The following is a 55950-nucleotide window of genomic DNA, read 5'->3' on the forward strand; positions in this document are numbered from 1 at the left end:
CACGGTCCGCACCGGCCGGCAGGGCATCCAGGCGCCGGCGCACGGCCCCCTGTATCGCCCGCAGGCGCCCGAGGATGGGCCGCAGGGCGCGCTCGGGATCGCCCTCACCACCCTCGCCGCGGCCACCGCGCCGGGCCCGGCGGAGGAGCCAGTCGTTGATCATGGGGGTCTGGCGACACCACTCGAACAGCCCGCCCGGGCCGCGGGCGTGGAGGTCGTCCAGCGCCCGGCGCAGGGCGTCGAGCCCTTCCGAGGCCCGGGGCGAGAGCGCGCCGGCTGCGGCGAAGGGATCGCCCCCGCCGGAGAGCAGCCGGCTCACGCCCCGGGCCCCGAGCCCGGGCACCAGCTCGGCGAGCCGCGAGAGCGCACGGATGTCCCGGCGGTTGGCCGCGAGCCGGCCCGCCGCGAGCATCATGCGCACATCGGCGTAGCCGAGCAGATCGGTGCCCGCCTTCACCCGGTAGGGCACCGCACGGCGCAGCAGCGCGGTCTCCAGGATCCGGGCCATGCGGTTCTTGCGGTAGAGCACGGCGAGTCGGTCCGCGGCGGTACCGTCGCGGATCGCCCGCTCCAGGCGCTCGGCGACGCCTTCGGCCATGGCCTCCGCCGCGTCGTAGTGCACGAGCTGAACGCCGTCCCCCTCGGGGGCCGCGCGCACCGCGTACGGGGACTTGTCCAGGCGCGCGGTGTTGTGGCGCACCAGCGAGGCCCCGCCGCCGACAATCGCCGGCGTGGAGCGGTAGTTGCGCTCCAGGCGGTAGACCGTGGCGGACCACGCCTCGATGAAGGTGCGCAGGTTCTCCGGACGGGCGTGGCGCCACTCGTAGATCGCCTGATCGTCGTCACCGACCAGCATGACCGTTCGGCTCGGCGGCGCCAGCAGCTCCAGCAGCCGGAACTGCGCGGCGTCGGTATCCTGCGCCTCATCGACGGTGACGTCGCACAGCGCCCCGGTCACCTGCTCGCGCACCTCCGGGTGCCGGCGCAGCAGCCGCGCCGGCAGCGCGATGAGATCGGCGAAATCGATGACGGCGGCGTCGCGCTTCTCGCGCTCGAAACGGCGCAGGCGCTCGAGCATCCGCGCGCTCGCCACCGGCCCGAAGCCGTACTCGCCGCAGGCCGAGACGATGCCCTCCAGGTCCGCCTCCTCGGTGACATCCAGGCCCCGGGCGTTGATCGCCTCCACCGCCTGAAGCGCCTCCTGGCGGCGCTGGCGGTCGGAGAACGGGCCGGCGAGCAGCGCGTCGAGCATGCGCCGGGAGTCGTCCGCGTCCATGAGGGTGGCGTTGCCGGGCACGCCGATGTGACGCCCCCAGCGGCGCAGCAGCGCATTACCGTAGCTGTGGAAGGTGCCGATCCAGGGCAGCGCGATGCCGTCGGGCAGGCGCTCGCGGATACGCTCGCGCATCTCGCCCGCCGCCTTGTTGGTGAAGGTCAGCAGCACCATGGACTCGCCGTCCACGCCGCTCTCGCAGAGCCGGCGCACGGCGCGCTCGGTGGTGCAGCGGGTCTTGCCGGAGCCGGCGCCGGCGAGCACCGCCGCCGGGCCGTCCTCGTGGGCGACTACGCGGGACTGATCATCGTCGAGCATGGGGCGGGATGGTACCGCGTTTCACCGCGCTGCGGGAGCCGGCACCGGCCGGACCGGTGCCGGCCCGCGCTCAGATGGCATCGGGCTGATTCTCCGGGCGCGCCCGTTCGAAGGCGGGCAGGGCCAGGCACGCCTCGTTGATCGCGCGGATGCGCGGATAGGCGGCGAGGTCCATCTCGAAGCGGTTGGCGTTGAACACCTGCGGCACCAGGCAGACGTCCGCCAGGCTGACCGCGTCGCCGTGACAGTATGGTCCGGCCGGACCGTCGGCGAGCATGCGCTCCAGCGCGGTGAAGCCCTCGTGGACCCAGTGGCGGTACCAGCCGAGCTTGTCGCCGTCGCTCACGCCGAGCTCGCCGGTGAGGTACTTCAGCACCCGCAGGTTGTTCACCGGGTGGATGTCGCAGGCGACGACCTGGGCGATCGCCCGCACCCGCGCGCGCCCGGCGGCATCATCGGGAAGCAGCGCCGGCTCAGGAGCGATCTCCCCGAGGTACTCGCAGATCGCCAGCGACTGGGTCAGCCGCCGGCCGTCGTGCTCGAGGGTCGGCACCAGGTGCTGGGCGTTGACCGCATCGTATGACCCACCCCGCTGCTCGCCGTCACGCAGGTTCACCGCCACCGACTCGTAGGCCAGGCCCTTGAGGTTGAGCGCAATGCGCACCCGGTAGGCGGCAGTGGAGCGGAAATAGTCGTAGAGGCGCATCAGCCGCGGAACTCCTCGACCTGCTGGTCGATGGCGCCGAAGATGCTCTCGCCCGCCGCGTCGAACATCTCGATGCGCACGCGGTCGCCGAAGGACATGAACGGCGTGCTCGGCTCGCCGGCGTCCAGCTTCTCGAGCATGCGCCGCTCCGCCAGGCAGCACGAGCCCTGGCTGCGATCGTAGTTGGAGATCGTGCCTGAGCCGACGATGCTGCCTGCCTCCATCTCCCGGGTCTTGGTGACGTGGGAGACCAGGCGCGCGAAATCGAAGGTCATGTCCACGCCGGTGTTGGGCCGGCCGAAGAGCTCGCCGTTGAGGTGAACGACCATGGGCAGGTGCGCCCTGGTGCCGTCCCAGGCATCGCCGAGCTCGTCCGGGGTCACCGCCACCGGGGAGAACGCGCTCGCCGGCTTGGACTGGAAGAAGCCGAAGCCCTTGGCAAGCTCACCGGGAATGAGATTGCGCAGGGAGACGTCGTTGACGAGCATCAGCAGCTTGATATGCGACGCCGCCGCCTCCGGCGTGGTGCCCATGGGCACGTCGTCGGTGACCACCGCCATCTCCGCCTCGAAATCGATGCCCCACTCTTCGCTGCCGGCAATGATCGGGTCCCGCGGGCCGACGAAGGAGTCGGAGCCGCCCTGGTACATGAGCGGATCCTCCCAGAAGCTCTCCGGCATCTCCGCACCGCGGGCCTTGCGCACGAGCTCCACGTGGTTCACGTACGCGCTGCCGTCGGCCCACTGGTAGGCCCGGGGCAGCGGCGAGGCCAGCGCAGCCATGTCGAGGTCGAACGCGCCCTCCGCGCTGCCCGCGTTCAGCCGCTCGTAGAGGGCCTGGAGTGCCGGTGCCGCGGCCGTCCAGTCGTCCAGCGCGGCCTGCAGCGTGGGCGCCACGTCGGCCGCCTCGACGGCGCGGGAGAGGTCGCGGGAGACCACGACCAGGGCGCCGTCGCGCCCACGCTTGAGCGAAGCCAGCTTCATGTTGCCTCCTCATCCCCTGGCGGGGTGTTCGTCGGGCATTTGATATCGATCATAGCCGACCACGGGGACGGCCGATTAGCGTTCGGCAAAGTAGTTTCAGTCAAAATTAAAGTCAAGCAACCCCAGGTGCCGCCATGTCCCTCGTGACCCCTTCCGCGCCAGCCTCCAACGCCCTCCCCGGCCCCCTGTGCACCCTCGCCGACGGTATCCAGCAGGCGCTGGACCGCGCATGCCGCCAGACCGCCGGCATCCGCCTCGCCGACTGGCGGGTGCTCGCCGCCCTCGATGTCCACGGCCCTGTGTCCGCCGGCACCGTGGCCGAACGCGCCGGCCTGGAGCGCCCGCGTGTCACGCGGGCGGTTGCCCGGCTGCGCGAGCGCGGGCTGGTCACCCGCCAGCCGCATCCGGACGACCGCAGGGTCGTACACCTGGCCCTGACAGAGGCCGGGACCGCGTGCCTGAAGCGCCTCGGCGAGATCGAGAACGCCCGTCCGGACCGCCTGCTCGCCCACCTCTCGCACACGGAACGCGAGACCATCGGCCTCCTCCTGGATGGGCTGAGGGATAAGACGGTCCCTGCAAGGTAGTTTCGCTCAAAACTAAATGGCGTTACGATGCCGGCACGAGCCGTCACGGCTCCCGTTCATACAGGAGGAGATGACGATCATGCCGCAGGACGAACGCCAGTACCTCAGTGGCTTCCGAAACTACTTCGAAACGGAAGCCGAGCCGGGCGCGCTGCCGGTGGGCCGCAACTCACCGCAGCGCTGCCCTTACGACCTCTACGCCGAGCAGTTCAGCGGCACGGCGTTCACGGCCCCGCGCCACAGCAACCTGCGCAGCTGGCTCTACCGGATTCAGCCGTCAGTGGTCCAGGGCGCTTTCGAGCCCGTGACCCTCGGCCGGCTGGAAGCACCGGCTCAGACCCCGGTGGACCCGAACCAGATGCGCTGGAGCGCCATGCCCTTCCCCGAGACGCCCACGGACTTCATCGAGGGGCTGTTCGCGGTGGCCGGCAACGGCGATCTCAAGGCCCAGGCGGGCTGCGGGGTATATTTCTACGCCGCCAACCGCTCGATGGACGGGCGCTTCTTCTACTCGGCCGACGGCGAGTGGCTCATCGTTCCCCAGCAAGGCGGCCTCGAGATCGCCACGGAGATGGGTGTAGTCACCGTCGAGCCGGGCGAGATCGCGCTCATCCCGCGGGGCCTCAAGTACCAGGTGCGCCTGCTGGCGGCCCAGGCCCGCGGCTACATCTGCGAGAACTACGGCGCGTTCTTCCGGATCCCGGACCTCGGCCCCATCGGCGCCAACGGCCTGGCCAACCAGCGTGACTTCCTGACACCGGTGGCGGCCTACGAGCAGCGCCGCGGTGATTTCGAGCTGGTGGCGAAGTTCTGCGGCAACCTCTGGGCGGCCCCTCTCGACCACTCCCCGCTGGATGTGGTCGCCTGGCACGGCAACTATCATCCGTGCAAGTACGACCTCGCGCGATTCAACGTCATCAACACGGTGAGCTTCGACCACCCGGACCCCTCGATCTTCACCGTGCTCACCGCGCCCACGGACACCCCCGGGACGGCCAACGTGGACTTCGTGATCTTCCCGCCGCGGTGGATGGTCGCCGAGGACACGTTCCGGCCACCGTACTTCCACCGCAACGTGATGAGCGAGTTCATGGGCCTGGTCCACGGGGTCTACGACGCCAAGGCCGAGGGCTTCGAGCCGGGCGGCGCGAGCCTGCACAACTGCATGACCCCCCACGGCCCGGACGCCGAGACCTTCGAGACCGCCTCCAAGGCGGCGCTCGAACCGGTCTACCAGGGCGACACCCTGGCGTTCATGTTCGAGTCCCGCTACCTGTTCCTGCCCACCGAGCAGGCGATGGCGGCCTCGTTCCGCCAGCGCGACTACACCAACGTATGGCAGGGGCTCGACGCCCGGTTCGACCGCAACCGCCCCTAGCCCGCCACGGACCGGCCGGCGCCCGCCGGTCGGTCGCGTCCGCCCGTGCCCACACGCGCCCTCGGCAAACGCACCGTTTCCGGTCCAGAATGCCCCAACGGGGAGCTGACAACGAAACAGACGGAGCCGGGGAGCCATGCCGCACGGCACTCTGCGGCGGGGGCTGGTCATACTGATCGCCCTCGCCGTCAGCGCTTGCGCGCGCAACGACACGCCCACCCTGCGCCTGGCTGCGAACGCATGGCCGGGATACGGGTACTTCTACATCGCCCAGAAGAAAGGCTTCACCGCGGATGCCGGCATCCACCTCGAGATCGTGGATACGCTGTCGCTGCGCGACTCCCGGCGGGCCTTCGAACGCGGCCAGGTGGACCTGCTCGGCGGCACGCCTCTGGAACTCGTGCAGATCGAACGGCGCTCGGACCGCAAGGCCCGGGCCGTGCTGATGCTCGACCGCTCGGTAGGGGCGGACGTGATCCTGGCAAGACCACCGGTTACCGGCGTCGCCGGCCTGCGCGGGCGGCATGTGGCAGTAGAACCGGGATCGGCGAACCTGCTGGTGCTCGCCGGCGCACTGGCGCACGCGGGGGTACCGGCGACCGGGGTCCGTCTCGCCCCAATGCCGCAATCCTCCATGGCGGAGGCGCTGGCCGAGGGCGAGGTATCCGCGGCAGTGACGTATCCGCCGTTCTCCAAACGCATGGAGCACCTCGACGGTGTCCGGCGGATCTTCGACACCGCGGCGGCGCCGAACGCCGTCATCGACATCCTCATCGCTTCCAGGGAGGTTACCCGTGAACGGACCGGGGCCCTGAGCCGGCTGATCCGGGCCCACCAGCGAGCCCTGGACTGGGCGGCCGATCATCCGCAGGAGGCGGCTGAACTGCTCGCCCACCGGGGCGGTCAGAGCAGTGAGGAAATACGCGAACCCCTGGAGCAGATCCATATGATCGGGCTCCGGGCACAACGCGACTGCTGGGGCGAGGACGCCTGTCTGATCCGCGCGGTACGTCGGTCCATCACCGCCCTGGAGGCCTTCGACCGCCGTGCCATCACGATCGATCCCCGGCGCCTGCTGGACAGCCGGGCACTGGAGAGGGTGGCGTCCCCGTGAAACGATTGATCCCCATGCGCCGGCGCATCGAGTTCCGGCTTGCGGCGGCACTGATGGCACTGGCAACGGTGTTCGCGCTCGCTGCGGGCTGGATGAGCTACCGTCATCACCTGCCCGACGCCCGCGACGCCGCGGTCGGCCAGGCGCTGGAGATCGCCCGCACGATGAACTACGCGGTGGAGACCGTCGCCTCCGGTACCGCCCTGGAGCGCTTCGTCCTCACTGTCGCCGCGAATCCACGCATCCGTGCCATCGCCCTGACCAGCGCCGACGGCGACCGCGTCGTGGCGAGCTCCCGCCTGGCATGGCAGGGCCGCTCCGCCGACGACCTGGGGACGACGTCGATCGGCCGCTGGCTGAGCCACCCCCTGTCCGGGGATAGCGAGACCCGCTGGCGGCCGGGACACGGCGAGGCGGTCGCGATCTCCCGGCTGTGGATCACCGACCCGGTGAGCCCGATCGCCGAGACCCTCGCGGACGGCCGGGTGGTGGTCGTGATGGACGCCTCCGAGCTGATCGGACGCGCCCGGAAGGACGCACTGATCAATGCAGGCTGGCTCACTGCGACGGTACTGGCATTCACACTGCTCGTCTTCCTGCTTGTGCGCCGCGAGCTGATGGCCCCCATAAACCGGGTCTACCAGGCACTCAAGGCACAGCAGGCCGGCGAGAGCGGCCGTGCCGCCCCGGAAACCGGCAGCCCCGAGATCCGCACGCTGGCACAGACGGTGAACGAGTTCTTCAAACTCCACCAGCGCATTGACCGCTACCGACAGGTGTTCGAGGACCTGCCGGTGGCGGTCGCGCGGATCCGTATCGGTAACGACGGCCTGCACATCGATGCCAATCCTGCCTCACGGGAGCGCCTGGGCATCGACGTCGCCCGCATCACCGATCTGCGCACCCTGCAGGCACTGTTCGTGGACGCCGGGCAACGCCGGGCGCTGACCCGCGACCTGCGCGAGCACGGCATGGTACGCGACCGCGAGGTCCTGATCGCACCGGGCGGCGACGCACCACAGCGCTGGATCGCCATGGCGGCCCACCTCGCCCACCGCGGCGGCGACGTGGTGATCGACGTCGTCGCCGAGGACATCACTGCCCACAAGGAGGCGATGCAGGGACTTAATGCCGAGCGCGACCGTCTGCGGGACATCGCCGACAGCATCCCCGGCGCGGTCTACGAGTACCGCCTCATGCCCGACGGCAGCGAGCGCTTCCCGTTCGTGAGCGACGGGCTGCGCACACTCCTCGGACTTTCACCGGAAGAGCGCACGGACGACCCCCGCATCCTGTGGTCACGCGTCCTTCCGGAAGACATGGAGCAGATGCGTACAGCCACCCGCCAGGCGAACATCGGCCCCCCATCCGACTGGCACGCGGAGTTCCGCGTACGCACCGGCGAAGGCATTCACTGGCTGTTCGGCCACGCGGTACCGGCGGACGACCCCGGTCCCGGCCAGCTGTTCCGCGGCGTACTCATCGATATCACGGAACGCAAGCAGCTGGAGGCACGCCTGGAACGTGCCGCACGCCACGACACCCTGACCGGCGCACTCAACCGGGCCGGCTTTGAACCGCTGCTCGAACGCGCCATGGCAACGGCGCGCCGTTACGACCGCCCGCTATCGCTGCTCCTCGCCGACCTTGACCATTTCAAGGCCATTAACGACCGCTTCGGCCACGAAATGGGCGACCGCGTGCTGGCCCATTTCGCCGAGGTCATGGGCGGACGCCTGCGGGACAGCGACACCTTCGTGCGCTGGGGCGGCGAGGAATTCATCATCCTGCTGCCGGAAACCGGGGCCGACGGGGCATGGCGGATCGCCGAGACGCTGCGGCAGACCGTGGCGGAGAGCGCCTTCCCCACCGGGGAACGTCTCACCGTGAGTCTGGGCGTTGCCACGCTCCGTCCCGGGGATACCGTCAAGGCGCTGATCCGCCGGGCCGACGCCGGCGCCTACCGGGCCAAGCGCGCGGGACGTAACCGGGTCGGCGCCCCGCCCTCCGGGATCGCGGCCACGGGGACCAGCGCGCACTGACGTCGGCACCGGGCATTCCCGCCGGCGAACAGGGTGTCCGCAGGCGTCACCCGTGAGCCATAATGCGCTTACCGTCGGGAAGGCCAAGGAGAAAAGGATGAGGGACGTCACCGGGCATCGCCGACCGCGACACACGGGGCCGTGAGCATGCGTATCCAGCCCGTCAGCGACCTTCATCTGGAGACCCGGGACGGTGCCACCCTGGAAGACATGGTGCCCCCGGCGGACGTGGACCTGATCGTGCTTGCCGGCGATATCGCCACCGGTACCCACGGCGTCGAGGCCGCCGCGCGATTGTCCGCCGACCGCAACACGCCGGTGGTATACGTGCTCGGAAACCACGAGTACTACGGCTGGCACTTCCCCGAGCTCGCTTGCGACTGCCGGGAAACCGCACGGGCCCTGCGCGAGCGCGGCACGGGCGAGGTCCATGTCCTCGAGCGCGAGGTGCTGCATCTCGGCAGTGTGCGCGTCGTCGGCGCCACCCTCTGGACGGACTACCGCCTGCACACCCACGGCGATGTCCAGCAGGTGGGGCGCAACCGGCGGATCGCTGCACGCCAGCTCGCCGACCATCACTTCATCCACACCCGCGACGGGCATTTCCGCCCCGAGGACGCCCAGGCCGCCCATCAGCACACCCGCGAATGGCTGGAGGCCGTGCTCGCCGAGACCTGGGACGGCCCGACGGTGGTGGTCACCCACCACGCCCCGGTACCTCAGCTGAGCCATCCCGGCTACCCCGGCGACGGCCTCGCCGCGGCCTTCGCATCGGACCTCAGCGGCCTGATCCACATGCACCCGCCGGCACTGTGGATCTCCGGACACACCCACGCCAACGCGGACCTCACGATCCGCGGCACCCGCTTCGTCGCCAACCAGCCGGGTTACCCCCATGAGGAGACGGCCAGCATCGGCCGGGCGGCGTTCACGCCGGACAAGGTCGTGGTCGTCGAACCGGAGGACTGACCGTACGGACGCTTCGCCGTCCGCCGGCATGGGCGGCGACGTGGACCTTACCCACGTGTCACGCAATCGACGCGGCCGTGTCACCGGGGCGTAACGCCGCGACCGCTACCCTGCCGCCATGACTATGCCAACACACGAGGCAGCCGGGACAGCGACCATGGAGAGCCCACACCACCTGCGCCCCCGCGGTCACGGACAACCCCTGCGCACCCCCGCCGGGGCGCCCTATCACGCGGCCGCCGGCGACGTCGTTCAGCTTCATACCGGCGGAGAGTGGCTGGACGTACGCATCACCGCCGCCGGCCGCAGCGAGCTGGCCGGGGTCGTTCTGGCCGCCTACTCCACCCGCGAGCCGGCCCGTCCCCATACGGAGGGCGGACGCCACAGTCTGCGCTTCAGCGAGGACCACATCTGGCGGTGCGTCGAGCTGCGCCGCTGATGGCGCGGCGAGGGTGCACCAGCGCCTGCGAGGTGGCAGGATAGCGGCTCCGTCACCAAGGGGCCGTCGAGATGCCGCACACGCCGCCAGACGCGGAGCGCCGCCGAATCCTGCAGGCCATGGCCGGCCTGCTGCTCGCCGGACCGGCCCTCGCCCGGGGCGCCGGGGAGGAGTCCGGGGACCGCCGCCAGCACCTCTACGAATGGACGTTGCCGTCCGGCGACAGCGCCCTCGTCGGCCGCGCCCACGTTACCCAGGTCCGCGACGGCGAGACCCTGCACGACGTGGCCCGGCGCTTCGACGTGGGCTACTGGGACATCATCCTGGCGAACCCGGACGTGGACTTCTGGCTCCCCGGCACCGGCCAGCCCGTGATCATCCCGCGGCGCTTCATACTCCCGGACACGCCGCGCGAGGGCATCGTGATCAACGCCCCGGAGCTGCGGCTGTACTTCTACCCGCCCGTCGGGGACGACAGCCGGCAGCGTGTGATCACCCACCCCATCGGCATCGGGCGCCAGGACTGGAGCACGCCGCTGGGGAGCACGAGTGTCTCGGGCAAGATCGACGGACCGGCCTGGTACCCACCGGCCTCCATCCGGGCGGAGGCCAGGGCCAAGGGCGAGTCGCTGCCGCGCCGGGTGCCTCCGGGCCCGGACAACCCCCTGGGCGCCTACGCCCTGCGCCTGGCGATGCCCGGCTACCTCATCCACGGCACCAACCGCCCGGCGGGCGTAGGCATGCGCGTCTCCCACGGCTGTGTCCGGCTCTACCCGGAAGACATCGCCTCGATGTTCCCGCAGGTGCCCCGGGACACCCCGGTACGCATCGTCCATCAGCCGCTCAAGCATACCTGGGCCCGGGGACGGCTGTGGGTGGAGGCCCACCCGCTGCCGATGACCGACGACTTCACCGCCAGCGATCTGCAGTTCACCGCCGATGAACGTCGCCGATTCGAAGAACGGATCACCGCCACGGCCCTTGCCCGCGGCCAGCTGCCCGACCGCGGGCGGCTCGCGGACGTGCTGGAGCGCCCGACCGGCATCCCCACCCCCGTAACCGGCTGACGGCGGCGCCGGGACGACGTGCTGCCGCCACGCCGGGCCCTGCCCGGCGGTCTCGCGCAGGCGACCCGGAATGCGGCCAGCCGGGGCGCAGGGAAAACGGTTGGAGACCCGATGAGCGGCGGGCAACGCCGGGCGCACAGTGGCCTGCGGCACGGCGTCCCGGGTGATTGCTGACGCCCCCCTAGTCGCGGGTATCCGCCACCACGCGATGGGTCTGCTCACCGAGGCCCTCGACGCCGAGTCGCAGGCTCTCCCCCGGGCGGAGGTAGCGCGGCGGCTGCCGGCCCATGCCCACGCCGGCGGGCGTGCCGGTGGCGATCACATCCCCCGGCTCCAGGGTCATGTAGCGGCTGAGATGGCTGATCAGCGCCGCCACCGGGAAGATCATATCCGCGGTCGTGCCGTCCTGTACGCGCTCGCCGCCGAGCTCGGTCCACAGCGCCAGTGCCTGCGGATCCGGGACGGCATCCGCGGTCACCAGCCAGGGACCCAGCGGACAGAAGGTATCGTGGCTCTTGCCCTTGACGAACTGCCCACCGTGGTCCTTCTGCCAGGCACGCTCGGAGACGTCGTCGAGCACGCAATAGCCGGCGACATATCCCAGGGCCCCGGACTCGTCCACACGCCGCGCGGTCTCGCCGATTACCACTGCGAGTTCCACCTCCCAGTCGAGGCACACGGCCCCCGGCGGGCAGAGCAGATCGTCGTCCGGCCCGCACACGGAGGAGACGGCCTTCGAGAAGACGATGGGCTGCGTCGGCGCCTGCGCCCCGGTCTCCCGGGCGTGGTCCCGGTAGTTCAGTCCGATACCGAGGATCTTGCCGGGCCGCGCCACGCAGGGACCGAGACGCGGCTCACCGGGGACGGCGGGCAGGGAGGCCGGATCCAGGGCCGCCAGACGGCGGCGGGCATCCGCCGCCAGGGTCGGGCCCGCGATATCATCGACATGGCCGGACAGATCACGCAGCGTATCCGTCCCGTCGAGCAGTCCCGGCCTCTCGGCGCCGGGGGAGCCGAATCGCACCAATCGCATGGGGTCTCCTTGTCCGCACCCTGGCACCCCGCGGGGCGCCGCATCCGGCGATAATGCCGCCGCATCGCCGGGGGGACAAGCCGGCGGCACCGGAACGTCGACCGAGCATAAGGCCGCAGACCGTGTACGGCATCCCCGCTACGGGGTGTCCTGTCCCCGGCGGGTACCGCGCAAACGCGCATTACCCAATTGTCGGTTGCCCGAGGGCAACCGATCCACGGCCGGTTGGCAGGAATGTCGGCCGCCGGGAGCGGCCGACCTACGGCACCACGACACGGCCCCTTCACAGGCATGCCGCAAGGGTGCCCCCCGGCCTCTCCCGTAGGTCGGCTGCTCGGAGGCTGCCGACAGCCGCGTCGACCGGGCGGGGATGTCGCACGTCTCCGGCGCAAGACCGGCGCGACGGGAACGTGGTGGCCCGAGGGCCGTGAACCACGCGTTGATACCGCCGCGTCACCGGAATCAGGCCGTGGGCCGGCCACCGGGACATGCCCGGAACCCGGGCATGTCCCGGGCGCGGGTGACCACCAGCCAGTCGCTGCGGAACGGTCGCTCCATGAGCACCGGCTCGTCGGGTATCCCCGCCGGACGGTCGTAGTAGCGCAACACGACCCCGGTCGGATGATGGCAGATCCAGGCACCCACCTGATCATCGTCGATCACCGCCACGGGCCGCTTCAGGCGCCCCGTGAAGCGCAGGCGATTGTGGTACTTGCCGACATGGGCGACGGGATGGCCGGTGGCCTGCAGGCCCGCCACCAGGCGCCCGACCGGCGCGAGGTCGTACCACGGTGCCGCGACACTGCCGATACCGAGGATGATCGTCGCCAGGGCGACCACGTTGAGGCTGGACAGTGCCACCGCCCGACCGGCCGGACGCGCGGCCGGTGCCAGCATGACGAGTGCGATCAGCACCAGCACGGCCGGCAGCCACAACGGCACGTTCATGACCCAGCCCGGCGCGTTGTCGGGCACGTTGCCCAGATGGGGCCAGAGGCTTATACCGGCCACCAGGACCATCCCCGCCGCCGCGGGCGACGCGTCCCACCAGCGGCTCGCCGCCTCGCCGGCGTCGTCGAGCCCGCGGACCAGAAGCAGCGCCAGCCCGGGCAGCAGCGGCAGCAGGTAGTGCGCCTGCTTGCCACTGATGAGCATGAACGCCACGAATGCGGTGACCAGCCAGCTCAGCAGCAGCCCGGTCCCTTCGTCCCGGCGCGGCCGCAGCCGACCGAGCGCCCGCCAGCCCGAGAGCCAGCCGATCCAGGGGAAGACGAGCAGCGGCAGGATCGCCAGGTACCACCACCACGGACGGGCGTGGGCGAAGGAATCGACCATGCGCCCCGCGCTCTGCCCCCAGAAGATCGCCTCGGCGTAGGCCGGTCCGCCACGGATGGCCGCCGGCACCGCCCAGGCCAGGGCGATCGCCGCCCCGCCGAGCACGGCGAGCCCGATGCGGGCATACCAGCCCCGCCAGCTGACGGTGCCCCGCCTGTGCCACAACGGGGCCAGAACCGCCGCCGGCAACACGTGCAGGAGCACTACCGGCCCCTTGGCGAGGATGCCGAGCCCCAGGCCGAGGGCGATCAGCAGCGGACCGCGCCGGCCGTGCCCGACAGCGAGCTCCGCCACCCCCACCAGTGCGATGAGCACACAGACCGTGAGCAGCACGTCGAACATCACCGCCGGCGCCCATACGGCCCAGAGACCCGTACCCACGAGGACCACCGGTGCGACCCGGCGCACGTTCACCCGCTCCGGCCACAGCAGCACCGCGAGGCGCACGGTGAGCCCGGCCGCGGCCAGGGCACACAGGGCCACCGCCACGCGGGGCCACCAGTCGCTGACCCCGAACACGGCCCACCCCGCGTGCATCAGCCAGAACAGCAGCGGCGGCTTGTGGGCGTAGAACGCCCCGTTGATGCGGGGCACGAGGAAATCACCGCCCTGCCACATCTCCAGCGCCACGCCTGCGTAGCGGGTCTCGTCGATGGGAATCAGCGGCAGCGCACCCAGGTATACCGTCGTGAGCAGCGCGAGCGCGCCGACGACCCACGCCGCGATCAGCCAGTCCCGCCTCATGCGCCCTCCGTGCCGACGCTCTCCCCGCGATCGCGGTAGATGAAGTAGAGGTTGCGCAGATAGATGAACAGCCCCGACGCCTGGCCGATGATGAACACCGGGTCCTCGCGGTGGATGGCATAGGCCAGCAGGGTCATTCCGCCTGCAATACTGAAGTACCAGAACGCCACCGGAATGACGCTGCGCCGGGCGCGCTCGCTCTGGAACCACTGCACCAGGAAGCGCAGCGAGAACAGCGCCTGGCCGAACAGTCCGACGCCCAGCCAGATGAAGGTCGGCTCAATCATGGACGCACCTCGTGATGACCCACGCTCAGGCGCCGGTGCCGTAGCCACAGCACGCCGAAGAGGTCCACGATGCCCACCCACAGCCGGTTACCCAGGCCGTACTTGGACCGGCCGGCCCGGCGGGCGCGGTGATTAACCGGCACGGTCGCCACCCCGGCCCCCGCCTGACGGAACAGCGCGGGCAGGAAGCGGTGCATATGGTCGAAGTGCGGCAACGCAAGGAAGATCGACCGGCGGAAGAGCTTGAGCCCGCAGCCGGTATCCGGGCAGTCGTCACCGAGCACGCGGCGGCGTACGCCGTTGGCCACCCGGGAGGACACCCGCTTGAGCCAGGTGTCGTGACGTCGCCGGCGCCAGCCGGCAACCAGATCCGCCGCGGAGCGCTCACGCTCGGCGATCAGCCGGGGGATGTCCGCAGGATCGTTCTGGCCGTCGCCGTCCAGCGTGACCACCCAGCCACCCCGCGCCGCGGCCACACCGGTGGCAAGCGCCGCGCTCTGGCCGGCATTGCGTTCATGAGCGATCACGCGAATGCGGGGATCAGCGTCCCGCAACCGCAGGAGCCGACGCATGCTATCGTCGGTGCTACCGTCGTCGACGAACACGATTTCATAGTTATCGACGCCGTCGAGGGCGGTCCGCACCTCGTCAGCGAGAGGGCGGACGTTCTCCGCCTCGTTGAATACCGGGATGACAACCGAATACTCCACCAACTGCCTCACCATCCATGAGTTTGGTCGCGAGTCTAATGAAACGGTTGTTAACAGAATGTCTACACAAGACCTGCCCGGCCGCGCCCCGCTCCGACGAGGCGCCATCCGACGGGCAACGTTACAACGAGTTTGGATGCCGGCAGGGGGGCGCGCCAACGCCGGCCGGCGGACGCGCGCTTTCGGCGGTCAGGCGAAATGCCAGACGGCCCGCGTCCCTTCGCCGACGGTGCTGTCGATCTCGATGCGCCAGCCGAAACGCCGGCACAGCCGGTCGGCGATGGACAGCCCCAGGCCACTGCCGTTGCTGAGGCTGTTGCTGCCGCGGACACCGCGCTGACGGATACGCTCGATCTCCTCGACCGGGATCCCCACGCCGCTGTCCACCACGCTCAGGCGATCGTCGTAGAGGGTGATCCGGACACGACCCTCGCGGGTATGCTGTACCGCGTTCCTGATCAGATTCTCCGCCACGGCTCGGATGGCGACCTCGGGCGCGGCGAGCACCGGTTCCGCCGCCGTCTCCCAGTCCACCGGCACGCCCGCCCCCGCGGCCAGGCGCTCCACCAGCGATGCAACAAGCGGCGCCACCCCGACCGGCGCGTGGGGCACCTCGCCCGGCCCCTCGCGGGCGAGCACCAGCAGCGCCCCCACGGTGTCGGTGATCTCCCGCGTCGCCGACGTCGCACGGGCCAGCGCCCGGCGGGTCGGCTCCGACAGGCCGGGGTCCCGCTCGGCGATCTCCAGCGAGCTGCCGATTACCGCCAGGGGATTGCGCAGCTCGTGGCTCGCGTCCGCGGAGAACGCCCGTTCACGTTCCAGGGCGTCCACCATCCGCTGCTGATAGCCCGCAAACGCCGTCGCCAGCTCGCCAACCTCGTCGCCGGGGTAGTCTTCAGGCGCGACGGTGACGCCGTCGGTGGCACGTTCGCCGATGCCCACGGACAGCGCCAGCCGCCGCAACGGTTCTATCAGGCGACGGGACAGGAAATAGCCAAGCCACAGGGCGATGTAGAGGGCGAGAACCGTACCGCCGGCGACCAGCCAGATCGTGAGGGACTCCCGGTACTCAAGGGTCGTGAGGTCCTCGGCGACGACGAAGGTCTGGCCGTCACGGTGGGCCACCGCCAGGGCCCAGCTCCGCCGCTCGGGGAGGCGGGCGATGGCGTCGGCCTCCAGCGGACCCTCGTACTCCGCGGGCCCGTCGTGCTCGATCTCGTAGAGGCCCGGCCGCCAGCCGCCGATCGCCTCCGGAAGCGTCGCCGGGGCAACACGGCCATAGACCCGGACATCAGGACGATTCGGCGCACTCGTGAGATTGAACCGGTCCGGCGCGACCATGATCTCTTCCAGCCGGCCGGTGAGGATGCGCGCGACGGCCCGTTCCTCGAGGTGGTAGGCGGCGATGAGCAGCGTGCCGACCAGCAGCGGTCCGAGGACGATACCAGCGATCACGAAGGCCGCCAGGATGCGGAAGCGCAGGCTATGCCGGGGCATCGTCCGGAGCGACCAGGCGGTAGCCGACACCATGCACGGTGCGCAGCATGGGGTGGGTGAAGGGGTGGTCGATGGCGCGGCGCAGGCGGTGGATGTGAGCGCGCAGGGTATCGGTCGCCGGGGGCTCATCACCCCAGACCGCCTCTTCCAGGACCCCGCGCGTGACCACATCCGGTGCGTCGCGCATGAGCCGGCGCAGCAGCAGGAAGTCCGCCCGCGCGAGGTTCACCCGCCGGCCGGCACGAACGACCTCGTGGGTCCGCTCGTCGAGCTCGAGCTCGCCCACCCGCAACCGCGTCCGGGTAAACTCCCCACGGGCCCGGCGTACCTGCGCACGCACCCGGGCCTCGAGTTCAGCGAGCGCGACGGGCTTGACGAGGTAGTCGTCTGCGCCGTGCTCGATACCGGCGAGCTTCTCCTCGAGCTCCCCCCGGGCGGTAAGCATGATCACCGGGGTGCCGTCACCCGCCTCGCGGAGACGACGGCACACCGTCAGCCCGTCGACGCCGGGCAGGGCGAGATCCAGGACGATGGCGTCATAGCGGTGGCGCCCGGTGAGTCGCAGCGCCTCGCGACCGTCCGCCGCGGCATCGGCCTCATGGCCGCAGCTCTCCATGTAGTCAAGGATATTGGCCGCTAGGTCGAGGTTGTCCTCGACTACCAGGATGCTCGTCAACGCCGGGCTCCGGAAAGGATCACTGACCCATCATAGCCCGAGCGCCGCTCCTTACGCATGGCTGCGACACGAAAGCACCGGTCACTGTCTCCGCCGCCGGCGTTCCGCCGGGCTACTGACCGTGAATGCCGTAGGACGGCGGCTCCGCCGCGCGCGCCGGCCCGGCGGCAAGGCGGATGCGGGTCGCGTCCGCCTTGTCCCGGTACATGGCCTGGTCCGCACGCTCAAACAGGGCCTCCGCCGTATCGCCGGCGGCGGCGCAGGCCGCGCCGACACTGACGCTCACCCGGATGATGTGGTCCTCGTGCTGGATCACTGCACGCTCGATGAGATGGCGCAGGCGCCGTGCCGCCTGCTCCGCGCCCGCCTCGTCAGTCTGGCGCAGCGCGACCACGAACTCGTCGCCGGCGTAACGGAACAACAGGTCCCCGGTGCGTGAGTGCGCCTTGAGCCGTTCGCCGATCTGGCGCAGGACGGCATCCCCGGCACGGTGGCCGAAACAGTCGTTGATGGTCTTGAAGTGGTCCACGTCGATGACCAGCAGCGTGAGCGGCGCCTCGTGGCGCACGACCAGGTCCATTTCCGCGGCCAGGGCCTCGGCCATGGCCGTGCGGTTCTGCAGACCCGTGAGCGGGTCCCGCCGGGCACGGCGAACGGCGCACTCATAGGCCAGCGCGCCACGCAGCAGCGGCGCAACCGCACCGAGGACAAACGACAGTTTATTGACATCCACCGCCCCGTCGTCGCCGATCTGGAACACCCCCGCAGCCTCCGCGCCCGCGATACGCCACCACGAGCAGGCCGCCATCTCCGGGCCGGCGTCTGCGCGCACCCGCCCCGCCTGATCGATGAACCGCAAGGCACTGACACCCGCCTGGGCCGCCAGCCAGTCCGTGAGGACACCGAGGCGTTCATCGACCGTCGTCGCCCGCTGCAGTGTGAGCAGCCAGGCCACGGCCTCGGTCCCGAGGCTCAGAAGCTCGTCGGCCCCAGTCTCCTCGATCACCCAGACGTCGGGCTCGGCTTGGCGTTTTGCGACCACGGTGGCACCCTCGTTCCGAACGGATTGACGGCGGAATTGAGGCGAATTCCGTGCCAGCCCCTTACGCAACCCCCCGAATCAGTGATTTATCTAATTCGGGGGCATCCTGGAAGGGCCCCGATTCATGCGATGGTCGAAAATCTGACGCGGGTGAGAAGTGATGCTGTATACGCCGCCGGCGAATCCGCGTCCCGTCAACGTGCCCACCGAGGCGCGTCCCCTGCTCCAGGTCCTGCCCGCCGGCAGGGTTCTGCACGCCACGGTCCGCCGGGGTGACGAGGGCCAGATGATGGCGGTGGCCGGACGGCTGCGCCTGCCTCTGCCCGCCGGTACCGGCCTTTCCCCCGGCGACACCGTCGCCCTGCGCGTCACCGCCGGCGAGGGCGGGCGCACGGGCATCGAACTCCTGCCCGGCCAGGGCGGCGGCGCGGACGCTCTCACCCGCCTCCAGCGGACCAATGTGCCCCGCCAGCAACCGGTCACCCAGGGGATCCGGCTACTCGCGGGGCTGCAGGCGCAGGACCTCCCGGAACCCGCCGCCAGGGCGCTGCAGCCGCTGCTGGCCTCACTGCCGAGCCCCAGGCAGCTGAGTTCCGCCGAAGGCCTGCACGCGGCGCTGCGCGACTCGGGCACCCTGTTCGAGAGCCGGATCACCGCCCGGCCCGAGCTTGCCGGTTCCATCGCCCGCAACGACCTGCGGGCCAACCTGCTGCGCCTGGCGGCCGCGCTGCGCGGCAACGAGCGCCCGGATGGCGACGGCCTCCCCAACACGGGTACGCCCCCGGGGCGCGCGACGCAGGACGCCGATCAGGCGGTGACCGGCGCCCTGGCGCGGCAGATGCTCCACCAGCTCGCCGCCCATCGCCCGGACGGCCAGGTGACACTGGGCTTCGAGCTGCCGGTGGCCAACGGCGGCGAGATCGACGACCTGCGCCTGTCGATCCGGGAGGAGTCTTCAGGCCGGGGCGATGACAGCGATACACCGAAGGAGGACGCCGGCAAGCGCTGGCGGGTGGACGTCCGCCTGGGGTTTGCCGGTCTCGGCGAACTGGAGGCGCGGCTGTTCTATGACGCCGACGGGCTCAGCATCACCTGGCGGGCGGAGGACGCCGTGCTTCGCGAGGCGCTGGCCACGGAGATGCCCCGTCTGGAGGAGGCCCTGGGAGACGCCGGGCTCGCGATCCAGGGCCTGACGGTGAGTGAACGTCCGCCGGAGCCGGAGATGACGCAGATACCCGGCGGTGGGGAGGGGTTGATCGATGACCGCGCCTGACGAACGCCGGCGGATCGCCGTCGCGCTGGAATATGGGGGCGAGGGCGCACCACGGGTGACCGCCAGCGGCCAGGGTGTCACCGCCGACGAGATCCGCCGGATCGCGGAAGCCCACGGCGTGCCCCTGGACGCCAACGCGGATCTGGCCGAGGTACTGGCCACGCTGCCTCTGGGCCAGGAAATCCCGGAACACCTTTATCGGGCGGTCGCGGAGGTGATCGCCTTCGCCTACTGGGTGCGTGGCCGCGTGCCGGAGGGCTACCGTTCACGCAGCGGCGGCAACAGCGCTCCGGGGCGCTGAACGCAACGCCCTGCGAGGCAATCGCGTCCCCGCGGCCGGCCGCCGATGAACGCGGACGACGCTAAGCCGGCGGCACGTCAGCCGGCATCGCCGTCCTCGCCACGGTGCAGGGTCACCACCAGCTCCGCTTCCATGCGGCTCAGCCCGCAGGTCTCCATGACCTCCTCCACGCCGGCACCGCGACGCGCGAGCCGGATCGCCTGCGCGAAGGCGGGCCCGCCGCCGGTTTCCTGGCTGGCGACGGTATCCAGGCGGTGGCGCAGCCGCCCGAGGTCCTCCTCGAGGCGGTTGAGCCGCTCGCCCTGTCCCAGGGCACCGGCGGTGAGGGCCTTGAGCTGCTCGGCGAGATCCGCCCAGCGCGAATCCATGGTCGCGAGCCAGCGCGTATGGGCGCGCGAGCGCTGCACGAGGTAACCGGCCACGGCAAGCGCTGCGAGCGCGAGCACCGCCGCCCCCGCCGCGATCAGGATCATGGCCACCCCGCCGTCTCCCGCCATCGCGTCATCAGAGCTCGGCGACCTCCTGCCACTCGTCGGCGGTGAGCAGACGGTTGACGTCCACCAGGATCAGGAGGTCGTCGTCCCGGCTGACCACGCCGTAGATGTACTGCGACGAGTCCTCGTTGCCGACGTTGGGTGCGGTATCGATCTCGCCGTCGCGCACGTAGGTCACCTCGGCGACGCTGTCGACCAGGATACCGGCGACCTGATTACCCGCCTCCATGACCACGATGCGGTCGCTGTCCTCAGGCTCCTTCGGGCGGAGTCCGAAACGCATGCGGGTATCGATAACGGTGACCACGTTGCCGCGCAGGTTGATGATGCCGAGCACGTACGGCGGTGCACCGGGGACCGGCGCGATCTCCGAGAGAGGCAGGACCTCCTGGACCTGCATCACCCCGATGCCGTAGGTCTCATCGTCCAGGGTGAAGGTCACCCACTGGCTGACCGCGCCCTCGGCCTCGGTCTGTGCGTGCAGCTGTTCCGACATGACTATTTGTTCTCCGTGATGCGGACGCGCAGGGCGGCACCTTCCGCCCCCTGACTCAACATATCGGCAAACGCCTCGGTATCCATTAGCGCACACAGCCGCCCGAGGACCGTGCCCGCCAGCCAGGGCCGGCGTCCCTCGCGACTGCGCCAGCGTACCTCGTCCGGGGTCAGTCGCACCACGTCACCGATCCGGCGGCAGGCAAGCCCCCAGCGACCGTCGCCGACGATGAGCATGTGGCCGGGGCGGCCCTCGGCGGCATCGGCGTCGGCGTGCCCCGGCGGCAGCACCAGCCGGGCGGTGTCGATCACCAGTACGTTGCGGCCACGGTAACGCATCATGCCGTGCACCCACTCGGGCTGACGGGGGACGGCCGCGATGTGATCGCTGAACGGTACCACGCTGTGCAGCTTCACCAGCGGCACCGCGAGCTTGAGGCTGCCGACCTCGAAGAGCAGCGCCTGGAACTGCGGGGTCGCCCACGGCGGCACCACGGCCCCCTCTGCGGCACCTGTGCCGCCCTCCCCGCCCGCTGCCGCCTGCACCGGGGCCGGCTCCTCATCGCCCTCCGTCGGTGTCAGCGGAGCCGAATCGGACACGACCCGCAGGGGCTGCGGCTCGGGCTCCGGTGCCGCCTCGGCGGTGTCACCACCTTCCGGCGGGAGATCGCGCAGCAGCTCGTCGAGGTAGCCGCGGACGGCGTCCGTCTGCTCGAGCAGCGTCGTCTCGTGCTGTTCAGATCGCCGCGTCATCGCCCAGCACCTTTGCCATATGATCGTCTTCCGCCGTGGCCTCCACGGTGGCCAGCAGCCGGCGATAGGCCTGGCTGCCCCGCGCCCAGGGCCTCAGCACCGTGAGCGGCATGGCCTGCTTGCTCGCCTCGCGGAAGAGCGTGTCCTCCGGGATAACGTCGTCCCAGAGGATTTCCGAATACTCGTGGCGCAGCAGCGCGAGGGTCTCCACCGAGGCCCGGGTGCGCTGGTCGTAGAGGGTCGGCACGATGGTCTGCGGCTGGGCCTCGTTGCGCGAACGCTGGATCATGGCGAGCGTGCGCATCATCCGCTCCAGGCCCTTAACCGCCAGGAACTCCGTCTGCACCGGGATGATCACCCGCTGACTCGCCGCCAGGGCGTTGACCATCAGCACCCCGAGCATGGGCGGGCAGTCGAGAAGCACCCGCTCGAACTCACCGTCCAGGCGCTGGAGCGCGCGGCGCAGGATCAGCCCCATGCCCTTCCGGGTCCCGAGCTGGCGGTCCAGCGTCGCCAGCGCCGTGGACGCCGGCAGCAGCGACAGGCCTTCGACGCCGGTGGGCCGCAGCATCGCCGGCTCGAGCTGACCGTCGTTGCGGAACAGCTCGTAGAGCCCCGGGTTGACGGACTCCGGATCGAGGCGGAAATAGCTGCTCAGCGAACCGTGGGGGTCGAGGTCCACCACCAGCGTGCGCAGGCCGCGCTGGGCGCACAGACCGCCGAGACTGACCACGGTAGTGGTCTTGCCGACCCCGCCCTTCTGATTCGCGACGGTCCATACGTGCATGCGTCCTCCGCGACGGGCCGTCAGGCCCGCAACCGTGCCAGCGCCGGCCCGACGGCGTCGATATCCAGGATCTGATCGGTCAGTCCCGCCCTGGCCACCGCGGCCGGCATGCCGTAGATGACGCTGCTCGCCTCGTCCTGCGCCCACACCAGGGAGCCGCTGCGCTTGAGTGCGCGTGCACCCTCGCAGCCGTCCGCCCCCATCCCGGTGAGCACCACGCCCAGAACGTGCCCCGGCACATGACGGGCCGCCTCCTCGAAGGCAACGTCGACACTGGGACGATAGAACTGGTTCGGCTGCGGCTCGATCAGCCGCACCGCGAGGTGCCCGCCCTGGCTCTTGAAACCCAGATGCTGGCCGCCGGGGGCGAGCAGCACCTCGCCGGCACGCAGGGAATCGCCCTCGACGGCCTGACGCACGCGCAACGGGCAGAGCTGGTCGAGCCGCGCCGCGAAGGCCTCCGTGAACGCCTCGGGCATGTGCTGGATCAGCACCACGGGCATGGGGAAGTTCGGGGGCAGCTTCGCCAGCACCTTCTGCAGTGCCACCGGCCCGCCCGTGGAGGTGCCGATGATCACCAGCCGGACCTTGCCGGCGGGCACCTCCACCCGCCGTTGCGGCGGCTGCTGTGCCTGCACCGGTGCGCCGGACTGCGCCTGGGCCGTGCCCCGCGCCCGGCCCTGTCCGGAGGCGGGGGACGGCGGCGGTGAGGTGGGTCGCCGCATGGAGCGCCGGCCCACCAGCTTGACCTTCTCGCAGAGCAGCCGCCGGGCGTGGTCGTGGTTGCTGGAGATGTCCGAGAAGCGCTTGGGCAGGAAGTCCACCGCCCCGGCCTCGAGTGCATCCAGCGTGGGCCGGGCCCCGTCGTAGGTGAGCGAGGAGAACATGAGCACGGGCGTCGGGTTGCGGCGCATGATCTCGCGCACCGCGGAGATGCCGTCGAGCACCGGCATCTCGATATCCATGGTCACCACGTCCGGACGCAGGCGCTGGACCTTCTGCACGGCCTCCCTGCCGTCGACGGCCTCACCGACCACCTCGATCTGCGGATCCGACGCCAGCAGATCGCAGATCCGCCGGCGGAAGAAGCCGGAGTCGTCGACAACCAGCGTCCTTACTCTGCTCAAAACCGCTCTCCTACCTCTCCTGCCGCTTTATAGACGCGAGCCGTACTGCTTGATCAGGCTGGGGATGTCCACAATCAGGGCGATGCTCCCGTCCCCGGTGATGGTCGAGCCCGCCAGCCCCGGCAGACCGTGGAGGATGGCACCGAGGGGCTTGATCACGACCTCCTCGAGACCGATCACCTCGTCGACCACGAACCCGACGGTCTGGTGACCGATGACCACGGTCACCACCTGGGAATCCTTCTCCTGATCCTCGCCGGTAAGGCTCTTCGCCGGTACCACCGCTTCGGCACCCATCCGGTCCAGCCAGCGTTCGAGGAAGAACAGCGGCATCGCCTTGTGACGGACCATGACCGTGAGTCGCCCGTCCACCACGTTGGTACGGCCGCGCTCGAGCTCGAAGATCTCGCGGACCACGGACATCGGCAGCGCGAACTTGCGCCCGGCGATGCGCACCATGAGGGTCGGCAGGATGGCCAGCGTCAGCGGCACCTTGATGCGGATGATCGTGCCCCGGCCCAGCTCGGAATCGATATCGATGGTGCCGTTGAGCTGGGAGATGCTGTTCTTGACGACATCCATACCCACGCCGCGCCCGGAGACGTCCGAGATCTGCTCCTTGGTGGAGAAGCCGGGCGCGAAGATGAGGTTGTAGCACTCGCTGTCGTCGAGCCGCCGTGCGGACTCCGCGTCCAGAACGCCCTTCTTGACCGCGATCTCGCGGAGCTTGTCCGGGTCCATGCCGCGGCCGTCATCGGCGATGGTCAGCAGGATGTGATCGCCCTCCTGCTCGGCGGCGAGGCGCACGGTGCCGGTGCGCCGCTTGCCGGCACTCTGGCGCTCGTCCGGGGGCTCCAGGCCGTGGTCCACGGAGTTGCGGATGAGGTGGACGAGCGGATCCGCCAGTGCCTCGACCAGGTTCTTGTCCAGATCCGTCTCCTCGCCGGCGGTGACGAGCTCGACCTCCTTTTCCAGGTTGCGGGCGAGATCGCGGATGACCCGCGGGAAACGGCCGAAGACCTTGCGGATGGGCTGCATCCGGGTCTTCATCACGGAGTTCTGCAGGTCCGAGGTGACGTGCTCGAGGTTGCCCACCGCATGGGAGAGACGCTCGTCGCCAATCTCGCCGCGGAGGTTCGCGAGGCGGTTGCGCACCAGCACGAGCTCGCCGACGAGGTTCATGATGTCGTCGAGCTTTGCGGTGTCCACGCGCACGCTGGTCTCACCGCGGTGCCCGTGTCCGCCGGCGCCGTGCTGACCGCCGCCCGCGGCGGCACCGCCGTCGCCACCGCCCTGGTGCCCACCGCCGGCCGACGCCTCGGGGCGGCGGGACGACGGCTCCCGCGCAGCGGAGGATCCGCCGCCGGAGGCCACGGGCGTCTCCGCAGCGTCCGTCTGGCCCCCCGTCGGACCCTGGCCGCTGCCGTGAAGCTGATCGAGGACCTTTTCGAACTCGTCGTCGGTGATCTCGTCGCCGTCGGCGGCGTCCCCGGGACCTTGCCCGTCGGCGGCATTAGCCGGGGCGGATGGGACACCGTGATGACTACCCTCGCCATGGAGGTCGTCGAGCAGGCGTTCGAACTCGTCGTCGGTGATCTCGTCACCGGCGGCGGCCCCCGCACCCGCGCTCGCGCCCGCGCCCGCGCCTTCCACGGCAGTGTCCTTCGCCGCGGCTGAACCGCCGTCTCCGACCCCTTCACCATCGAGGGCATCGAGCAGCGCCTCGAACTCCTGGTCGCTGATATCCCCGGACGCGGCCTCCTGACCGCCAGGTGCGGCGGCGCCGGAGGGCGCGGCCGTCGTTCCACCCGTGCCCTCGCCTGCCGACGCCCCGTCCGAGGCGGACGTGGCTGCACCGCCGGCATTGTCGTCCGGCTGGTTATGACTGCGCAGCGCCTGCAGCAGGCCCCCCGGCGCGGGTTCGAGATCCTGGGCGTCCTCGATGCGGTCGAACATGCCATTGACCACGTCCAGGGCCTGGAGCACGTCGTCCATGAGCTCCGGGCTCATCTGCTTCTCGCCCTGGCGCAGGAGATTGAAGATGTCCTCGGTCTGATGGCAGACGTCGACGAGCTCGTCGAGGCCGAGGAATCCGGCACCGCCCTTGATGGTATGAAAGCCGCGGAACACCGAATTGAGGAGGTCGCGGTCCTCCGGCGCCTGCTCCAGCGAGACGAGCTGCTCGCCGAGTCCCTCGAGGATCTCCCGGGACTCCACCAGAAAGTCCTGGACGATGTCGTCCTGCGGATCGATAGCCATGCGTGTCTCCCTCAGAAGCCGAGGCTGGAGAGCAGGTCGTCGACGTCGTCCTGGCCCGATACGACATCGTCGTCGTCCTGGCCCGGGACCGCAGGTCCACTGAGCTGCTGCTCCGCACGTTCATCCGCCTTATCGGCAGCACGCGGCTTTTCTTCAGCGATCCGCGCCCCGGAAATGCGCACGAGCTCGACCAGGCCGTCCTCGACCTCCTGAACCAGGGTGATGACGCGGCGGATGATCTGGCCGGTGATGTCCTGGTAATCCTGCGCCATCAACGCTTCGGAAAGCGCGTTGTGGAGTGTCTTGCCGTTGTCTGCGGCGGCGGCCAGGAAGGCCTCGATGTCGTGGCTGAGGCCCCGGAAATCGTCGGCGCTCAGCTCACGCCGGCGGAACTGCTGCCACCGCTCGTGGAGCGTCCCGGCCCGGGCAGCGACCTCGTCGGCCAGCGGCAGGCTGGTCTCGACGGCCTCCAGCGTGCGGTGGGCGGCACGGGAGGTCACCTCGATGACATGGTTGAGCCGCTCCCGGGCATCGGGGATCTCGCTCGCGGCGATATCGGTGAGGCGGCTGTCCACGCGAAAGGACTTGAGGGCCTCGTGGAGCTCGCGGGTAAGCTGGCCGATCTCCTGGAAGAGCTCGCTCTCACGCAGTCGCGTTAGCTCATCGACGGTCTCCTGCATGCCCGGGTCGTCGCCGGCCTCGACACGTTCGATGAGCGTGCGTGCTAGCGCGAGATATTCCTGGCTGCGCTGGCTGTCGCTCATCGCCTAACCCCCCGCATTGATGCGCTCGAAGATCTTCTCGATCTTCTCCTTGAGCGTCACGGCGGTGAAGGGCTTGACGATATAGCCGTTCACGCCCGCCTGGGCCGCCGCGATGATCTGCTCGCGCTTGGCCTCGGCGGTGACCATCAGGATGGGCAGCTCGGCCAGTTCCTCATCGGCACGGACGTTCTTGAGCAGGTCCATACCGGTCATGCCCGGCATGTTCCAGTCCGTGATGAGCAGGTCGAAACCGCCACGCTTGAGTATGGGCAGCGCGGTGTTGCCGTCGTCGGCCTCCGAGATGTTGTCGAAGCCGAGATCCCGCAGAAGATTACGGATAATGCGCCGCATGGTGGAAAAATCGTCCACCACGAGGATTTTCATGTGCTTGTCCAGTGCCACGCCGATCCCCCTGAGTGGAAACGCGAGTTATTGTGAGGCCTCACCGCCGGCGGCGGTGTGCACGCCCCCGTCGCGGGGGCGCCCCGATCGGTGTCTATCCATCCAACCAATCGGCAAGGGAGGCCTTGAGCTTTAGCATTATCTTGCCACGAATCTGGCTGACACGTGACTCGCTCACCCCGAGGACCTCGCCGATCTCGCGCAGATTGAGTTCCTCGTCATAGTAGAGCTGCATCACCAGCTGGTCGCGTTCACTGAGGCCGCGGATGGCCTCGGCAAGGTCGGCGCGGAAGTGACCGTCGGTCAGCACGTCCTGCGGTGACGGGCCATCCCCGGCGGGGTCGTGGGTCTCGCCGGTCTGCGGATCCGTCTGGTCCATGCTGAACAGGTGCGCGCTCGAGGCGTCGGCGAGCATACCGTGGTAGTCGTCGACACTCACGCCCAGCCTGGCGGCGACCTCGGCGTCCCGGGGCTCACGGCCGAGCTCGTTCTCCAGGACGTGGATGGCTTCGGCGGCCTCCCGGGAGCGACGGTGCACGGAACGCGGTGTCCAGTCGAGGCGCCGGATCTCATCGAGCATGGCACCGCGGATGCGGATGCCGGCATAGGTCTGGAACGAGGCGCCCTGGCTGGCGTCGAACTGCCGCGCCGCCTCCAGCAGGCCGACCATGCCCGCCTGGATGAGGTCCTCGATCTGCACGCTCGGAGGCAGTCGGCTCGCCAGGTGGTGAGCGATGCGTCGCACCAGCGGGGCGTTCGCCACCAGCAGGTCGTCGCTGCTCCCCCGCTGGACCGCCTCGTAGAGCGCATGTCCATTCATTCGGAGACCTCCCGGACGCGACTGCCATAGCGTATGACACGCTCGACGAAGAACTCCAGCTGGCCGTCGGCGCGGCTCGGCAGCGGCCACTGTTCGAGGCGCGCCGCCAGCGCCTGGAAGGCCCGGGCCGACGGGCAGGAGGGATACATCGAGACCACCGCGCGCTGGCGCTGAACCGCGGCACGCAGGCGATCGTCCTCGGGGACGGCGCCGAGGTATTCCAGGGTCACGTCCAGGAAGCGGTCGAGCACGCGCGCGAGCTTGCCGTAGAGATTCTGGCCCTCCCGCGGCCCCGGGACACGGTTGGCGACCATGTGGAAACGCTGCACGCCGTGGTCGCGGTTGAGCACCTTGATCAGCGCGTAGGCATCGGTGAGCGAGGACGGCTCGTCGCAGACCACCACCAGGACCTCCCGCGCGGCGCGGGCGAAGCTCATCACCGAGTCGGAGATGCCGGCGGCGGTATCGACGAACAGGTAATCAAGGTCAACGGCGAGCTCGCTGAAGCTGCGGATCAGGCCCGCGTGCTCGGCGCCGGAGAGCTCGGCCATGCGCTGGGTTCCCGAGGAGGCGGGAACGATGTGAATGCCCTCCGGTCCCTCGAGCAGGACCTCCTCCAGCCCGGCCTCGCCATCCAGCACATGGGCGAGATTACGCTTGGGCGAGAGCCCCAGGAGCACGTCCACGTTGGCGAGGCCGAGATCGGCATCGAAGAGCATCACGCCACGCCCCTCCCGCGCCAGGGCGCTCGCCAGATTCACGGATACGTTGGTCTTGCCCACGCCCCCCTTGCCGCTGGCCACCGCGACCACCTTGACCGGCTTCGGCTCGCTCATTCGTCTCAATCCCGCTGCCTGATCCATGCCCCTCAGCCCTGCCGTGCCAGGCTGCCCGCGAAGGCCACCGCCAGGGACTCGTCGTCCTCGTTCTCACCGTCGCTATCCGCCGCGAGGGCCTCCGCCTCGCCGACCAGCGCATCCGCCCGCGCCGGGCGCAGATCCTCGGGCACGCGCTGACCGTCGGCCACGTACGCAATCGGCAGCCGGCCACGCATCACCGCCGTGAGCACCCCGCCCAGACTCGCAGCCTCGTCGACCTTGCTCAGGATACACCCCACCGGGCCCACGGCGCGAAATGCGCGCAGGGTCTCCATCAGGGTCGGCAGCTGGGTGTTCGCCGACAGCACCAGGTACGGCCGGATCCGATGGGCGCCGTCCTTGAGCGCGCGCATCTGCTCGGCGAGGCGCATGTCGCGCTGGCTCATCCCGGCGGTGTCGATGAGCACCAGGCGCCGGTCGGAGAAATCGTCGAGCAGCTCGGCGAGCTCCTCGCCGTCGGCCGCGGCATGAACCGGCACACCGAGGATCCGCGCGAAGTTGCGCAGCTGCTCCTGGCCGCCGATGCGGAAGTTGTCCGTGGTCACCAGCGCCACCTGGTTGCGACCGTGGCGCAGGGTAAAGCGGGCCGCCAGCTTGGCGACAGTGGTGGTCTTGCCCACCCCGGTGGGGCCGACGACGGCCACCGCCCCGCCCCGCTCGATGATTTCGTCGTCGCTGGTGGCCACGTGCTCGGTGACCAGGGACATGGCCTCACGCCAGGCGTGATCCGGGTCCTCACGGCTGGTAACCGCGTCGGCGAGGCCGCGGCAGACGTCCGGGCCGAACCCCATGCCGTGCAGCCGGCGCATCAGCGTCGCCCGGGCGGGCGTGGCACGGCCCATCTGCTGCCACTCCATGAGCGTGAGCTGGTTCTCGAACAGCGAGCGCAGGGTGCGCAGCTCCTCGCGCATGGCCTGCATGGCCGGCTCCTGGGTCCACTCGATGCGGTTGCTCGCCGAGCGCGTCCGGCGGGTGCCCGCGGGCTCGGGGTCGTCGTCGTCGCCGCTATCGTCACCGCCGGCGAAACGCTCGTAGTCCAACGCGAGCGACGGTGCGCCGTCGCGCCGTCGCGTCGGCGCCGGTTTATCGTCACCCGCCGGGCCCTCGTCCCCGTCATCCCCCACCGTCACCGAGAAACCCCCGGCCGGAGCCGTGTCCTCCCGGGCCGCTGCATCGGCGTCGGCGCGGGCGAGCAGCCGCTCGAATCCGTCCGCCCCGCCGCCGGTGATCTCGCCGGCCCCACCGGCATGCCGCGCGGTCCGGCGCTCCTCGCGGGCGACGGCCTCGCGCACCGCCTGCTCGTCATAGTCCACCGCCGAGATCACCTCGACGCCCCCCTCCACCCGTCGCGAGGAGAGGATGACCGCATCCGCGCCGTGCGACTCGCGCACCTGACGCATGGCTGAACGCATGTCCTCGGCGAATACGCGCTTGATCTTCATGCTGCCGCTCCACTAGGGCCGTCAAACCGGGTCAGCCCGCCTGCGAGACCTCCTGCTGTCCCACCGTGGCGACGACCCGGACCTCCCGTTCGTCGGGTATCTCGTTGTAGGAAAGCACGTGCAGTCCGGGACTCGCGTGCCGCGTGAGCCGGTAGAGCCAGCTCCTGAGTCCCGGCGAGGTGAGCAGCACCGCGGGCTGACCGCTCATCTCCTGGCGCCGGGCACTCTGGGTCAGCGAGCGCTGCAGACGCTCGGCGAGCCCCGGCTCGAAGCCGGCGGCCCCCTCGGATACCCCCTGGATAGTGTCCTGCAACAACTGTTCCAGCTGTGGCTCCAGCGTAATCACCGGCAGCTCGCCGTTGATGCCGGAGATCCCCTGGACGATCATCCGGCCCAGGGCCTCGCGCACGATCTGCGTGAGCTGCTGCGGGTCCTGAACCCGCGGGCCGTGCTCCGCCAGGGTCTCGACGATGGAGCGCATATCCCGCAGCGGCACCCGCTCCGAGAGCAGGTTCTGGAGGACCTTGGTGACCACCGACAGCGACAGGGTGGTCGGAACCAGCTCCTCGACCAGCTTGGGCTGCTGGCGCGCGAGCATGTCCAGCAGCTTCTGGGTCTCGTCGTGGCCGAGCAGCTGGTGGGCGTTGTCCTGGACGACCTGGCTGAGATGGGTGGCAACCACGGTGCTGCTGTCAACCACGGTGTAGCCCAGGCTCTGGGCATAGTCGCGCTGATTGGCGTCGATCCAGACCGCCTCCAGGCCGAAGGCGGGATCCCGCGTCGGCGCACCGTCTAGCCGACCGGACACGGTCCCCGGATTGATCGCCAGCTCCCGGCCGGGCTGGACCTCGGCCTCGCCCACGGGCACCCCCAGGACGCTGATCCGGTAGGCGTTCGGGGCAAGATCGAGGTTGTCACGGATGTGCACAGACGGCACCAGAAAGCCGAGGTCCTGGGAAACCTTCTTGCGCACGCCCTTGATCCGGGTGAGCAGCTGGCCGTCCTGGTTACGGTCCACCAGCGGGATCAGCCCGTAGCCCACCTCCAGACCGACGGTATCCACCGGCGGCACGTCCTCCCAGGTGAGCTCGCGCTGCTCCGGCCGCGACGCCTCCGCCTCCTGACCCGCCGGCGCCGGTGTCTCCGCCGCCGCGGTCTCCTCCTCCCGGCGCTTCTGCCACCAGGCCCCCCCCAGGCACAGACCGCCGAGGAGCAGGAAGGTGAGGTTCGGCATGCCCGGGATCAGGCCGATTGAGGCGACGATGCCGCCGCTGATCAGCAGCACGCGGCGGTTACTGAACAGCTGCGAGAGCACGGCGCCGGCCATGTCCTGGGACGACGACACGCGGGTGACGAGGATGGCCGTGGCCGTGGAGAGCACCAGTGACGGGATCTGCGCGACCAGGCCGTCGCCGATGGTGAGCAGGGTGTAGTTCTGCATCGCCTGGCCCGCCGGCATATCGTGCTGGAGCACGCCCACCGCCAGGCCGCCGATGATGTTGATGAACAGGATCAGGATGCCGGCGATGGCGTCGCCGCGCACGAACTTGCTGGCGCCGTCCATGGAGCCGTAGAAGTCCGCCTCCTGGGCGACGTCCTCGCGCCGCTCCTTCGCCTGCTGCTGGTCGATGATGCCGGCGTTGAGGTCGGCGTCGATGGCCATCTGCTTGCCGGGCAGCGCGTCCAGGGTGAAGCGCGCGCTGACCTCGGAGACGCGCCCGGCACCCTTGGTCACCACCACGAAGTTGATGATCACCAGGATCGCGAAGACCACCAGGCCCACCGCGTAGTTGCCGCCGATGACGAACGAGCCGAAGGACTCGATCACGTTGCCCGCCGCGCCCGGACCGGTGTGCCCTTCGATCAGCACCACCCGGGTGGAGGCGACGTTGAGGGCCAGACGCAGCAGCGTCGCCACCAGCAGCACCGTGGGGAACGCCGCGAAGTCCAGCGGGCGATGGCTGTAGACCGTCACCAGCAGGATCACCAGGCTCAACACGATGTTGAAGGTGAACAACAGGTCCAGCGCCAGCGGCGGCAGGGGCACCACCATCATCGCCAGCAGCGCGATGAGCAGTGCCGGCGTGCCGAGCCCGGTGACCCCGAAGCGCCGCCAGTTGCGAGAGATTACCGCCGCCATGTCCGTGCCTTACTCCTGTGCCGCGCCGCGCCGCGCGTACTGCCTGAATTCCTCGGGGACCTCCGGCGCCGGGGGCGGCCCGCCCGCCGTACCCCGCCGCAGCCGGAAGATGTAGGCGAGCACCTGGGCCACCGCCAGGTAGAGGCCCGCCGGGATCTCGTCGTCTATGTCCGTGGTGTGATAGAGCGCCCGTGCGAGCTGCGGCGCCTCGAACAGCGGCACCCGGTGCTCGCCGGCGAGCTCGCGGATGCGCCGGGCGAGCTGGTCACCCCCCTTGGCGACCACCCGCGGCGCGCGCATGTTCGCGCCGTCGTAACGCAGCGCCACCGCGAAATGGGTGGGGTTGGTGACCACCACGTCCGCCTCGGGCACCGCCTCCATCATCCGTCCCCGGGCCAGCTCCTGCTGGAGCTGGCGGATACGGCCCTTGACCTCGGGCTTGCCCTCGGTGTCCTTGAACTCGTCCTTGACCTCCTGCTTGGTCATGCGCAGCTTCTTGGTGTGGTCCCAGATCTGGTAGGGGATATCCACCGCCGCGATGAGGATCAGCGAGACGGAGAGAACGAGGAAGGTGCCGAAGAACAGGTCGGCCGCCTGCGCCGCGCCCGCGGCCAGCGGCATGCCCGTGAGCGCCTGGAAGTCGCGGAGCTGGACCTTCAGCATCACCACCCCCACTGTCCCCACCACCGTGATCTTGGCCAGCGCCTTGCCGAGCTCCACCAGGCCATTGACGCCGAATATCCGCTTGAATCCCTTGAGGGGACTGATCTTCTCGAGCTTCGGCGCCAGCGCCTTGCCGCTGAACGACCAGCCACCCAGCGCCACCGGCGCCACCAGGTTGACCGCGAGCATGATCAGCGCGAACGGCGCCACCACGAGGATGCCCTGGATGATCGCCTCCTCGAACATGCGCACGGGAGCATTCGGGTCGAAGGCGGCGGCGCGGTCGACGGCGAGGTTGCCGCGCAGCAGCGCGTCCAGGCCATCGGCCATATAGCCGCCGAGCCCTAGCAGCCCCACCGCGGCGGCGAGCATGGCGAGGGTGGTGCTCAGCTCCCGCGATCGCGGGACCTGACCCTTTTCCTTTGCGTCCCGCCGCCGCTTTTCGGTCGGCTCTTCGGTTTTTTCCTGCCCGTCCGGGGTTTCCTCGGCCATCCCCGCCTCGCGATACGTACCGTCCCGGTACCGGGCAAGCAGGTTTCGTACCAGTGCACGGACAACGTGCTTACACCCGCCGGCGGCGGACGGGGGGGGGTCAGGCGCCGAGAATCTGGCGGATGGTGTCGAAGGCCTGGCGCCAGATGGCTGACATGCGCTGGGGCATCGAGGGGAGCACGAGGGTGAGCAGGATGACGAACCCGGAGAGCATGGTGATGGGGAAGCCCACCGAGAAGATGTTCATCTGCGGAGCGACGCGGGTCATCACGCCGATGATCATGTTGATCATCAGCAGCGCCGCCATTGCGGGCAGGGCCAACAGCACGGCCCCCGAGAACATGGTCGAGGCGAATGCCACCACCGTGTGGAAATCCTCGGCGGCCAGGCCGCCGGCATCCAGTGGCAGCAGCCGGAAGCTCTCCGCGACCAGCTGAATGAGCACCAGATGGCCGCCGAAGGCGAGAAACAGCAGTGTGAGGATCACCAGCAGGAATTGCGAGAGCACGGGCACGGGCACCCCGGACTGCGGGTCGACCATGGTCGCGAAACCGAGCCCCATGGTCAGCGAGATGCTCTCGCCCGCCACCACCACGGTCTGGAACGCCATCGCCACCAGCAGCCCCATGGCCGCGCCGATAATCACCTGCTGGGCAGCGAGCACCACCGCGGCGGCCGAAAGCGGATCCAGCGCCGGCGCACCGCCGGCCGCCGGCATCACCGCCACCGTCAGTGCCACGCCCAGGAGCACACGGATGCGCACCGGCACCGCCGCGTTGGAGAACACCGGCGCGACCAGCATCATCGCGCCGACACGCACCAGCGGCCAGAGGAACTGGCCGAGCCAGGCGGTGATCTGCGCCGCCTCGAGGTTCACCGGATGAACTGCGGGATGTTGCGGAACAGCCCCTCGGTGAAGTCCATGAGCACGTTGAGCATCCACGGCGAGGCGATGAACAGCGTGAGCGCCAGCACCGCGAGCTTGGGCACGAACGACAGGGTCTGCTCGTTGATCTGGGTCGCCGCCTGGAACATGCCGATGATCAGGCCGGCGGCAAGCGCCGAGAGCAGTATGGGGGCGGCGATGAGGATGGCGACGGTGAGCGCCTCCTTGCCGAGCTGTATCGCGAAAGACGGTTCCATGACTCCCTCCCGGTTGCGCAGCGGCCATTGCCGCCCCGCCTTACCCCGCGGTGAAGCTGCGCGCCAGCGTGCCCATGATCATCGACCAGCCGTCGACGAGCACGAACAGCATGATCTTGAACGGCAGCGAGATGATCATCGGCGAGAGCATGAGCATGCCCATGGACATCAGCGTGCTCGCCACCACCAGGTCGATGACCAGGAACGGCAGGAACAGGATGAAGCCGATCTGGAAGGCGGTCTTGAGCTCACTGGTCACGAACGCGGGCACCAGCACCGTCAACGGGACCGCCTCGGGCCCCTCGACCTGCCCCTCGCCGGAGATATTCAGGAACATGGACAGGTCCTGCTCCCGGGTCTGGGCGAGCATGAAGCCGCGCAACGGCTTCACCGCGGTCTGCATCGCCTCCACCGGTCCCAGCTCATCGGCCATGTAGGGCTGCAGGGCCTGGCTGTTGATCTGCTGGAAGACCGGCTGCATCACGAACAGGGTGAGGAAGAACGCCAGCCCCACCAGCACCTGGTTGGACGGCGTGCTCTGAGTGCCGATGGCGGTGCGCAGGATGGCAAGCACGACGATGATCCGCGTGAATGCCGTCATCATCAGCACGATGGCCGGCAGCAGCGTGAGCAGCGTCATCAGCGCGAGCACCTGGAGACTCAGGCTCCATTGCTCACCGTCTGCGGTCTGCTCCATGGTCAGCGCCGGCATGCCGTCCGCCTGGCCCCAGGCGGCCAGCGGCAGCAGCACCAGCAGCGCGGCGAGCAGCCCCCAGAGCCAGCGTCGGCTCACGACGCCTCCGTATCGCGCATCGCACCCCGCAGGCGCGCGGCGAAGCCGGTCTGTGCCGGCGCCCCGCCACCGTCCACTGGCGCAATGGGCTCGTCGAGCACCTGCAGCGTGCGCACCGAGCCCGGGGCCACGCCGATCAGGAGCTGGCGCTCGCCGGCCTGCAACAGCACGACCCGCTCGCGCTGGCCCACGGGCACCGCACCGAGCACGCGCAGCCGCCCGCCGGCGTTACTGCCGAAACGCCCCATCCGCCGCATCCCCCAGGCGAGCACCACGATCAGCGCGAGCACGCCGGCGAGTCCCAGCGTGAGGCGCAGCAGCGCCCCGGTATCCACACCGCTGCCCTCGGCGGCCGCCGCGGCGGCCGGCGCGAGCGACGTCACCGCCGCGAACGCCCGTCTCATTTGAGCTTTCTCACGCGTTCGCTGGGGCTGACAACGTCGGTCAGCCGGATGCCGAAGCGTTCGTTGACCACGACCACCTCGCCATGGGCCACCAGGGTACCGTTGACCATGACGTCCATGGGCTCACCGGCCAGGCGGTCGAGCTCGACCACCGAGCCCTGGTTGAGCTGGAGCAGGTTGCGGATACTGATCTTGGTGCGCCCGATCTCCATGGACAGGGTCACCGGGATATCGAGGATGACGTCGAGATTGACGTCCTCGTCCGCGGGCTTCGCACCGGCGCTGTCCTGGAGATCGTTCAGCGCCGCGCGCTGGAAGGCCTCGTCGGCGGCCGACTGTCCGCCGGGGGCGTCCCCTGCATCATCGCCCGTCTCCCCGGCGCCGCCGCCGGCGGTACCGCCCTCGTCGTCGGCGTCGCCATCCTGTACGCCCTGCTCGGCCAGGGCCGCTTCCCACTCGTCACCGAGCTGGCCCTGATCGTCCTGCTGGTTGTCCTCGTCACTCATGCTCTCTGTTCCTCAGCTTGATCAGGCTGTCGCGCTCGGGTACGCGCAGCAACTCCGTGATCTGAACCGCCATGTTGCCGTTCGACTGGCCGAGGCGGCCGCGCAGCACCGGGACCTCGTCCTCGGCGACCACGGTGACCGTCTCGGGCATCTCGATGGGAATGACGTCGCCGGGCTTCATGCGCATGAGATCGCGCAGCCCGATGGTCACGTCGGTGAGCGAGGAGGACAGCTCCACACGGGCCTGCTTCATCTCCTCGCGCAGCGAGCGGATCCAGCGCTCGTCGACCTCGTTGCGGTCACTCTGCACGCCGGCGTCCAGGATCTCGCGCACCGGCTCGATCATGGTGTAGGGCAGCGTCACGTGGAACTCACCGCCGCCGCCGTCCATCTCCACCTGGAACTTGGAGACCACCACCACCTCGGAGGGCGAGACGATGTTGGCGAACTGGGGGTTCACCTCCGAGGAAACGTAATCGAACTCCACCGACAGGATCGGGTTCCAGGCCTCGTAGAGGTCGGCGAACGCCTGATCGAGCACCATGCGGATCACCCGCGTCTCCGTGGGCGTGAACTCGCGGCCCTCGATCTTGGTGAAGTAGCGCCCGTCGCCGCCGAAGAAGTTGTCCACCAGGATGAACACCAGCTTGGGATCCAGGATGCACAGCGCCGTGCCGCGCAGCGGCTGGACCTTGATCAGATTGAGGCTGGTGGGCACGTACAGGGTGTGGACGTACTCGGAGAACTTCATCATCTCCATGCCGCCCACCGAGACCTCCGGGGCCTTGCGCAGCATGTTGAACAGCCCGATGCGGAACAGCCGCGCGAAGCGCTCGTTGATCATCTCCAGCGTGGGCATGCGCCCACGCACGATCCGCTCCTGGCTCTCGAAGTCGAAGGACTTCGCCTGGCCCGGATCGGTATAGGCTTCCTCCTCCTCACCGGCCACGTCCCCGCCGTCTATGCCGTGAAGCAGGGCATCGATCTCGTCCTGGCTCAGGATGTCCTGATCACTCATCGCGCGGATCCGCCGTCACTGGAGAATGAAGGAGGTGAAATACACCGCTTCCACCTGCCCCTCGATACCGTGGTTCGAGAGCACTTCGTTCACCGCCTCCCGGGCCTTCGCCCGAAGCTGCTCCTTGCCGGCGCGGTTGTCCAGGGTGTCGTAGTCCTGATCGCCGAAGAGCAGGATGAGGTTGTTGCGCACCACCGGCATGTGGGTCTTGACCGCGTCGAGCACCGCCTGGTCGCGGGCCATGAGCTCCACGCCCACCTGCAGGTAGCCGCTGCGCTGCTCGCCGCTGAAGTTCACCACGATCGGCGGCTCCAGCGGCAGATACAGCGCCGGCTTGGGCTCGGGCTCCTTCTGGGCGCCGTCCTGGGCATCGCCCTCCGCCGCGGCCGCCTCGGCCGCCTGGTCGCCGCCGACGACGCCGGTGAAGTACAGCGCCGCCACCGTGCCGCCACCGATGAGCAGCAGGCCCAGCATGATGACCAGGATCAGGACCAGCTTGGACAGGCCCGACTGCCGGCCCGGCGAGGCGGGCGGGACGCGCCCGGAGACGTTCGTCGGCATTCCTTATCCCCCTGTTGATTCGTTCAGCGCGCCGGCGCTGGCGGTGTTCTGCGGACCGGCCGGCAAGGATACGCCGCCACCCGGCGCAAACCAATTCCGCACCGCACGCTCAAACGTAATGGTCCACGAGGCCGTTGCCGCCGATCAGGCCGCCGTTGTCCTGACGGATCTCCGAGGCGCCCGGACCGCTGCCCTGGCCGCCGCCGCCGTCGCCGGAGTGACCGCCGTCGGCGCCAGCGCCCCCGTCGCCAAAGGCCTGGGCGTTGCCGCCCTCGGCGCTGCCGTCACGCACCGAGACCTCGACCCCCGAGAACCCGTTGTCCGCCAGCATCGCCCGCAGCCGCGCGCTGTCCGCCATCAGGGCGTCCCGGGTGCCCGCGTGGTGGGCGACGATGGACACGCTGGTGCGGTCGTCACGGGTCGACACGGAGATCTCCAGCGGACCCAGATCCGGCGGGTCCAGCGTGACCCGGGCATTCTGGGTGCCGTTGTTCACCATCCAGGTGACCTGATCGGCCACGCCGCGGGTGAAACCGGGCTGCCCCACCGGGGTCGAGAGCTGCAGCGTCGGCGTCGCGTTGCCGCCGCGGCTCGCGGCGGCGCGGGTATCCACGCTGCCGAGCAGCGCGTCGAACCCGCCGTCGCGGCTGTTACTGTCGTCCGGCGCACTCCCCCCTGCCCCGAGCCCCTGGAGCAGCTGGGAGAGGCGGTCACCGGCATTCTGGCCACCCTTGCCGGCGGCAACGGCGCGCTGCAGGGCGTCGGCACCGTCGCCGTTGCTCCCGCCGGCCTGCTGTGCCGAGACCAGGGCCGCGATCCAGGCACCGATGTCCATGCCGGTACCATCGTCGTCACTGCCGTCGACATCGACATCGGCCTCCAGACCGGCGAGCTGGCCCGCCAGGGCGTCGGCGTCCAGCCCCGTGCCACCGGCGTCCTGGCCGGCGAGCAAGGCAAGCAACTGCTCACGGCTGAGACCGGCACCGTCCTCGCCGGCGAGCAGATCGCGGATCTGCTCCTTGCTCAGCCGCCGTCCGGTGGCGGCCTCGATGGCCTCGCCGAGGCGGGTCTCGAAGGCGTCGCCCCCTGCGCCGGCGCCCGCCTGGGCCGCCGTGCCCGGCGATGCGCCGGTGGTCTCCGTTGAAAGCTTGATCGACTGCATCAGTTCCTCCCCCCGTCACGGGCACCGCCGCGGCGCACACGCTGGGCAAAGTCGTCGTTCTCCCGCTGTTCCCGGCCGGCCTCGCGCCGGCGCTCCTCGCCGCGGTAGCGCTCGACCAGGGTGTCGAGTGCCCGGGCATCCCCCCAGGACTTCAGCCACTGCTCGCGCAGGGCGGTCACCTCCGCCTCGACCGCCTCCACGGTCTGGCGCTGCTGGCGCACCGCCGTGTCGATACGTGCCATGAAGGCGTTGTAGTCACGCAGCCTGTGGGCGTCCATCCCCGCCTGGCCGGAGACCGCGAAGCGCTGCTCGTACTCCCGACGGAAACCCTGGAGCTGGGCGAGGCGTTCGCGCTCCTGCTCGGCGTCGTCCCGGCGGCCGGCGAGACGGCGCGCATCCTCCCGCGCCCGCTCACCGGCGAGACGCTGGATGGGCTGCATGCGTTCGCTACGTCGTGTCAATGGCATCCCCTCTTAGGCAAGACTCGCCCCCGTGTCCTCGCCGATGAGGTCGTGCAGCTCGGCAACGGCGTCCCGGAACGAAACGGCCTCGCCGATATCCTGACCGAGAAACCGCATGATGGACGAGTGATAGGCGATCGCCTCGTCCACGGACGCGTCGCTGCCGTGCTGGTAGGCGCCGACGTTGATGAGGTCCTCGTTGCGCCGGTAGGTGGCATAGAGCCGCCGCAGGCGCTGACTCGCGCGTACGTGCGCGTCGTCGGTGATGTTGAGCATCGCCCGGCTCGCGGACGCCTCGATGTCGATGGCCGGGTAGTGGCCGCTCTCGGCGAGCGAGCGCGAGAGCACGATGTGCCCGTCGAGGATCGCGCGGGCGGAATCGGCCACCGGGTCCTGCTGGTCGTCGCCCTCGGTGAGCACCGTATAGAAGGCGGTGATCGAACCCTCGCCCCGACCGGCGTTGCCGGCGCGCTCGACGAGCTGGGGCAGGCGCGCGAACACCGACGGTGGATAACCCTTGGTCGCCGGCGGCTCGCCGATGGCCAGTCCGATCTCGCGCTGGGCCTGGGCGTAGCGGGTCAGCGAGTCCATGAGCAGGAGCACGCGCAGGCCCTGGTCGCGGAAGTACTCGGCGATGCTGGTGGCGAGCATGGCCCCGTGCATGCGCATCAGCGGCGAGGTGTCCGCCGGCGCTGCCACCACCGCGGAGCGCGCCAGCCCTTCCTCGCCGAGGATGTCCTCGATGAACTCCTTGACCTCCCGGCCGCGCTCGCCGATGAGCCCCACCACCACGACGTCGGCGTTGGTGTAGCGGGTCATCATGCCGAGCAGCACGCTCTTGCCCACGCCGCTGCCCGCGAACAGGCCCATACGCTGGCCCTGGCCCACGGTAAGCAGCGCGTTGATAGCGCGGATGCCCACATCCAGGGGCTCACGGATGGGGGCACGCCCCAGCGGGTTGATCGAGCGACCGGCGAGGGGCATGCGTGCCGGCGCCTCCGGCGCGGGACGGTCGTCCAGCGGCTCACCGCCGCCATCGAGCACGCGTCCGAGCAGATCGGGACCAACGTGCGCCGCGAGTGCCTCCTCACGGGGGAGCACCCGTGCGTTCGGGGTCACCCCGTGGAGCGCGCCGGTGGGCATCAGGAACAGCCGCCCCTCGGCAAAGCCGACCACTTCCGCCTCAACGCTGTGATCGCCGTGCCCGAAAATCTCGCAGCGCGAGCCCACCGGGGCCTCGCAGCCCTCGGCCTCCAGGGTGAGTCCGATCATCCGGCGCAACCGCCCCTCAACGACGGGGACCGGCCGCCGCAGTCCGTCGCGCCGGGCGGCGAGGCGCCCGGCCCAGTCCACGCGGCGGGCCTCAGTCATCGTCCGCCTCCCCGGCTGGATCCGCCCCGCCCTCCGCGGCCGTGTCACCGTCCCGGCCGTCGCCGAGCAGCGAGGCCGCGACGTTGGCGATCCGGGTCTCCAGCCGCGCGTCCACGTGGGAAGCACCGCTGTCCACCAGGCAGCCACCCCGGTTGACCGACGGATCCTCAACGATCCGCCATTCACCCTCGACGCCGGCATCGCGGAGCACGGCGGCATCGTCCGGATGCACCCTCAGGCGCACCTCACGGTTGTCCAGCGGCAGCTCCGCCACCGCCTCGCGCACCACGCCGACGATCTCGCCGTGCTGGGTGACGATTTCCCGGCGGATGACCTGCCGGGCCACCGCCAGGGCGAGCTCGGCGAGCCCCTGCTCCACCTCGGCGTCCATCTCCGCGGCTGGGGCCTGGAGCGAATCGAGCAGGGCCTGGAGCTCGCCGGCACGGCGTTTGATCTCCGCCTGCCCCTGGTCCAGGCCCGCCTGCCGGCCCTCGGCGAAGCCCTTTTCGTAGCCTTCGCGGCGCCCCTCCCGCGCGGCCTCGGCACGCGCCTCGGCCTGCATCCGTTCGATCTCCTCGACGCTCGGCATCTCCGGCGCCGGCTCGGTGGCCTCGTCGCGCCGGTTGCCCGCCATATCGGGGATCTCCCACGCACTGGCGACACCCGTGTCGTTCTCCTCGGCCCAGATCGGGCGGATACGCTCGCTCATACAAAGGACTCCCCACCGCCGCCGAGCATGATCTGGCCCTCATCGGCAAGCCGCCGCGCCACGGTAAGGATTTCCTTCTGCGCCTGCTCGACCTCGCTGACGCGCACCGGCCCCTTGGCCTCGAGATCGTCCTGGAGCATCTCGGCGGCGCGCTTGGAGAGGTTGCGCATGACCTTGTCCTTGACCCGGTCGTCCGCGCCCTTGAGCGCGAGCACGAGGATGTCCGTGCCGACCTCGCGCAGCAGCAGCTGCACGCCGCGGTCGTCGACGTCGGCGAGGTCGTCGAACACGAACATGAGGTCCTGGATCTGGTCGCCGAGCTCGCTGTCGGCGGTCTGGATATGCTCCATGACGTCGCTCTCAACGCTGGAGTCGAGGTAGTTCATGATGTTCGCCGCCGACTGTGCCCCGCCGATGGACGACGACTTGATCCGCTGCTTGCCGGAGAATTGACGCTCCATGATCTCGTCGAGCTCCTGCAGCGCGGCGGGCTGGATGCTCTCCAGGGTGGCGATACGCATGACGATGTCGTGGCGGATACGATCCGGCAGCTCCGCGAGCACCTGCGCGGCCTGGTCGGCGTCCAGGTAGGCAAGCACGATGGCGATGATCTGCGGGTGTTCCAGGCGCACCATCTCCGCGATCGTGCGTGGATCGAGCCACTTGAGCTGCTCCAGGCCGCGGGTGTTGCCGCCCATGAGGATGCGGTCGATGATGCTGCCGGCGCGGTCCTCGCCCAGGGCCTTGACCAGCACCGAGCGGATGTAGTCGGTGTTGCCGATGCCCAGCGACGTCTGCTCCTCGACGGTGGTGACGAAGTCGTTGAGGACCTTGTTGACCTGATCCTTGGAGACGTTTTCCAGGCTCGACATGGCTAGTCCCAGCTGCTGGACTTCCCGCGGGCCCAGGTGCTGCATGATCTCGGCCGCCTCGTTCTCGCCGAGGGTCATGAGAAATATCGCCGCGCGCTCCGCACCCGTCATGCCGTGCTACTCGCTGCTGCCTTCCGGACTGAGCCAGCTCTTGATGACGTTCGCCGCCAGTGCCGGCTCGCTACTGGCCATCTCGCGTGCCGCCTGCACGCGCTGCTCGTACTCCTCGCTGCCCCGGCTGCCACCGCCGCTCTCGACCTGTCGCTGGGCCCGCTCGGCCATAAGCTGCGCCTGCTCAGCACTCTGCCCCTCGAGCTGCGCGCTCTGAGCTGCCGCCTCGCCGTCCTCGCGCGCCTCACCGTCGCGGCGCCGGTCGCGTCCGAGCAGGCCCTGGATGAGCGGGCGAATCACTGCCAGGATCAACACCAGCCCCACGATGGTCGCGAGCAGCAACCGCCCGAGCTCCCATACCCAGGGCTGCTCCCAGAGCGGCGGCGACACGTCCGGCGCCTGCTCCACCGGGGCACGGAATTCCGTGCTCACCACGTCCAGTGTATCGCCCCTGCCGGGGTTGAAGCCCACAGCGCGCTGGACCAGCGAGCGGATCTCCTCGAGCTGGTCGGCGGAAAACGGATCGGCCACCGTCTCACCCGCATCATTGGTCGTGGTCGGCTGGTCCAGCAACACCGCCACCGAGAGGCGCTGGATCGTGCCCACCTCGCCCTTGCGGTGGCTGACCACCCGGCTGACCTCGTAGTTGCGGGTCGCGCTCTCGCTGGCGTCCACCACCTGCGTCTGGGCGCCGCCCTGACCGCCCTGGCCCTGGGCGTTGCCGCCCTGGCCGCCCTGGCCGCCCTGACCCTGAGCGTTCGCGCCCTGTTGACCCTGCTGTCCCTGCTGTACAGGGGCCAACTGGCCGCCCGCCGGCGGCTGATTGGTCAGGGCACCGGGGACACCGTTCGGCCCCTCGCCACGCACGGAACGATCATTGGAAATCTGCTCGCTGCGCAGCGCCGTCTGATCCGGGTCGTAGCGCTCCTCGGTCTGCTCGGTGACCGAAAAGTCAAGCTGCGCATCCACCTGCGCCCGCACCTTGTCCCGGCCCACGATGGGCGCGAGCAGATCGCGAATGCGCTGGACGTAGTTCCGCTCGATACGCCGCTGCTGGGCGAGCTGCTCACCGCTGGCCTCGGCACCGTTGCCCCCGGACTGCTCGGTGAGCAGCGTGCCGTCCTGATCGACCACTGAAACACGCTCGGCGCTGAGCTCGGGAACCGCGCCGGCGACGAGGTTGACCACCGCCCGGACCTGGCCGTCGCTAAGCGACCGGCCGGGAAATAGCGTGACGGTTACCGATGCGGTGGGCTTGCGGTCCTCGCTGACGAACGCCGAGCGCTCGGGGATGGCGAGATGCACGCGCGCCGAGCGCACGGCGTTGAGGCTGGTTATGGTGCGGCCGAGCTCGGTCTCCAGCGCCCTGTGGAACCGGGCCGTCTGCAGGAACCGGCTGGTGCCGAAGCCCGGATCCTTGCGCAGGCTCTCGAACCCCACACCACCGGTCTGCGGCAGGCCCTGGGCGGAGAGCGTCATGCGCGCGTCGTAGATGCGATCCATCGGCACCATGATGGCGCCGCTGTTCTCGTCCACCTGGAACGGGATGTTCGCCGTCTGCAGGGCGTCCATCACGGCACTGGCGTCCTCGGCGGGCAGATCCGAGAACAGGGGCCGGTACATGGGCTCCTGCACCCACATCACCAGGCCGACACCGGCGGCGATCGCCACTGCCAGGCCAAGCACCAGCGCGAGCTGACGGAATACCCGGTCGCCCAGGTACTCGCTGATGAGCCGGCCGAGCCGCCCCTGACCGTCGCGCCGCGGTCCCGACCCGGCGGTATCGGTGGCGGGCTGCTGCCCGGGCTGTGTCGTGAGTGCCTGACTCGCCTGCGCCATTGCCGTGCCCTAAGTTACACCTGCATCCGCGATATCTGGCGGTATGCGTCCAGTAGCTGGGTCCGGGTCTCCTTGACCGCAGTGAACGCCACCCGCGACTTCTGCCCCGCCACCATTGCCTCTGCCAGCGAGACGTTGCCGCCCCGGAGGAAGGTGTCGGATTTCTGACTCGCGGTCTGCTGCAGGTCGTTCACGGAACGCAGCGCATCGGTGAGCATCCCCTGGAAGCCCTGCGACGACGAGGCGGTGCCGGTCGCGGTGGCCGCGGCCTCGTTGGACGGTGTGCGCTGGGCCTGCGAGGCCAGGGTGCGCATCTGCGCGAGCACCTGCTGGATACTGGGGTCGGCCATGTTCATTCCCTCCACGGGCATTGGACCTGCCCCGGTGTTGCAAGGGCCGTGCCCACTTTCGAGAACCCCCGTCACGTGCCGGGCAAATCCGGCGCCGGCCGACGCAACGGCTCCGCCCGGAACTGCCGACAGCCGGCCTGTCGGCTGCCAGGAGCAGCCGACCTACCGGCCAAGCCGACCGCGCCGTGCCCCTCTCCCTTCACAGGAGAGGGGTTGGGGAGAAGGTGTAGCTCCCGCCGCCAAGGGTAGGCCGGACACGGCCGCCAGGCCGTGTGCGACGTCCCTGACCCCGCTCGGGCGCCCCGAAAGACGTCGCACGCCTGCGGCGCACGACCTACCCATCGTTGTAGGTCGGGCACGGCCGCCAAGCCGTGTGCGACGTCCCTGACCCCGCTCGGGCGCCCCGAAAGACGTCGCACGCCTGCGGCGCACGACCTACCCACCTTTGTAGGTCGGGCACGGCCAACGGCCGTGTGCGACGTCTTCGGTCAACCCCCCGCCGCCCGGGATATCCGCGAAACGCCATCCTGCTCCCCACACCCCGGTCACGCCGGGCGCGAGGCGGTGTCCTCGCGGTCGATACCATACTTGCGCAGCTTCTCCACGAGGGTCGTGCGACGCAGGTTGAGCAGCTTCGCCGCACGCGCCACGACGCCGTCGGTGGCATCCAGGGCGTCACGAATCAGACGCTGTTCCAGATCGCCGAGCACCTCGCGGAGGTCCATACCGGTCTCCGGATCCAGGGACGGCCAGCCCCCCCCGGCAGCATCCGATTCCACGGCCGCGGCCTCCGCTTCCGGCTCGGGCTCGGGGATGTGCTCGTCCACCGCTTCGAGAAGGCGTTCCGGCAGGTCGTCAACATCCGCCTCCTGCCACGGGTGGAGGATAGCCATGCGCTCGACCAGGTTGGCGAGCTCGCGGACGTTGCCCGGCCAGTGATAGCGCGCGAACAGCGCCAGCGCACGCGGACTGAACGACACGGAGCCCCGGCCGTCACTCTCGATCCGGCGCACGATCTCGTCCACCAGCACCGGGATGTCGGCGACCCGGCGCCGCAACGCCGGCAGCTCGATGGGGAAGACATTGAGGCGATAGTAGAGATCCTCGCGGAACTCGCCGTCGGCGATCCGCCGCTCCAGATCACGGTGGGTGGCCGCGATGATACGCACGTCCGCCTCGATGCTGCGATTGGAGCCCACCCGTTCGAAGGTGCGCTCCTGAAGCACGCGGAGGAGCTTGACCTGCATGTGCAGGCTCATGTCGCCGATCTCGTCGAGGAACAGCGTGCCCCCCTGGGCGAGCTCGAAACGGCCCTGGCGCGCCGAGATAGCACCGGTAAACGCACCTTTCTCGTGACCGAAGAGCTCGCTCTCCAGCAGGTCCGCGGGAATAGCGCCGCAGTTGACGGGTACAAACGGCTTGTCAGCCCGCCCGGACTGGGCGTGGATCTGCTGCGCCACCACCTCCTTGCCGGTGCCGGACTCGCCGAGGACCAGAACGCTGGCCTCGCTCGCGGCGACCTGCTCGATAAGCCGCCCGACGCGCTGCATGGTCCGGCTCTCGCCGACGAGCCGCGGCACCGCATCCCGCGCTCCCTCGGCGGGTCTCGCGGGCTGGCCGAGGACCTTCTGCATCGCCGACTGGAACTCCTGGCGGCGCAATGGCAATTGCAGGGTACCGACCACATTGGCACCACGGCTCAGCGCACTGCCCCGCTCCACCCCGACCAGGTAGGCCGGCACGCCGGGCAGGCGCTCCCACTGCGCGTTCAGCAGCTCGGCCCCTGAATCGTCGCCCCCGACGACAAGGCACAGCGCGGGATCGACCTCACCGAGCACGCCGTCGAACTCCGCCGGATGGGCCACACAGCGCGCCGTGTGCCCGACGAATTCCACGACAGCGCAGACGCCAGCAGCCCGCTCGGCGTCCGCGTCGAGCACCAGAACATTCGCCATTGCATTGCCCCGTTCATCAGAAGGGCCACCCCCTCAGGCGGCCTTGTTGTTCTTCCGGGGTGAGACACGTCCGCCTTCTTGTGTGCGCCGGTTCTCACCCGGGGCTAGAGTTCAGCAGTTCGAGAACCCGGCGTCAATGAACCGACGATCAAAGGACGCACCGTCACCAGGTGTCGACGCCCTGACACCCCGGTCGTGCGCCGCCTCCGTTGGTGCCGTGTCGCGCGTCGGCGGGAGCTGTCGCACACGGCCTACCGGACGGTTCGGTAGGTCGTGCGCCGAAGGCGTACGACGTCTCGGGTAGCGCCGTGTCGCGCATCGGCAGGAGCTGTCGCACACGGCCTCACGGCCGTGCACGACCTACCGGACGGTTCGGTAGGTCGTGCGCCGAAGGCGTGCGACGTCTCGGGTAGCGCCGTGTCGCGCATCGGCGGGAGCTGTCGTACACGGCCTGCGGCCGTGCACGACCTACCCGCGGTTCCCGAAGGCGGGCGACGTCTCTTGGGGCTCAGCGGGAAAAGCGGCGGTAGGCGTCGGCCGCCTGGCGCCCGCGCTGGGACTCCTCCAGCATGCGGGCGGCCTCGTCGCGGTGGGCACGGGCGAGCTCGATCAGCGACTCGTCGAGCTCAAGCACCCGGCGGACGCAGTCCGCGACCACCGGGGCGGCATCGTGGGGAACCGGGGTGGCAAAGAGCTCGCGGGAAAGCTCCTGGCGTTCAGCCTCGCGTTCGGCAAAGCCGACCCAGTCACCCGCCTCACCGAAGGTGCGCATCTCACGGGTGAGCGCCAGCAGCCGCCGCGCGATGCGTTCGCGCTCCGCGGCCGCGGCGGCATCGCCGTCAGACGGCGCCACCGGCCTGGGCGTTTTGCTGTCCGGGGGCATTGCGTGCCTCTGCCGGGATTCCGTCCCAGCCTTCCTTGATCTCGCGGAGCAGGGTCGCGACCTCGTCCAGCGCCGTCAAGTCATTATGCGCGTTGGCCGCCACCAGGCGCCGCTGCATATACTCGTACAGCGAATCCAGGTTGCTCGCCAGCTCTCCACCCTCTTCATGATTCAGACTGGCTCGCAGACCGTCGAGGATCCCGATCGCCTTGCCGATACGCTCGCCCTTCACCGCGACATCGCCACGCTCCATCGCGCCGCGGGCCTGGGCTACACGCTCCAGACCACCGTTGAACAGCATCGCTGTCAGCTGCCAGGGATCAGCGTAGTTCGCACCGCTGCGATCCACCTGCTGGTAGGCGTTAACGCCGTAAGTCATCTGCCGCTACCTCTGTCGTACCCCGTGTGCCCCGCTCCGGGGCGTCTGTTTCAAACGAACGCCAGTCGGCGCTAGTTGTCCCCGTTGGTGCTGATGTAGCCCGGCAGGCTCTTCAGCCCCTGGGTCAGCTGGCTCTGCATGCTGTCCATGTCCGAGACGATCTGGTCCATGGCAATAAACTGGTCGAGATACCGCTGCTGGAGGTTGGACATGCGCCGGTCCAGATCGTCGCGCTGGTCGGCGATACGATCGAGCCGGTCCTGCAGCCCGTCGGTGCGGCTGCTGATGAGCCCGTTATCGCCGAGATACGAATCGGCGATCTCCTCCAGCCGGCCCGCTACCCCGCCGGAATCCGCCGTGAACAGCTCCGCGACACCTTTCGGATTGTCCTCCAGGGCGGCGTTGAGACGCTCCTCGTCGATACTCAGCTGGCCGTCGCGACCAACCCCCAGGCCGAGATCCGCGAGGCTGCGGAGATCGCCCTCGACACCCTCGACGGGACTGGTCACGCCCTGGCGGACCTGCGTCTGCAGCCCGCGGGCGGTGGCGTCCCCAAGCAGCACAGAGGCCTCGCCACTGGCCTTGTCGTAGCTGGTCAGCTGGCTGATGGTCTGCATCAGGGTGTTGTAGCCCTTGACCATATCCTCCAGCGCGGACTTAACGCCGCTGTCGTCACGGCCCACGGTGAGTGTCTGGGTCTCGCCCGGCGCAGAGGACGCCAGGTCGATGGTCACACCGGGGATCACGTCGTCGATGCTGTTGCTCGAACGCGTCGCGGTCTGACCATCCACCTGGATCACCGCGTCCTCGGCGGTCTGGGTCTCGGTGAGGTTGCTCACGCCGGAGTCATAACGCAGTGCCGACAGGCCGGCGGCGTCCGTGTCGTCGCCGTCTCCGTCACCACTGACGCCGACGGTAATCGTGTTCTCGGTACCCGGGTCGTCCGCGGTGAGTACCAGGCGCGATTCGGTGTTGCCGCTGCTGTCGTCGACGTTGATGATGCTTGCGGTCACGCCGCCGTCGGCGTCGTTGATGGCGTCCCGAATGCCGGACAGGGTGTTGTCGCCGCTGCCGATCTCGACGTCGAACGAGGAACCACCGACACCGATACTCAGCGTGCCCGTGCCGACGGTAGAGTCCTCACTCCATCCCATGTCGCCGGCACTGGCGAGCTTCTGCGGGCTCGCCATCTTCGTGACCTCGATGGAGTAGGATCCGGTCTGCGCGGTCGAATCCGCCGAGGCAGTGAACACCTCGGAATCCGATGAGCTCGCGCTTCGCTGCCCGAAGGTATCGACCTTCTGCAGCCCCTGGATGCTATCGCTGAAGCTCGACAGGGCCGATTTCAGCGCGCCATAGGCCGAGAGCTTGGTCTGATAGGTCTCCTCTTTCGAGGAGAGCCGCGACTCGGCCGGCTCGCGCTCGGCGGACACGAGATCGGAAACTGTCTGGTTGATGTCCAGGCCGGAGCCGATTCCCAGGCTGGTGAGCGTTGACATGGGGCTGACCTCTTACCGATTGACCGCCGCCGGCGAACCGTCCGTCACGCCTCGGTCCGGAACAGTGCGCCGCCGTCTTCGTCGCTCAACTTGTGCATGAAACGCGCCAACTCGAGGATATCCTCGGGCGGAATCTGCCGGATCACCTCGTCGGTACGGCCGTCCACCACCTTCACCACGCTGCGTCCGGTGGCATCGTCCACGGAGAACTGCAGGTTATGGTCATAGCGCTCGAAGCGCTCGCGCAGCTGCTCCACGAGCTGCTCCGCCGCCTTGCGTTCACCCTCGCCGCCCAGGGCCGGGCGCTCCGAGTCCTGTATCGCCGAGGTGCGGGGCTGGTCCCCCGTGCGCTGCTGCTGCACCGTTGATCGAGACATTGAGCGGCCATCGGCCTCAGTGGTGGGGGGCACCACCTGAGAAAGCCCCTGTGAAACATTCTGAACGGTTGCCATTTCCGGACCCTCTCACCACCCGGTAAGCGGCGGCGCCCCGGGTCAGGGCGCCGCCATCCGCCTGCCTTACTGCAGCAGGCTCAGCACCGACTGCGGCTGCTGGTTGGCCTGGGCCAGCATCGACGTACCCGCCTGCTGGAGCACCTGGGCCTTGGACAGCTTGGCCGTCTCGGCGGCAAAGTCCGCGTCCTGAATGCGGCTGCGCGCGGCCGAGAGGTTCTCCGAGCTGGTCTCGAGGCTCGAGACCGTGGACTCGAAGCGGCTCTGGATGGCACCGAAGGTACCCCGGAGCGAGTCGACGTCCGAGAGCGCGGAGTCGATGCGCTGGAGCGCCGCATCCGAGTTCGCGGCGGTCAGGATGTCCGAAGCGGACAGGGCCTTGGTGCCCGTGGTGTCGGTCGCAGTGGCGGCGACCGTGCTGAACGACTGCGACTCGCCGTCGTTGTTGGCCACGGAGATCTGGTTGTCGGAATCGAGGCGCACGCTGCCCTTGTAGACCGTGTACTCACCGCCGGTCGCCGTAATTCCGGTGTTGCCGAAGAAGCCGCCGACACTGGCCGAGCTGCCCACGGACTCCTTGATCTCGATGTTGCGGCCATCCTCCGCGCTCAGCACCAGCTTGCCGGAACCGTCCACCCGCGCACCCACGCCGGTCTCGTTGGAGGCGTTGTTGATCTGGGTGGCCAGCGCCTCGGCGCTGCTCACGTCCACGCTGCCCTCGGTCTGCTGGGTGATGGTCTTGCCGTTGATCTCGAGGGTGTAGGTCTCGGACGTGTTGGTGCTGTCACCGAAGCTCAGCTCGCTGAAGCTCAGGGTGGTCTGCGCCGCCTCTGCCGTTGCGGTCACGCCGTGGTCCTCGGTGCCCAGGTTGATCGCCTCGGCGATACCATAGGCGGAGTTGGCGCCGCGGCCCGCGCTCATCTCGTCGGAGGTCAGCGCGGAGCTAACGGACGCCACGTTGACACCGTTGATCGCCAGATCGCCGGAGCTGTCGAGGAAGAAATCGTTGCTGTTCGACGGCGCGCTGGTGGAAGCGGAGTAGTCGTTCAGCGCGTAGTCCGCCGTGGCGTGATTACCGATGGAGTTCGTCCGCATGCTGGAGCTGACGTCCACGGAGATGGTCTCGCCGACGTTGGCGCCCACCTGGAACTCCTCGGTGCCGAGGCTGCCGTCGAGGATATTACGGCCGTTGAACGCCGTGGTCTTGGCCAGACGGTCGTTCTCGGAGAGCAGCTGCTGGAACTCGGCGTCCAGCGACTCCCGGTCCTGGGTGGCGTTGGTGGCGTTACGCGACTGCACCGCCAGCTCACGCATGCGCTGGAGGTTGTTGGTCATCTGCTGGAGCGCGCCCTCGCCGGTCTGCGCCAGGGAGATGCCGTCATTGGCGTTACGTGCCGCCTGGTCCATGCCGTTGATCTGGGCGGTCATGCGATTGGAGATCGCAAGCCCCGCCGCGTCATCCTTGGCGCTGTTGATGCGCAGACCCGAGGAGAGACGCTCCATGGCCGTACGCATGGTGTCCTGGGTGTTGTTCAGGTGCCGCTGGGAATTCAGCGACGCGATGTTGGTGTTGATGACCTGTGCCATTGCTCAGTCTCCTTGCCAGATAGTCCGGAGCCCCGGATTGCGCTTCGGCGACCGGCCTGTCTGATGCACTGATGGCCGCCTTCAAACCCTCTATCGGCACCCCCGCGAAGGACTTTACCCCCTGACCACAAGAGATTATCCAATCGGCGACGGCACGCCCCTTGCAATGCCCCGTACGGGCCGCGGGAGGCGCCATGGCGGGGCCCGCTGGGCGGCAGGCGCCGTGGATGCGACACTCCCGCGTGGACGGACAAACAGGTGGAACGACAGACATGACTAACGCCGGCACGGACAACGAGCGCCTGGAGCTGGCCGACCTGCACCAGGGCGCCGGACGCCTGCAGGAGGCCGAGGCGGGCTACCGCGCAGTCCTCGCGGACGATCCCGAGAACGCGGACGCCTACAACGGCCTGGGTCTGCTCGCGATGCGGATCGGCCAGCACGACGTGGCCGGCCAGCTCTTCGGCATGGCCGTCGAGCTCGCCCCCGGCGATACGGTCTTCCTCTGCAATCAGGGCACCGCCCTGTACGGCGAGAGCCGTCTGGACGAGGCCCGGGCCGTATTCGAGCAGGCGCTGGCGCACGACGAACACTGCGCCAAGGCCCTGCTCAACATCGGCATTATCCATAAGGCGCGCCGCGAATACGCCCAGGCCACCGAGGTGCTCAACCGCGCCGTGGTCGCGGCCCCGCGGGATCCGGACGCCTTCGCCAACCTCGCCGAGGCGCTGCTGGAGATCGGCCAGCACGATTCGGCGGAGAACATCGCGCGGGCAGCAGTCAACCTCGACAACCGCCACGTCCTCGGACTCTTCGCACTGGCCTCCACCCTCGTGGCGCTGGCGCGCCCGCAGGAAGCGCTGGCCTGGGCGAAGCGCCTGGTGCGTTACGCCCCCGGCGAGGCACGCTTCCACCGGCTGCTCGCTGAGTGCCTCGCCCACTCCGGCGGCCACGAACAGGCCTACCGAGAGGCTCGCAAGGCGATCGCGCTGGCCCCCGAGGACACCGCGGGGCTGGGACTGATGGCGGAGATCCTGGCCGGCCAGGGGGAGTGGGACCAGGCGCAGGATGCGATCGAACGAGCACTGGCACTCAAACCCGGCGACGACCAGCTCGTCAGCATCAAGGCCCGGGTGCTGGAACGCAGCGGCCGCAAGGCCGAGGCCTTCGAGCTGGTCCGGCCGCTGATCGAGAACAACGCCACCGTGGCCCCGGGTACCCTGGGGGCCTATCTCACCCTCGCCCGCCGGATGGGCGAACAGAAGCAGGCCGCGGAGATCGTCGACCGCGCCATGTCCGGCAGGCTCGCCAGCCGCTCGCACTACGGCCTCTACTTCACCGCGGGGCAGCTCTACGACGACATCGGCGACTACGACCGGGCCTTCGACTTCTTCCGGCGCGGCAACGAGATCAAGCCCCGGACCTACGACCGGGCGTTCGCGGAAAAGCAGTTCGACGCGGTGACCACGACCTTCACGAAGGCGCTGTTCGAGCGCCTGTCGGGTATCGGCAGCGACTCCCGGCGACCAATCTTCATCGTCGGCATGCCCCGCTCCGGCACCAGCCTCACCGAGCAGGTCATCGCCAGCCACCCCGGCGTCACCGCCGCCGGCGAGCTACGCGAGATCCAGAGCATCGCCAACGCCCTGCCGGAGCTCATGGACGTCACCACCCCCTACCCGGAGTGCGTGCCGGAGCTCACCCGGGAGTCCGCGGCGAAGGCCGCCGGGCAGTACCTGGACTTCCTCGCTGAGCTGGCGCCGGACGAGACACTGCGGGTCACCGACAAGATGCCGCAGAACTTCATGCATCTCGGCCTGATCGCGCTGCTGTTCCCCAACGCGCGGATCATCCACTGCAACCGGAACCCGCTGGACACCTGCCTGTCCTGCTATTTCCAGAACTTCGCCGCCTCGGGCCTGCAGTTCGCCTACGACCAGGACAACCTGGCCCATTACTACCGCCACTACCGGCGCCTGATGGCCTACTGGCGGGAGGCGTTGCCGCTGTCGATCCACGAGCTGCACTACGAGCGCCTGGTCAGTGACCCGGAGCTGGAAATCCGCCGGATGCTCGAGTTCTGTGACCTGCCGTGGGACGACGCCTGCCTGGACCACACGCGCTCCGGCGTACGCACCCTGACGGCGAGCTACGACCAGGTCCGCCAGCCGATCTACACGAAGTCCAAGCAGCGCTGGCGGCACTACAAGAAGCACCTCAAGCCGCTGATCAACGGGCTGGGGGAGGCGCTGGCGTTCGAATAGGCGGGCGTTGGCGTGCCTTTGCGCGTGGCTTTCGGAGAGGGATGGGATGTCGCACACGGCCTCGCGGCCGTGCACGACCTACCGGCTGGGGTGGCGAACGCCGGCGGTGTGCGTTTTCGGGCCAGCGCAGCGGGCGCGTGGCACACCGCCGCTCGCCGTGCATGGCCCGCCCGGTGTGGTAGGTCGTGCGCCGAAGGCGTGCGACGTTCTCGTGCCGGATACCGTTCCTTGCAACCGCGAGTGCGATCCACGATGGTCGAACGACACGAATCGATCATCGGGGAACGCAGGGATGCGATACCGACGCCCATGGATACCGGGTGGTTCCTATTTCTTTACCGTTGTGACCTACCGGCGGCGGGCCGTGCTGTGCGACGCGGGCATCCGCGCCCTGCTCGGTGCCGCGATCCGCGGAACGCGCGAGCGCCGGCCGTTTCGCATGGAGGCGATCACGCTGCTGCCGGACCATCTTCACTGCGTGTGGACGTTGCCACCGGACGATGCCGATTTCGCCACCCGCTGGAGCCTGATCAAACGGGCCGTGACGGCGGGCGCGCAGCGCGGACGCATCTGGCAACCGAGGTTCTGGGAGCACTGTATCCGCGACGAGGCTGACTTCCGCAACCACCTCGATTATGTCCATTACAATCCGGTTCGCCACGGCCTCGTGGCCTGTCCGGCGGCGTGGCCGTGGTCGAGTTTTCATCGACTGGTACGCGCGGGTGTGTACCCGCCGTATTGGGGCGAGCAGGTGCCGTCCCTACCACCGCATGTCGGGCGTGAGTGAGTGGTGGGGTTGCAGGTGCCATGTCGCAGGCGGTTGGAGGCGCGCCCGACGGGGGATGTCGCACACGGCCTTTGGCCGTGCACGACCTACCGATGTTGGCGGACGGAGCAGCCGCCCACGTCCGCTCGCCGTGCATAGCCCGCCGGATGGGTAGGTCGTGCGCCGAAGGCGTGCGACGTTCTCGCCCCGGTAGGCGGGATGTCGCACACGGCCTGGCGGCCGTGCACGACCTACCGGGGGTGGCGGACGGAGCCGCACACGGCCGGTCGCCGTGCACGAGCTACCGGAATGGGGTCTTATGCGGGCTTACAGGTAGTTGAACAGGCTCATGCCCTGGATCTTGGAGTAACTCTGCTGGGCTGCCTGCATGCCGGTAAGGCGTCGTGAGAACTCGGAGATGGCGCTGGCGTAATCCAGGTCCTGGATCGTACTGCGCGCGCTCTTGAGCTCCAGCGCCGCGGCCTCGTTGGCATTGCGCTCGCTGTCCAGGCCGTTCAGCCGGCCGCCCACCTCGGCGCGGATCCGCTCGACGTTCTCCAGACCGGCGTCGACTTCCGCGAGCGCCCGGTCGCCGGCGGCCTGGAACGCACTCCGCCCCTGCTCCGTGTCGCTGGCGTTTTCCAGCGCGCTCGCGAACCGCTCGACCGCATCGAACATCGAGCGATCGCTGTCCGCCTGAATGGTGAGCGCATCGCCGTCCGCCGGCTGGCCGTGCAGGGTCAGCTCCACGCCCTGTTCTGGGAGCTGGATGCTCCGGCCGGCCTCGTAACGCCCGGTTATGGCGTTGCCGTCGCTGTCGGTAACCGCGTTGCCGCTGTCGTCGACGACCGCATAGTCGAACCCGCCGTCGGCGGTTTCCGTGAACCGGACCTCGTAGCCGGAGACGTCCTCGCGCTGGGTGACCGACGTGTTGACCGCCACTGCCGCCGTGGCCGTACCGGTGCTTCCTGTAGTGGCCGTCACCTCGTAGCTGGCCGGCATGTCCATGAAGGTCTCATAACCGGTATGGGTCGTCTCCATGCTCCGGCCGGCTCCCACCTGCAGACGGCGGGCGGTCTGGTCACCGGCATACTGGACGGTATCGTCCGCCTGCGTCTGGAACGGGCGGGTACCGCTCTGGGCACCGGCGAAAAGGTATTCGCCATTGCCGTCGGTGGTGTTGCCAAGCTGAACGAGGTGCTTCCACTGCTCGCGGACCTCGGCGGCGATCTTCTTGCGGTCCTCCGCCGTATTGCTGTCGTTCTTCGCCTGAACGGCGAGCTCGCGCACCCGCTGGAGAGTCGAGCTGACCTCGTTCAGGGTCGACTCCTCCAGCCCCATCCGCGACTCGGCAGCATCGATGTTGCGGTTGTAACGCTCCGTGCTCTCGATGCTCTGGGCGAGCTCCAGGACCCGCGCCGCACCGGACGGGTCGTCCGACGGGCTGAGTATGCGCTTGCCCGAGGCAATCTGCTCCTGGACCTTCGAGAGGGTGTTCTGCTGGTCAAGCAGCGCATTGAGGGCGGTCTGGTGATACTGGTTGGTAGAGATGCGGACCATGATCAGCCTCGTGTC

The 55950-nt window shown here is 69.4% G+C and carries 56 protein-coding genes (2 of these 56 cut by a window edge); 11 read left to right on the plus strand and 45 right to left on the minus strand.

Annotation, left to right across the window (positions count from 1 at the left end; translation table 11 throughout):
• From ACEZHJ_RS10115 to ACEZHJ_RS10125, 3 genes are all read right to left on the minus strand, one after another.
• Positions 1-1591, minus strand: partial view of an ATP-dependent helicase gene (locus ACEZHJ_RS10115; protein WP_163138598.1) — the 5' portion only. It extends 437 nt beyond the left edge of the window; the window shows 1591 of its 2028 coding nt (coding positions 1-1591); it begins with the start codon at positions 1589-1591; its stop codon lies beyond the left edge, outside the window.
• 70 nt (positions 1592-1661) lie between these two features.
• Positions 1662-2297, minus strand: a complete 636-nt coding sequence (maiA, locus tag ACEZHJ_RS10120; RefSeq protein WP_018717407.1) for a maleylacetoacetate isomerase — start codon at positions 2295-2297, stop codon at positions 1662-1664.
• A complete protein-coding gene (locus ACEZHJ_RS10125; RefSeq protein ID WP_163138597.1) occupies positions 2297-3280 on the minus strand; it encodes a fumarylacetoacetate hydrolase family protein in 984 nt (327 codons plus the stop codon). Before ACEZHJ_RS10125 ends, maiA begins: the two co-directional genes overlap by 1 nt.
• 134 nt (positions 3281-3414) lie before the next feature.
• On the opposite strand from ACEZHJ_RS10125, the gene ACEZHJ_RS10130 reads away from it, so the two are divergent.
• The 7 genes from ACEZHJ_RS10130 (at position 3415) to ACEZHJ_RS10160 (ending at position 10876) form a co-directional block, all read left to right on the plus strand.
• Positions 3415-3867: a MarR family winged helix-turn-helix transcriptional regulator gene (locus ACEZHJ_RS10130; protein ID WP_163138596.1), complete on the plus strand. Its 453-nt coding sequence runs from the start codon at positions 3415-3417 to the stop codon at positions 3865-3867.
• 79 nt (positions 3868-3946) lie between these two features.
• Complete coding sequence (gene hmgA, locus ACEZHJ_RS10135) at positions 3947-5245, plus strand: homogentisate 1,2-dioxygenase (RefSeq protein ID WP_163138595.1); 1299 nt, start codon at positions 3947-3949, stop codon at positions 5243-5245.
• 136 nt (positions 5246-5381) lie between these two features.
• Entirely contained in the window at positions 5382-6359 is a 978-nt protein-coding gene (locus ACEZHJ_RS10140) for an ABC transporter substrate-binding protein (protein WP_163138594.1), read from the plus strand.
• On the plus strand, positions 6356-8401 hold the full coding sequence (locus ACEZHJ_RS10145; protein ID WP_163138593.1) for a diguanylate cyclase: 2046 nt from the start codon (positions 6356-6358) through the stop codon (positions 8399-8401). Before ACEZHJ_RS10140 ends, ACEZHJ_RS10145 begins: the two co-directional genes overlap by 4 nt.
• A 147-nt stretch (positions 8402-8548) precedes the next feature.
• Positions 8549-9370: a metallophosphoesterase gene (locus tag ACEZHJ_RS10150; protein WP_163138592.1), complete on the plus strand. Its 822-nt coding sequence runs from the start codon at positions 8549-8551 to the stop codon at positions 9368-9370.
• Positions 9371-9527: 157 nt separating this feature from the next.
• Positions 9528-9809 carry a hypothetical protein gene (locus tag ACEZHJ_RS10155; RefSeq protein WP_163138591.1) on the plus strand — a complete coding sequence of 94 codons (282 nt, stop codon included), beginning with the start codon at positions 9528-9530 and terminating at the stop codon, positions 9807-9809.
• Positions 9810-9880: 71 nt separating this feature from the next.
• The gene (locus ACEZHJ_RS10160; RefSeq protein ID WP_163138590.1) at positions 9881-10876 is read left to right on the plus strand and encodes a L,D-transpeptidase family protein; all 996 of its coding nucleotides are present in this window, start codon (positions 9881-9883) and stop codon (positions 10874-10876) included.
• Positions 10877-11057: 181 nt separating this feature from the next.
• On the opposite strand, the gene ACEZHJ_RS10165 is transcribed toward ACEZHJ_RS10160, so the two are convergent.
• From ACEZHJ_RS10165 to ACEZHJ_RS10195, 7 genes are all read right to left on the minus strand, one after another.
• On the minus strand, positions 11058-11909 hold the full coding sequence (locus ACEZHJ_RS10165; protein ID WP_163138589.1) for a fumarylacetoacetate hydrolase family protein: 852 nt from the start codon (positions 11907-11909) through the stop codon (positions 11058-11060).
• A gap of 462 nt (positions 11910-12371) precedes the next feature.
• Positions 12372-13988 carry a glycosyltransferase family 39 protein gene (locus ACEZHJ_RS10170; RefSeq protein WP_163138588.1) on the minus strand — a complete coding sequence of 539 codons (1617 nt, stop codon included), beginning with the start codon at positions 13986-13988 and terminating at the stop codon, positions 12372-12374.
• Entirely contained in the window at positions 13985-14275 is a 291-nt protein-coding gene (locus ACEZHJ_RS10175; protein WP_163138587.1) for a lipid-A-disaccharide synthase N-terminal domain-containing protein, read from the minus strand. The genes ACEZHJ_RS10170 and ACEZHJ_RS10175 overlap by 4 nt, the downstream gene beginning before the upstream one ends.
• The gene (locus ACEZHJ_RS10180) at positions 14272-14985 is read right to left on the minus strand and encodes a glycosyltransferase family 2 protein (RefSeq protein WP_205599682.1); all 714 of its coding nucleotides are present in this window, start codon (positions 14983-14985) and stop codon (positions 14272-14274) included. Before ACEZHJ_RS10180 ends, ACEZHJ_RS10175 begins: the two co-directional genes overlap by 4 nt.
• A gap of 189 nt (positions 14986-15174) precedes the next feature.
• Positions 15175-16482 carry a HAMP domain-containing sensor histidine kinase gene (locus ACEZHJ_RS10185; RefSeq protein WP_163138585.1) on the minus strand — a complete coding sequence of 436 codons (1308 nt, stop codon included), beginning with the start codon at positions 16480-16482 and terminating at the stop codon, positions 15175-15177.
• Positions 16469-17158 (minus strand): response regulator transcription factor, encoded by a 690-nt coding sequence (locus ACEZHJ_RS10190; RefSeq protein WP_163138584.1) that lies wholly within the window; start codon positions 17156-17158, stop codon positions 16469-16471. The genes ACEZHJ_RS10185 and ACEZHJ_RS10190 overlap by 14 nt, the downstream gene beginning before the upstream one ends.
• Positions 17159-17270: 112 nt before the next feature.
• On the minus strand, positions 17271-18200 hold the full coding sequence (locus ACEZHJ_RS10195; protein WP_375036473.1) for a GGDEF domain-containing protein: 930 nt from the start codon (positions 18198-18200) through the stop codon (positions 17271-17273).
• Between the two features lie 160 nt (positions 18201-18360).
• On the opposite strand from ACEZHJ_RS10195, the gene ACEZHJ_RS10200 reads away from it, so the two are divergent.
• The gene (locus tag ACEZHJ_RS10200) at positions 18361-19473 is read left to right on the plus strand and encodes a flagellar hook-length control protein FliK (protein ID WP_163138582.1); all 1113 of its coding nucleotides are present in this window, start codon (positions 18361-18363) and stop codon (positions 19471-19473) included.
• Positions 19460-19774 (plus strand): EscU/YscU/HrcU family type III secretion system export apparatus switch protein, encoded by a 315-nt coding sequence (locus tag ACEZHJ_RS10205; RefSeq protein ID WP_163138581.1) that lies wholly within the window; start codon positions 19460-19462, stop codon positions 19772-19774. Before ACEZHJ_RS10200 ends, ACEZHJ_RS10205 begins: the two co-directional genes overlap by 14 nt.
• A gap of 77 nt (positions 19775-19851) precedes the next feature.
• On the opposite strand, the gene ACEZHJ_RS10210 is transcribed toward ACEZHJ_RS10205, so the two are convergent.
• The 33 genes from ACEZHJ_RS10210 to ACEZHJ_RS10370 form a co-directional block, all read right to left on the minus strand.
• Positions 19852-20247, minus strand: coding sequence for a DUF2802 domain-containing protein (locus ACEZHJ_RS10210; RefSeq protein WP_240466045.1), 396 nt, complete (start codon positions 20245-20247; stop codon positions 19852-19854).
• A gap of 31 nt (positions 20248-20278) precedes the next feature.
• The gene (locus tag ACEZHJ_RS10215; protein WP_163138579.1) at positions 20279-20764 is read right to left on the minus strand and encodes a chemotaxis protein CheW; all 486 of its coding nucleotides are present in this window, start codon (positions 20762-20764) and stop codon (positions 20279-20281) included.
• Between the two features lie 2 nt (positions 20765-20766).
• On the minus strand, positions 20767-21516 hold the full coding sequence (locus ACEZHJ_RS10220; RefSeq protein WP_163138578.1) for a chemotaxis protein CheW: 750 nt from the start codon (positions 21514-21516) through the stop codon (positions 20767-20769).
• Positions 21500-22303, minus strand: a complete 804-nt coding sequence (locus ACEZHJ_RS10225; RefSeq protein WP_259199658.1) for a ParA family protein — start codon at positions 22301-22303, stop codon at positions 21500-21502. The genes ACEZHJ_RS10220 and ACEZHJ_RS10225 overlap by 17 nt, the downstream gene beginning before the upstream one ends.
• Before the next feature lie 20 nt (positions 22304-22323).
• Complete coding sequence (locus ACEZHJ_RS10230) at positions 22324-23430, minus strand: chemotaxis response regulator protein-glutamate methylesterase (protein ID WP_018717385.1); 1107 nt, start codon at positions 23428-23430, stop codon at positions 22324-22326.
• A gap of 27 nt (positions 23431-23457) precedes the next feature.
• Positions 23458-25689 carry a chemotaxis protein CheA gene (locus ACEZHJ_RS10235; protein WP_375036474.1) on the minus strand — a complete coding sequence of 744 codons (2232 nt, stop codon included), beginning with the start codon at positions 25687-25689 and terminating at the stop codon, positions 23458-23460.
• Positions 25690-25700: 11 nt separating this feature from the next.
• Positions 25701-26453, minus strand: a complete 753-nt coding sequence (locus ACEZHJ_RS10240) for a protein phosphatase CheZ (RefSeq protein WP_018717383.1) — start codon at positions 26451-26453, stop codon at positions 25701-25703.
• Positions 26454-26456: 3 nt separating this feature from the next.
• A complete protein-coding gene (gene cheY, locus ACEZHJ_RS10245) occupies positions 26457-26849 on the minus strand; it encodes a chemotaxis response regulator CheY (RefSeq protein ID WP_026320972.1) in 393 nt (130 codons plus the stop codon).
• A gap of 100 nt (positions 26850-26949) precedes the next feature.
• Positions 26950-27675 carry an RNA polymerase sigma factor FliA gene (locus ACEZHJ_RS10250; protein ID WP_018717381.1) on the minus strand — a complete coding sequence of 242 codons (726 nt, stop codon included), beginning with the start codon at positions 27673-27675 and terminating at the stop codon, positions 26950-26952.
• Positions 27672-28511 carry a MinD/ParA family protein gene (locus tag ACEZHJ_RS10255; RefSeq protein ID WP_018717380.1) on the minus strand — a complete coding sequence of 280 codons (840 nt, stop codon included), beginning with the start codon at positions 28509-28511 and terminating at the stop codon, positions 27672-27674. Before ACEZHJ_RS10255 ends, ACEZHJ_RS10250 begins: the two co-directional genes overlap by 4 nt.
• Before the next feature lie 32 nt (positions 28512-28543).
• Positions 28544-29995 carry a flagellar biosynthesis protein FlhF gene (gene flhF, locus ACEZHJ_RS10260; RefSeq protein ID WP_018717379.1) on the minus strand — a complete coding sequence of 484 codons (1452 nt, stop codon included), beginning with the start codon at positions 29993-29995 and terminating at the stop codon, positions 28544-28546.
• A gap of 31 nt (positions 29996-30026) precedes the next feature.
• Positions 30027-32135 (minus strand): flagellar biosynthesis protein FlhA, encoded by a 2109-nt coding sequence (flhA, locus tag ACEZHJ_RS10265; protein ID WP_018717378.1) that lies wholly within the window; start codon positions 32133-32135, stop codon positions 30027-30029.
• A 9-nt stretch (positions 32136-32144) separates the two neighbouring features.
• The gene (gene flhB, locus ACEZHJ_RS10270; RefSeq protein ID WP_018717377.1) at positions 32145-33290 is read right to left on the minus strand and encodes a flagellar biosynthesis protein FlhB; all 1146 of its coding nucleotides are present in this window, start codon (positions 33288-33290) and stop codon (positions 32145-32147) included.
• Between the two features lie 100 nt (positions 33291-33390).
• Entirely contained in the window at positions 33391-34167 is a 777-nt protein-coding gene (gene fliR / locus ACEZHJ_RS10275) for a flagellar biosynthetic protein FliR (protein ID WP_018717376.1), read from the minus strand.
• Entirely contained in the window at positions 34164-34433 is a 270-nt protein-coding gene (gene fliQ, locus ACEZHJ_RS10280) for a flagellar biosynthesis protein FliQ (protein ID WP_018717375.1), read from the minus strand. The genes fliR and fliQ overlap by 4 nt, the downstream gene beginning before the upstream one ends.
• Positions 34434-34473: 40 nt before the next feature.
• Positions 34474-35226: a flagellar type III secretion system pore protein FliP gene (fliP, locus tag ACEZHJ_RS10285; RefSeq protein WP_375036475.1), complete on the minus strand. Its 753-nt coding sequence runs from the start codon at positions 35224-35226 to the stop codon at positions 34474-34476.
• Positions 35223-35630 (minus strand): flagellar biosynthetic protein FliO, encoded by a 408-nt coding sequence (gene fliO / locus ACEZHJ_RS10290; RefSeq protein WP_375036476.1) that lies wholly within the window; start codon positions 35628-35630, stop codon positions 35223-35225. Before fliO ends, fliP begins: the two co-directional genes overlap by 4 nt.
• Positions 35627-36136 (minus strand): flagellar motor switch protein FliN, encoded by a 510-nt coding sequence (gene fliN, locus ACEZHJ_RS10295; protein ID WP_018717372.1) that lies wholly within the window; start codon positions 36134-36136, stop codon positions 35627-35629. Before fliN ends, fliO begins: the two co-directional genes overlap by 4 nt.
• Positions 36129-37154, minus strand: coding sequence for a flagellar motor switch protein FliM (gene fliM, locus ACEZHJ_RS10300; protein WP_018717371.1), 1026 nt, complete (start codon positions 37152-37154; stop codon positions 36129-36131). Before fliM ends, fliN begins: the two co-directional genes overlap by 8 nt.
• Positions 37155-37169: 15 nt before the next feature.
• Complete coding sequence (gene fliL / locus ACEZHJ_RS10305; protein WP_018717370.1) at positions 37170-37715, minus strand: flagellar basal body-associated protein FliL; 546 nt, start codon at positions 37713-37715, stop codon at positions 37170-37172.
• A gap of 109 nt (positions 37716-37824) precedes the next feature.
• On the minus strand, positions 37825-38877 hold the full coding sequence (locus ACEZHJ_RS10310) for a flagellar hook-length control protein FliK (protein WP_375036477.1): 1053 nt from the start codon (positions 38875-38877) through the stop codon (positions 37825-37827).
• On the minus strand, positions 38877-39338 hold the full coding sequence (fliJ, locus tag ACEZHJ_RS10315; protein WP_240466041.1) for a flagellar export protein FliJ: 462 nt from the start codon (positions 39336-39338) through the stop codon (positions 38877-38879). Before fliJ ends, ACEZHJ_RS10310 begins: the two co-directional genes overlap by 1 nt.
• A 12-nt stretch (positions 39339-39350) precedes the next feature.
• Entirely contained in the window at positions 39351-40709 is a 1359-nt protein-coding gene (fliI, locus tag ACEZHJ_RS10320) for a flagellar protein export ATPase FliI (RefSeq protein ID WP_259199680.1), read from the minus strand.
• Entirely contained in the window at positions 40702-41418 is a 717-nt protein-coding gene (locus ACEZHJ_RS10325; protein ID WP_018717366.1) for a flagellar assembly protein FliH, read from the minus strand. Before ACEZHJ_RS10325 ends, fliI begins: the two co-directional genes overlap by 8 nt.
• The gene (gene fliG, locus ACEZHJ_RS10330) at positions 41415-42401 is read right to left on the minus strand and encodes a flagellar motor switch protein FliG (RefSeq protein WP_018717365.1); all 987 of its coding nucleotides are present in this window, start codon (positions 42399-42401) and stop codon (positions 41415-41417) included. The genes ACEZHJ_RS10325 and fliG overlap by 4 nt, the downstream gene beginning before the upstream one ends.
• Positions 42402-42407: 6 nt before the next feature.
• The gene (gene fliF, locus ACEZHJ_RS10335) at positions 42408-44240 is read right to left on the minus strand and encodes a flagellar basal-body MS-ring/collar protein FliF (protein WP_375036478.1); all 1833 of its coding nucleotides are present in this window, start codon (positions 44238-44240) and stop codon (positions 42408-42410) included.
• 14 nt (positions 44241-44254) lie between these two features.
• Positions 44255-44590: a flagellar hook-basal body complex protein FliE gene (fliE, locus tag ACEZHJ_RS10340; RefSeq protein WP_026320970.1), complete on the minus strand. Its 336-nt coding sequence runs from the start codon at positions 44588-44590 to the stop codon at positions 44255-44257.
• A 545-nt stretch (positions 44591-45135) separates the two neighbouring features.
• The gene (locus tag ACEZHJ_RS10345) at positions 45136-46545 is read right to left on the minus strand and encodes a sigma-54 dependent transcriptional regulator (RefSeq protein ID WP_018717362.1); all 1410 of its coding nucleotides are present in this window, start codon (positions 46543-46545) and stop codon (positions 45136-45138) included.
• Between the two features lie 508 nt (positions 46546-47053).
• Entirely contained in the window at positions 47054-47398 is a 345-nt protein-coding gene (locus ACEZHJ_RS10350; RefSeq protein WP_018717361.1) for a flagellar protein FliT, read from the minus strand.
• Positions 47385-47807 (minus strand): flagellar export chaperone FliS, encoded by a 423-nt coding sequence (gene fliS, locus ACEZHJ_RS10355; RefSeq protein WP_018717360.1) that lies wholly within the window; start codon positions 47805-47807, stop codon positions 47385-47387. The genes ACEZHJ_RS10350 and fliS overlap by 14 nt, the downstream gene beginning before the upstream one ends.
• A 71-nt stretch (positions 47808-47878) precedes the next feature.
• On the minus strand, positions 47879-49306 hold the full coding sequence (gene fliD, locus ACEZHJ_RS10360) for a flagellar filament capping protein FliD (RefSeq protein WP_163138570.1): 1428 nt from the start codon (positions 49304-49306) through the stop codon (positions 47879-47881).
• Positions 49307-49350: 44 nt separating this feature from the next.
• Positions 49351-49683 carry a flagellar protein FlaG gene (locus tag ACEZHJ_RS10365; RefSeq protein ID WP_084594097.1) on the minus strand — a complete coding sequence of 111 codons (333 nt, stop codon included), beginning with the start codon at positions 49681-49683 and terminating at the stop codon, positions 49351-49353.
• A 141-nt stretch (positions 49684-49824) separates the two neighbouring features.
• Positions 49825-51345, minus strand: coding sequence for a flagellin (locus ACEZHJ_RS10370; RefSeq protein ID WP_018717357.1), 1521 nt, complete (start codon positions 51343-51345; stop codon positions 49825-49827).
• Positions 51346-51617: 272 nt separating this feature from the next.
• Between ACEZHJ_RS10370 and ACEZHJ_RS10375 the strand changes: the two genes are divergently transcribed.
• Both ACEZHJ_RS10375 and ACEZHJ_RS10380 read left to right on the plus strand, forming a co-directional pair.
• Positions 51618-53609: a tetratricopeptide repeat-containing sulfotransferase family protein gene (locus ACEZHJ_RS10375; protein ID WP_163138569.1), complete on the plus strand. Its 1992-nt coding sequence runs from the start codon at positions 51618-51620 to the stop codon at positions 53607-53609.
• Between the two features lie 292 nt (positions 53610-53901).
• Complete coding sequence (locus ACEZHJ_RS10380) at positions 53902-54396, plus strand: transposase (RefSeq protein ID WP_026320969.1); 495 nt, start codon at positions 53902-53904, stop codon at positions 54394-54396.
• 306 nt (positions 54397-54702) lie between these two features.
• On the opposite strand, the gene flgL is transcribed toward ACEZHJ_RS10380, so the two are convergent.
• Positions 54703-55935, minus strand: a complete 1233-nt coding sequence (gene flgL / locus ACEZHJ_RS10385; RefSeq protein WP_259199710.1) for a flagellar hook-associated protein FlgL — start codon at positions 55933-55935, stop codon at positions 54703-54705.
• 2 nt (positions 55936-55937) lie between these two features.
• Positions 55938-55950 carry the final stretch of a flagellar hook-associated protein FlgK gene (flgK, locus tag ACEZHJ_RS10390; protein ID WP_163138567.1) on the minus strand. The gene runs 1982 nt beyond the window's last position, so 13 of the gene's 1995 nt are visible here — the last part of the coding sequence; its start codon lies beyond the right edge, outside the window; the stop codon is at positions 55938-55940.

It is taken from the genome of Arhodomonas sp. KWT2, assembly GCF_041949875.1.
Lineage (GTDB): Bacteria > Pseudomonadota > Gammaproteobacteria > Nitrococcales > Nitrococcaceae > Arhodomonas > Arhodomonas aquaeolei.

Bases quoted from the DNA above. Each gene is read 5' to 3' on its own strand.
- ACEZHJ_RS10370 (WP_018717357.1), bottom strand. From the start codon at position 51,345: ATGGCACAGGTCATCAACACCAACATCGCGTCGCTGAATTCCCAGCGG.
- flgL (WP_259199710.1), bottom strand. From the start codon at position 55,935: ATGGTCCGCATCTCTACCAACCAGTATCACCAGACCGCCCTCAATGCG.
- flhA (WP_018717378.1), bottom strand. From the start codon at position 32,135: ATGGCGGCGGTAATCTCTCGCAACTGGCGGCGCTTCGGGGTCACCGGG.
- ACEZHJ_RS10255 (WP_018717380.1), bottom strand. From the start codon at position 28,511: ATGAGCGAGCCGAAGCCGGTCAAGGTGGTCGCGGTGGCCAGCGGCAAG.
- ACEZHJ_RS10150 (WP_163138592.1), top strand. From the start codon at position 8,549: ATGCGTATCCAGCCCGTCAGCGACCTTCATCTGGAGACCCGGGACGGT.
- ACEZHJ_RS10155 (WP_163138591.1), top strand. From the start codon at position 9,528: ATGGAGAGCCCACACCACCTGCGCCCCCGCGGTCACGGACAACCCCTG.
- fliE (WP_026320970.1), bottom strand. From the start codon at position 44,590: ATGGCCGACCCCAGTATCCAGCAGGTGCTCGCGCAGATGCGCACCCTG.
- maiA (WP_018717407.1), bottom strand. From the start codon at position 2,297: ATGCGCCTCTACGACTATTTCCGCTCCACTGCCGCCTACCGGGTGCGC.
- ACEZHJ_RS10130 (WP_163138596.1), top strand. From the start codon at position 3,415: ATGTCCCTCGTGACCCCTTCCGCGCCAGCCTCCAACGCCCTCCCCGGC.
- ACEZHJ_RS10310 (WP_375036477.1), bottom strand. From the start codon at position 38,877: ATGCAGTCGATCAAGCTTTCAACGGAGACCACCGGCGCATCGCCGGGC.
- ACEZHJ_RS10220 (WP_163138578.1), bottom strand. From the start codon at position 21,516: ATGACGCGGCGATCTGAACAGCACGAGACGACGCTGCTCGAGCAGACG.
- fliF (WP_375036478.1), bottom strand. From the start codon at position 44,240: ATGGCGCAGGCGAGTCAGGCACTCACGACACAGCCCGGGCAGCAGCCC.
- fliI (WP_259199680.1), bottom strand. From the start codon at position 40,709: ATGACTGAGGCCCGCCGCGTGGACTGGGCCGGGCGCCTCGCCGCCCGG.
- fliL (WP_018717370.1), bottom strand. From the start codon at position 37,715: ATGCCGACGAACGTCTCCGGGCGCGTCCCGCCCGCCTCGCCGGGCCGG.
- flhF (WP_018717379.1), bottom strand. From the start codon at position 29,995: ATGAAGATCAAGCGCGTATTCGCCGAGGACATGCGTTCAGCCATGCGT.
- ACEZHJ_RS10140 (WP_163138594.1), top strand. From the start codon at position 5,382: ATGCCGCACGGCACTCTGCGGCGGGGGCTGGTCATACTGATCGCCCTC.
- ACEZHJ_RS10325 (WP_018717366.1), bottom strand. From the start codon at position 41,418: ATGAGCGAGCGTATCCGCCCGATCTGGGCCGAGGAGAACGACACGGGT.
- fliM (WP_018717371.1), bottom strand. From the start codon at position 37,154: ATGAGTGATCAGGACATCCTGAGCCAGGACGAGATCGATGCCCTGCTT.
- ACEZHJ_RS10170 (WP_163138588.1), bottom strand. From the start codon at position 13,988: ATGAGGCGGGACTGGCTGATCGCGGCGTGGGTCGTCGGCGCGCTCGCG.
- ACEZHJ_RS10200 (WP_163138582.1), top strand. From the start codon at position 18,361: ATGCTGTATACGCCGCCGGCGAATCCGCGTCCCGTCAACGTGCCCACC.
- ACEZHJ_RS10240 (WP_018717383.1), bottom strand. From the start codon at position 26,453: ATGAGCGACAGCCAGCGCAGCCAGGAATATCTCGCGCTAGCACGCACG.
- ACEZHJ_RS10380 (WP_026320969.1), top strand. From the start codon at position 53,902: ATGCGATACCGACGCCCATGGATACCGGGTGGTTCCTATTTCTTTACC.
- hmgA (WP_163138595.1), top strand. From the start codon at position 3,947: ATGCCGCAGGACGAACGCCAGTACCTCAGTGGCTTCCGAAACTACTTC.
- ACEZHJ_RS10375 (WP_163138569.1), top strand. From the start codon at position 51,618: ATGACTAACGCCGGCACGGACAACGAGCGCCTGGAGCTGGCCGACCTG.
- ACEZHJ_RS10205 (WP_163138581.1), top strand. From the start codon at position 19,460: ATGACCGCGCCTGACGAACGCCGGCGGATCGCCGTCGCGCTGGAATAT.
- fliD (WP_163138570.1), bottom strand. From the start codon at position 49,306: ATGTCAACGCTCACCAGCCTGGGAATCGGCTCCGGCCTGGACATCAAC.
- fliN (WP_018717372.1), bottom strand. From the start codon at position 36,136: ATGAGTGACGAGGACAACCAGCAGGACGATCAGGGCCAGCTCGGTGAC.
- fliO (WP_375036476.1), bottom strand. From the start codon at position 35,630: ATGAGACGGGCGTTCGCGGCGGTGACGTCGCTCGCGCCGGCCGCCGCG.
- ACEZHJ_RS10345 (WP_018717362.1), bottom strand. From the start codon at position 46,545: ATGGCGAATGTTCTGGTGCTCGACGCGGACGCCGAGCGGGCTGCTGGC.
- ACEZHJ_RS10210 (WP_240466045.1), bottom strand. From the start codon at position 20,247: ATGATCCTGATCGCGGCGGGGGCGGCGGTGCTCGCGCTCGCAGCGCTT.
- ACEZHJ_RS10365 (WP_084594097.1), bottom strand. From the start codon at position 49,683: ATGTCTCGATCAACGGTGCAGCAGCAGCGCACGGGGGACCAGCCCCGC.
- fliG (WP_018717365.1), bottom strand. From the start codon at position 42,401: ATGACGGGTGCGGAGCGCGCGGCGATATTTCTCATGACCCTCGGCGAG.
- ACEZHJ_RS10225 (WP_259199658.1), bottom strand. From the start codon at position 22,303: ATGCACGTATGGACCGTCGCGAATCAGAAGGGCGGGGTCGGCAAGACC.
- ACEZHJ_RS10185 (WP_163138585.1), bottom strand. From the start codon at position 16,482: ATGCCCCGGCATAGCCTGCGCTTCCGCATCCTGGCGGCCTTCGTGATC.
- ACEZHJ_RS10165 (WP_163138589.1), bottom strand. From the start codon at position 11,909: ATGCGATTGGTGCGATTCGGCTCCCCCGGCGCCGAGAGGCCGGGACTG.
- fliQ (WP_018717375.1), bottom strand. From the start codon at position 34,433: ATGGAACCGTCTTTCGCGATACAGCTCGGCAAGGAGGCGCTCACCGTC.
- ACEZHJ_RS10125 (WP_163138597.1), bottom strand. From the start codon at position 3,280: ATGAAGCTGGCTTCGCTCAAGCGTGGGCGCGACGGCGCCCTGGTCGTG.
- ACEZHJ_RS10235 (WP_375036474.1), bottom strand. From the start codon at position 25,689: ATGGCTATCGATCCGCAGGACGACATCGTCCAGGACTTTCTGGTGGAG.
- flhB (WP_018717377.1), bottom strand. From the start codon at position 33,290: ATGGCCGAGGAAACCCCGGACGGGCAGGAAAAAACCGAAGAGCCGACC.
- ACEZHJ_RS10175 (WP_163138587.1), bottom strand. From the start codon at position 14,275: ATGATTGAGCCGACCTTCATCTGGCTGGGCGTCGGACTGTTCGGCCAG.
- ACEZHJ_RS10250 (WP_018717381.1), bottom strand. From the start codon at position 27,675: ATGAATGGACATGCGCTCTACGAGGCGGTCCAGCGGGGGAGCAGCGAC.
- fliS (WP_018717360.1), bottom strand. From the start codon at position 47,807: ATGACTTACGGCGTTAACGCCTACCAGCAGGTGGATCGCAGCGGTGCG.
- ACEZHJ_RS10160 (WP_163138590.1), top strand. From the start codon at position 9,881: ATGCCGCACACGCCGCCAGACGCGGAGCGCCGCCGAATCCTGCAGGCC.
- ACEZHJ_RS10215 (WP_163138579.1), bottom strand. From the start codon at position 20,764: ATGTCGGAACAGCTGCACGCACAGACCGAGGCCGAGGGCGCGGTCAGC.